The sequence below is a fragment of the Sporosarcina sp. FSL K6-2383 genome (genome assembly GCF_038618305.1).
Classification (GTDB): Bacteria; Bacillota; Bacilli; order Bacillales_A; family Planococcaceae; genus Sporosarcina.
The window spans coordinates 2,325,680-2,383,350 of record NZ_CP152017.1 but is presented as its reverse complement, the minus strand read 5'-3'; the positions used below and the strand labels follow the sequence as shown (position 1 = coordinate 2,383,350).

The 57,671-nt window shown below is 41.1% G+C and carries 61 protein-coding genes and 2 pseudogenes (2 of these 63 running past the window's edge); 57 read left to right on the top strand and 6 right to left on the bottom strand.

Going from position 1 to position 57,671, the window contains the following annotated elements; translation table 11 throughout:
• The 4 genes from MKZ10_RS11780 to MKZ10_RS11765 form a co-directional block, all read left to right on the top strand.
• Positions 1 to 562, top strand: the 3' portion of a protein-coding gene (locus MKZ10_RS11780; protein ID WP_342505145.1) for a ketopantoate reductase family protein. It extends 380 nt beyond the left edge of the window; 562 of the gene's 942 nt are visible here — the last part of the coding sequence; the start codon falls outside the window, past its left edge; it ends in the stop codon at positions 560 to 562.
• Positions 563 to 610: 48 nt separating this feature from the next.
• Positions 611 to 1,000, top strand: coding sequence for a VOC family protein (locus MKZ10_RS11775; RefSeq protein ID WP_342505144.1), 390 nt, complete (start codon positions 611 to 613; stop codon positions 998 to 1,000).
• Positions 1,001 to 1,580: 580 nt separating this feature from the next.
• Positions 1,581 to 3,269: a methyl-accepting chemotaxis protein gene (locus MKZ10_RS11770; protein WP_342505143.1), complete on the top strand. Its 1,689-nt coding sequence runs from the start codon at positions 1,581 to 1,583 to the stop codon at positions 3,267 to 3,269.
• 275 nt (positions 3,270 to 3,544) lie between these two features.
• Positions 3,545 to 4,999 carry an IS1182 family transposase gene (locus tag MKZ10_RS11765; protein WP_342505142.1) on the top strand — a complete coding sequence of 485 codons (1,455 nt, stop codon included), beginning with the start codon at positions 3,545 to 3,547 and terminating at the stop codon, positions 4,997 to 4,999.
• A 125-nt stretch (positions 5,000 to 5,124) separates the two neighbouring features.
• Here the strand turns inward: MKZ10_RS11765 and MKZ10_RS11760 are convergent.
• Positions 5,125 to 6,419 (bottom strand): annotated as a pseudogene (locus MKZ10_RS11760) (IS3 family transposase); the annotation flags it as partial.
• 189 nt (positions 6,420 to 6,608) lie between these two features.
• Between MKZ10_RS11760 and MKZ10_RS11755 the strand changes: the two are divergent.
• From MKZ10_RS11755 to MKZ10_RS11650, 22 genes are all read left to right on the top strand, one after another.
• On the top strand, positions 6,609 to 6,818 hold the full coding sequence (locus tag MKZ10_RS11755; RefSeq protein ID WP_203246941.1) for a hypothetical protein: 210 nt from the start codon (positions 6,609 to 6,611) through the stop codon (positions 6,816 to 6,818).
• Complete coding sequence (locus MKZ10_RS11750; protein WP_342505141.1) at positions 6,797 to 7,195, top strand: hypothetical protein; 399 nt, start codon at positions 6,797 to 6,799, stop codon at positions 7,193 to 7,195. The genes MKZ10_RS11755 and MKZ10_RS11750 overlap by 22 nt, the downstream gene beginning before the upstream one ends.
• A 14-nt stretch (positions 7,196 to 7,209) precedes the next feature.
• Complete coding sequence (locus tag MKZ10_RS11745; protein ID WP_342505140.1) at positions 7,210 to 8,109, top strand: stage III sporulation protein AE; 900 nt, start codon at positions 7,210 to 7,212, stop codon at positions 8,107 to 8,109.
• Positions 8,106 to 8,285: a hypothetical protein gene (locus MKZ10_RS11740; RefSeq protein WP_342505139.1), complete on the top strand. Its 180-nt coding sequence runs from the start codon at positions 8,106 to 8,108 to the stop codon at positions 8,283 to 8,285. Before MKZ10_RS11745 ends, MKZ10_RS11740 begins: the two co-directional genes overlap by 4 nt.
• Positions 8,286 to 8,307: 22 nt before the next feature.
• Positions 8,308 to 8,778, top strand: coding sequence for a hypothetical protein (locus MKZ10_RS11735; protein ID WP_342505138.1), 471 nt, complete (start codon positions 8,308 to 8,310; stop codon positions 8,776 to 8,778).
• Positions 8,765 to 9,319, top strand: coding sequence for a SpoIIIAH-like family protein (locus MKZ10_RS11730; RefSeq protein ID WP_342505137.1), 555 nt, complete (start codon positions 8,765 to 8,767; stop codon positions 9,317 to 9,319). Before MKZ10_RS11735 ends, MKZ10_RS11730 begins: the two co-directional genes overlap by 14 nt.
• A 148-nt stretch (positions 9,320 to 9,467) precedes the next feature.
• Positions 9,468 to 9,962: an acetyl-CoA carboxylase biotin carboxyl carrier protein gene (gene accB / locus MKZ10_RS11725; protein ID WP_342505136.1), complete on the top strand. Its 495-nt coding sequence runs from the start codon at positions 9,468 to 9,470 to the stop codon at positions 9,960 to 9,962.
• A gap of 14 nt (positions 9,963 to 9,976) precedes the next feature.
• Positions 9,977 to 11,323, top strand: coding sequence for an acetyl-CoA carboxylase biotin carboxylase subunit (gene accC / locus MKZ10_RS11720; RefSeq protein WP_342505135.1), 1,347 nt, complete (start codon positions 9,977 to 9,979; stop codon positions 11,321 to 11,323).
• Between the two features lie 17 nt (positions 11,324 to 11,340).
• Positions 11,341 to 11,742: an Asp23/Gls24 family envelope stress response protein gene (locus MKZ10_RS11715; RefSeq protein ID WP_342505134.1), complete on the top strand. Its 402-nt coding sequence runs from the start codon at positions 11,341 to 11,343 to the stop codon at positions 11,740 to 11,742.
• A 115-nt stretch (positions 11,743 to 11,857) separates the two neighbouring features.
• Positions 11,858 to 12,238: a transcription antitermination factor NusB gene (gene nusB / locus MKZ10_RS11710; RefSeq protein ID WP_342505133.1), complete on the top strand. Its 381-nt coding sequence runs from the start codon at positions 11,858 to 11,860 to the stop codon at positions 12,236 to 12,238.
• Between the two features lie 24 nt (positions 12,239 to 12,262).
• The gene (gene folD / locus MKZ10_RS11705) at positions 12,263 to 13,126 is read left to right on the top strand and encodes a bifunctional methylenetetrahydrofolate dehydrogenase/methenyltetrahydrofolate cyclohydrolase FolD (RefSeq protein ID WP_342505132.1); all 864 of its coding nucleotides are present in this window, start codon (positions 12,263 to 12,265) and stop codon (positions 13,124 to 13,126) included.
• Between the two features lie 84 nt (positions 13,127 to 13,210).
• Positions 13,211 to 14,566, top strand: coding sequence for an exodeoxyribonuclease VII large subunit (gene xseA, locus MKZ10_RS11700; protein WP_342505131.1), 1,356 nt, complete (start codon positions 13,211 to 13,213; stop codon positions 14,564 to 14,566).
• The gene (locus MKZ10_RS11695; protein ID WP_342505130.1) at positions 14,567 to 14,809 is read left to right on the top strand and encodes an exodeoxyribonuclease VII small subunit; all 243 of its coding nucleotides are present in this window, start codon (positions 14,567 to 14,569) and stop codon (positions 14,807 to 14,809) included.
• On the top strand, positions 14,802 to 15,686 hold the full coding sequence (locus MKZ10_RS11690) for a polyprenyl synthetase family protein (protein ID WP_342505129.1): 885 nt from the start codon (positions 14,802 to 14,804) through the stop codon (positions 15,684 to 15,686). The genes MKZ10_RS11695 and MKZ10_RS11690 overlap by 8 nt, the downstream gene beginning before the upstream one ends.
• Positions 15,687 to 15,781: 95 nt before the next feature.
• A complete protein-coding gene (gene dxs / locus MKZ10_RS11685; RefSeq protein WP_342505128.1) occupies positions 15,782 to 17,683 on the top strand; it encodes a 1-deoxy-D-xylulose-5-phosphate synthase in 1,902 nt (633 codons plus the stop codon).
• Positions 17,680 to 18,501, top strand: coding sequence for a TlyA family RNA methyltransferase (locus tag MKZ10_RS11680; protein WP_342505127.1), 822 nt, complete (start codon positions 17,680 to 17,682; stop codon positions 18,499 to 18,501). The genes dxs and MKZ10_RS11680 overlap by 4 nt, the downstream gene beginning before the upstream one ends.
• Before the next feature lie 218 nt (positions 18,502 to 18,719).
• Positions 18,720 to 19,169, top strand: a complete 450-nt coding sequence (gene argR, locus MKZ10_RS11675; RefSeq protein WP_342505126.1) for a transcriptional regulator ArgR — start codon at positions 18,720 to 18,722, stop codon at positions 19,167 to 19,169.
• 15 nt (positions 19,170 to 19,184) lie between these two features.
• Positions 19,185 to 20,882 carry a DNA repair protein RecN gene (recN, locus tag MKZ10_RS11670; RefSeq protein ID WP_342505125.1) on the top strand — a complete coding sequence of 566 codons (1,698 nt, stop codon included), beginning with the start codon at positions 19,185 to 19,187 and terminating at the stop codon, positions 20,880 to 20,882.
• Positions 20,883 to 21,019: 137 nt separating this feature from the next.
• Positions 21,020 to 21,988: a SpoIVB peptidase S55 domain-containing protein gene (locus tag MKZ10_RS11665; protein WP_342505124.1), complete on the top strand. Its 969-nt coding sequence runs from the start codon at positions 21,020 to 21,022 to the stop codon at positions 21,986 to 21,988.
• Positions 21,989 to 22,267: 279 nt separating this feature from the next.
• Positions 22,268 to 23,059: a sporulation transcription factor Spo0A gene (gene spo0A, locus MKZ10_RS11660; RefSeq protein ID WP_342505123.1), complete on the top strand. Its 792-nt coding sequence runs from the start codon at positions 22,268 to 22,270 to the stop codon at positions 23,057 to 23,059.
• Between the two features lie 317 nt (positions 23,060 to 23,376).
• Positions 23,377 to 24,939 (top strand): FapA family protein, encoded by a 1,563-nt coding sequence (locus tag MKZ10_RS11655; RefSeq protein ID WP_342505122.1) that lies wholly within the window; start codon positions 23,377 to 23,379, stop codon positions 24,937 to 24,939.
• A complete protein-coding gene (locus MKZ10_RS11650) occupies positions 24,932 to 25,648 on the top strand; it encodes a glycerophosphodiester phosphodiesterase family protein (RefSeq protein WP_342505121.1) in 717 nt (238 codons plus the stop codon). The genes MKZ10_RS11655 and MKZ10_RS11650 overlap by 8 nt, the downstream gene beginning before the upstream one ends.
• A 40-nt stretch (positions 25,649 to 25,688) precedes the next feature.
• Here the strand turns inward: MKZ10_RS11650 and MKZ10_RS11645 are convergent, their stop codons facing one another.
• A complete protein-coding gene (locus MKZ10_RS11645) occupies positions 25,689 to 25,925 on the bottom strand; it encodes a DUF2627 domain-containing protein (RefSeq protein ID WP_342505120.1) in 237 nt (78 codons plus the stop codon).
• A 128-nt stretch (positions 25,926 to 26,053) separates the two neighbouring features.
• On the opposite strand from MKZ10_RS11645, the gene MKZ10_RS11640 reads away from it, so the two are divergent.
• From MKZ10_RS11640 to meaB, 12 genes are all read left to right on the top strand, one after another.
• On the top strand, positions 26,054 to 28,069 hold the full coding sequence (locus tag MKZ10_RS11640) for a sigma 54-interacting transcriptional regulator (RefSeq protein WP_342505119.1): 2,016 nt from the start codon (positions 26,054 to 26,056) through the stop codon (positions 28,067 to 28,069).
• Positions 28,070 to 28,096: 27 nt separating this feature from the next.
• A complete protein-coding gene (yqiS, locus tag MKZ10_RS11635; protein ID WP_342505118.1) occupies positions 28,097 to 29,002 on the top strand; it encodes a phosphate butyryltransferase in 906 nt (301 codons plus the stop codon).
• Positions 29,003 to 29,029: 27 nt separating this feature from the next.
• Positions 29,030 to 30,130 (top strand): Glu/Leu/Phe/Val dehydrogenase, encoded by a 1,101-nt coding sequence (locus MKZ10_RS11630; protein ID WP_342505117.1) that lies wholly within the window; start codon positions 29,030 to 29,032, stop codon positions 30,128 to 30,130.
• Positions 30,131 to 30,212: 82 nt separating this feature from the next.
• The gene (gene buk, locus MKZ10_RS11625) at positions 30,213 to 31,295 is read left to right on the top strand and encodes a butyrate kinase (protein WP_342505116.1); all 1,083 of its coding nucleotides are present in this window, start codon (positions 30,213 to 30,215) and stop codon (positions 31,293 to 31,295) included.
• 27 nt (positions 31,296 to 31,322) lie between these two features.
• Positions 31,323 to 32,750: a dihydrolipoyl dehydrogenase gene (lpdA, locus tag MKZ10_RS11620; RefSeq protein ID WP_342505115.1), complete on the top strand. Its 1,428-nt coding sequence runs from the start codon at positions 31,323 to 31,325 to the stop codon at positions 32,748 to 32,750.
• 31 nt (positions 32,751 to 32,781) lie between these two features.
• Positions 32,782 to 33,789: a thiamine pyrophosphate-dependent dehydrogenase E1 component subunit alpha gene (locus MKZ10_RS11615; protein WP_342505114.1), complete on the top strand. Its 1,008-nt coding sequence runs from the start codon at positions 32,782 to 32,784 to the stop codon at positions 33,787 to 33,789.
• Entirely contained in the window at positions 33,789 to 34,772 is a 984-nt protein-coding gene (locus tag MKZ10_RS11610; protein WP_342505113.1) for an alpha-ketoacid dehydrogenase subunit beta, read from the top strand. Before MKZ10_RS11615 ends, MKZ10_RS11610 begins: the two co-directional genes overlap by 1 nt.
• A gap of 26 nt (positions 34,773 to 34,798) precedes the next feature.
• The gene (locus MKZ10_RS11605; RefSeq protein WP_342505112.1) at positions 34,799 to 36,109 is read left to right on the top strand and encodes a dihydrolipoamide acetyltransferase family protein; all 1,311 of its coding nucleotides are present in this window, start codon (positions 34,799 to 34,801) and stop codon (positions 36,107 to 36,109) included.
• Between the two features lie 75 nt (positions 36,110 to 36,184).
• Positions 36,185 to 36,706 carry a GNAT family protein gene (locus MKZ10_RS11600; RefSeq protein WP_342505111.1) on the top strand — a complete coding sequence of 174 codons (522 nt, stop codon included), beginning with the start codon at positions 36,185 to 36,187 and terminating at the stop codon, positions 36,704 to 36,706.
• Positions 36,707 to 36,804: 98 nt separating this feature from the next.
• Entirely contained in the window at positions 36,805 to 38,472 is a 1,668-nt protein-coding gene (locus MKZ10_RS11595) for a methylmalonyl-CoA mutase family protein (protein WP_342505110.1), read from the top strand.
• Positions 38,465 to 40,624: a methylmalonyl-CoA mutase gene (gene scpA, locus MKZ10_RS11590; protein ID WP_342505109.1), complete on the top strand. Its 2,160-nt coding sequence runs from the start codon at positions 38,465 to 38,467 to the stop codon at positions 40,622 to 40,624. Before MKZ10_RS11595 ends, scpA begins: the two co-directional genes overlap by 8 nt.
• Before the next feature lie 44 nt (positions 40,625 to 40,668).
• Positions 40,669 to 41,703: a methylmalonyl Co-A mutase-associated GTPase MeaB gene (meaB, locus tag MKZ10_RS11585; RefSeq protein ID WP_342510172.1), complete on the top strand. Its 1,035-nt coding sequence runs from the start codon at positions 40,669 to 40,671 to the stop codon at positions 41,701 to 41,703.
• Positions 41,704 to 41,757: 54 nt separating this feature from the next.
• On the opposite strand, the gene MKZ10_RS11580 is transcribed toward meaB, so the two are convergent.
• Positions 41,758 to 42,012 carry a DUF3949 domain-containing protein gene (locus tag MKZ10_RS11580; RefSeq protein WP_342505108.1) on the bottom strand — a complete coding sequence of 85 codons (255 nt, stop codon included), beginning with the start codon at positions 42,010 to 42,012 and terminating at the stop codon, positions 41,758 to 41,760.
• 411 nt (positions 42,013 to 42,423) lie between these two features.
• Between MKZ10_RS11580 and MKZ10_RS11575 the strand changes: the two genes are divergently transcribed.
• Positions 42,424 to 42,864 carry a BrxA/BrxB family bacilliredoxin gene (locus tag MKZ10_RS11575; protein WP_342505107.1) on the top strand — a complete coding sequence of 147 codons (441 nt, stop codon included), beginning with the start codon at positions 42,424 to 42,426 and terminating at the stop codon, positions 42,862 to 42,864.
• A gap of 59 nt (positions 42,865 to 42,923) precedes the next feature.
• Here MKZ10_RS11575 and prli42 read toward each other — a convergent pair whose 3' ends face one another.
• Positions 42,924 to 43,022, bottom strand: a complete 99-nt coding sequence (gene prli42, locus MKZ10_RS11570; RefSeq protein WP_342505106.1) for a stressosome-associated protein Prli42 — start codon at positions 43,020 to 43,022, stop codon at positions 42,924 to 42,926.
• A gap of 106 nt (positions 43,023 to 43,128) precedes the next feature.
• Between prli42 and mce the strand changes: the two genes are divergently transcribed.
• From mce to rnz, 6 genes are all read left to right on the top strand, one after another.
• Positions 43,129 to 43,539 (top strand): methylmalonyl-CoA epimerase, encoded by a 411-nt coding sequence (gene mce / locus MKZ10_RS11565; protein WP_342505105.1) that lies wholly within the window; start codon positions 43,129 to 43,131, stop codon positions 43,537 to 43,539.
• Positions 43,540 to 43,542: 3 nt separating this feature from the next.
• Positions 43,543 to 45,096, top strand: a complete 1,554-nt coding sequence (locus MKZ10_RS11560; protein ID WP_342510170.1) for an acyl-CoA carboxylase subunit beta — start codon at positions 43,543 to 43,545, stop codon at positions 45,094 to 45,096.
• 13 nt (positions 45,097 to 45,109) lie between these two features.
• Positions 45,110 to 46,252: a M20/M25/M40 family metallo-hydrolase gene (locus tag MKZ10_RS11555; protein WP_342505104.1), complete on the top strand. Its 1,143-nt coding sequence runs from the start codon at positions 45,110 to 45,112 to the stop codon at positions 46,250 to 46,252.
• Positions 46,245 to 46,721, top strand: a complete 477-nt coding sequence (locus MKZ10_RS11550) for a chemotaxis protein CheW (RefSeq protein WP_342505103.1) — start codon at positions 46,245 to 46,247, stop codon at positions 46,719 to 46,721. Before MKZ10_RS11555 ends, MKZ10_RS11550 begins: the two co-directional genes overlap by 8 nt.
• Before the next feature lie 64 nt (positions 46,722 to 46,785).
• Positions 46,786 to 47,955, top strand: a complete 1,170-nt coding sequence (locus MKZ10_RS11545; RefSeq protein WP_342505102.1) for a DNA polymerase IV — start codon at positions 46,786 to 46,788, stop codon at positions 47,953 to 47,955.
• A 16-nt stretch (positions 47,956 to 47,971) separates the two neighbouring features.
• The gene (gene rnz, locus MKZ10_RS11540; protein ID WP_342505101.1) at positions 47,972 to 48,916 is read left to right on the top strand and encodes a ribonuclease Z; all 945 of its coding nucleotides are present in this window, start codon (positions 47,972 to 47,974) and stop codon (positions 48,914 to 48,916) included.
• 119 nt (positions 48,917 to 49,035) lie between these two features.
• Here rnz and MKZ10_RS11535 read toward each other — a convergent pair whose 3' ends face one another.
• A complete protein-coding gene (locus MKZ10_RS11535; RefSeq protein ID WP_342510168.1) occupies positions 49,036 to 49,512 on the bottom strand; it encodes a YbaK/EbsC family protein in 477 nt (158 codons plus the stop codon).
• A 167-nt stretch (positions 49,513 to 49,679) separates the two neighbouring features.
• Between MKZ10_RS11535 and MKZ10_RS11530 the strand changes: the two genes are divergently transcribed.
• Positions 49,680 to 50,120, top strand: a complete 441-nt coding sequence (locus MKZ10_RS11530) for a hypothetical protein (RefSeq protein ID WP_342505100.1) — start codon at positions 49,680 to 49,682, stop codon at positions 50,118 to 50,120.
• A 78-nt stretch (positions 50,121 to 50,198) separates the two neighbouring features.
• On the opposite strand, the gene namA is transcribed toward MKZ10_RS11530, so the two are convergent.
• Positions 50,199 to 51,218: an NADPH dehydrogenase NamA gene (gene namA / locus MKZ10_RS11525; protein ID WP_342505099.1), complete on the bottom strand. Its 1,020-nt coding sequence runs from the start codon at positions 51,216 to 51,218 to the stop codon at positions 50,199 to 50,201.
• 475 nt (positions 51,219 to 51,693) lie between these two features.
• On the opposite strand from namA, the gene MKZ10_RS11520 reads away from it, so the two are divergent.
• The 11 genes and pseudogenes from MKZ10_RS11520 to MKZ10_RS11470 all read left to right on the top strand — a co-directional run.
• Positions 51,694 to 51,936 carry a hypothetical protein gene (locus MKZ10_RS11520; protein WP_342505098.1) on the top strand — a complete coding sequence of 81 codons (243 nt, stop codon included), beginning with the start codon at positions 51,694 to 51,696 and terminating at the stop codon, positions 51,934 to 51,936.
• 116 nt (positions 51,937 to 52,052) lie between these two features.
• Positions 52,053 to 52,670: an NUDIX hydrolase gene (locus MKZ10_RS11515; protein WP_342505097.1), complete on the top strand. Its 618-nt coding sequence runs from the start codon at positions 52,053 to 52,055 to the stop codon at positions 52,668 to 52,670.
• A 14-nt stretch (positions 52,671 to 52,684) separates the two neighbouring features.
• The gene (locus MKZ10_RS11510) at positions 52,685 to 52,819 is read left to right on the top strand and encodes a hypothetical protein (RefSeq protein ID WP_342505096.1); all 135 of its coding nucleotides are present in this window, start codon (positions 52,685 to 52,687) and stop codon (positions 52,817 to 52,819) included.
• 48 nt (positions 52,820 to 52,867) lie between these two features.
• Positions 52,868 to 53,299, top strand: coding sequence for an HIT family protein (locus MKZ10_RS11505; protein ID WP_342505095.1), 432 nt, complete (start codon positions 52,868 to 52,870; stop codon positions 53,297 to 53,299).
• Positions 53,300 to 53,333: 34 nt separating this feature from the next.
• Positions 53,334 to 53,783 (top strand): hypothetical protein, encoded by a 450-nt coding sequence (locus tag MKZ10_RS11500; protein WP_342505094.1) that lies wholly within the window; start codon positions 53,334 to 53,336, stop codon positions 53,781 to 53,783.
• A gap of 34 nt (positions 53,784 to 53,817) precedes the next feature.
• Positions 53,818 to 54,336: a GrpB family protein gene (locus MKZ10_RS11495; protein WP_342505093.1), complete on the top strand. Its 519-nt coding sequence runs from the start codon at positions 53,818 to 53,820 to the stop codon at positions 54,334 to 54,336.
• A 3-nt stretch (positions 54,337 to 54,339) separates the two neighbouring features.
• Positions 54,340 to 55,059 carry a hypothetical protein gene (locus MKZ10_RS11490; RefSeq protein WP_342505092.1) on the top strand — a complete coding sequence of 240 codons (720 nt, stop codon included), beginning with the start codon at positions 54,340 to 54,342 and terminating at the stop codon, positions 55,057 to 55,059.
• A 45-nt stretch (positions 55,060 to 55,104) separates the two neighbouring features.
• Entirely contained in the window at positions 55,105 to 55,518 is a 414-nt protein-coding gene (locus MKZ10_RS11485) for an NUDIX domain-containing protein (RefSeq protein WP_342505091.1), read from the top strand.
• A 93-nt stretch (positions 55,519 to 55,611) separates the two neighbouring features.
• A pseudogene (tnpA, locus tag MKZ10_RS11480) lies at positions 55,612 to 56,042 on the top strand (IS200/IS605 family transposase).
• Between the two features lie 334 nt (positions 56,043 to 56,376).
• Positions 56,377 to 57,261: a class I SAM-dependent methyltransferase gene (locus tag MKZ10_RS11475; protein ID WP_342505090.1), complete on the top strand. Its 885-nt coding sequence runs from the start codon at positions 56,377 to 56,379 to the stop codon at positions 57,259 to 57,261.
• 94 nt (positions 57,262 to 57,355) lie between these two features.
• Positions 57,356 to 57,671: the 5' portion of an HAD-IIIA family hydrolase gene (locus MKZ10_RS11470; RefSeq protein ID WP_342505089.1), read on the top strand. The gene runs 125 nt beyond the window's last position; 316 of the gene's 441 nt are visible here — the first part of the coding sequence; its start codon is at positions 57,356 to 57,358; the stop codon falls past the right edge of the window.

Sequence of the window (57,671 nt, the reverse complement as noted above, 5' to 3'; positions counted from 1 at the left end):
TGGTGGTGTAATGTTAAGTCCTGGACATGTGCTTGCTGGTACTAAGAACAAATATACGTATATTGGAGAATTAGACGGTGTGATCTCTGACAGGGTGACTCGTGTAGCTGACGTATTTTCAAAAGCTGGATTGTCGACGGTTGTAAGCCACAATATCATCGGGGTCATATGGGATAAGTTATTGATCAACGTTGCTACAGGCGCATTGTCGGGAATCACGAGATTACCTTATGGCGGTTTGTACAATGTGCCAGAAATTAGAGATTGTGCATTTGAAGCGATACTAGAAGGAATTGCTGTTGCAAAAGCCAACGGCGTAGTCTTGGTTACGGAGGATCCTGAGGAAATATGGTTGAAAGCTGCCGAAGGGCTACCCGCGGAATTCAAGACTTCGATATTACAAAGTTTAGAAAAAGGGTCGATAACTGAAATCGATGATATTAACGGAACCATCGTGAGGTGGGGAGAAAAATATAATATTTCAACCCCCGTGAATAGGTTATTAGTAGCTGGCATTAAGGGAATTGAATACAGGATCAAAAATTATGGAGAAAAGGCATGATACTAGTCCTTGTGGGCAATGTAATTTGATAAAAAGGTGGGTGGCGTTTTGGCGTTTCAAAATAAATCGTATGTAGAGCATATGGCGATTCGAGTGAAAGATATCCAATGGTATATTCGTTTCTTTGAGGACGCATTTGGTATATCGGTCTGCACTATCGATGGTGCTACTGAAAACCCAAACCAAGTATGGTTGTCGGGCGGTATCCAGTTGATCTCGGATCCTAGCTTTGAAGGAGCAAAAGGACGTATGGATCATATTGCCATCGTGACCGAGGACTTGGAATTAGCACTTCAACAGATACATACTTGGGAAGTTACGGAGGCGTCAAAGGGAAGGAATTGGATTGAGTTACCCGATGGACTCCTTCTTGAGTTGATTCAATCAAAAGGTAATGCTGTTGAAAAATGGCTGAATGTTGAAGTTAGTTATATGTAGTAGTGATGGCTATCATAATCTCACACACTAGGATAATAAATACTAGGGGCTGTCTAAAAAGTCGGTGAAAACTGATTTCCTGGACAGCCCTTCTGTGTACAAAATATTGAATAATTGGCGCCGAAAGAATGATGGATACTATCTGAAAACTGAATGAACAGCGAAATTTATAATATTGTGAACTAGTGATTTTATTAAGCGATAAACTTTCTGATATAGATACTGACAATTTCGAAAGTATGTGTTATCCTAATAACGAAGTTTCATTTAATGGGTTGTTGTTCCGTCTGACGGAATTAGTTGTGATTTGTAATCGCATACATCTCTAATTTGTAAAACAGGGGACTTGAAAAACGATTAAGGGAGGGTTTTAGATAAAAAAGCAGTGACTCGAATACTATAATAGAATAGTCATGAAATGCAGTTAATTAAATTATTGCTATTCAAATGTTGTAGTGTAATAAACATGGCAATTAATTAGTACTTTATACCTTATAGAATATACTAGTAATAAGCGGCGTATCCACTACTATTTTATCAAGAGAGGAGGCCGAGAATATAGAAAGGGGGATCAGTAATAATGGTCAATTCTTTAACAAAGAAGTTAATGCTAGGGTTTCTTTCAATTATGTTATTTTTAGTCTTTGTAGGGGGACTGGGATTTTACTCCGTAGCGGAAATAAATAAAGAATACTCGTACTTACTTGACGACAGGGTAAGAAACGTGAATCTTGTCGATGAGTTAATTAGTATACAGAAAGATGTCACTGCTGATTTACATAATTATTTACTCCTAAAGAATAATACATTTGTAAATCAAATGGTGATAGATAACGAGCACTTTTATGAAACCTATGAAGAATTGAAAAGTACTATTAAAAAGGAGCAAGATTTATACCTGCTTGAGGAGATCCTAGATGGGAATCGTCGTTATGATGAGTTTGCACAAAAGGTGATCGAGGGGTTTATTAAAATGGATCAGGATCAAATTTCAAAGAATACCCGCTTTGCAAATGGTGAATTTGTAGTTTTCTCGAATATCGCAGAACAATTAAAAGAGAGCCAAAACTTGGAGATGAGTAGTACGAGAGATGGCTTAAATAATTTAGCGAAAACAACCAATATAATGATCGTCGGTCTAAGCGTTATTGCTCTAATCATAAGTGGTCTCATCGCTTACTATATAAGTCGGAGTATTACACGTCCTGTAAGATTGATGACAAGTTCCCTTGAACACGTTGCAGATGGTGATTTACAAATTGAAAAACTGAAGATTAAAAATCGAGATGAAATCGGAATAATGGCCAACGCATTTAATAAAATGACCGATGATTTACGGTTCGTTGTAAGTAGTATGAGTAAATCAGCAGTTCAACTAGCAGCTCAATCTGAGGAACTATCGGCGAGTTCGGAGCAAAGTACCGCATCTTCACAAATGGTAGCAAGTTCTGCCGAAGAAAATATGAGAGTGAGCGAAGAACAGCTTGAAATTGTTAAGAAAACCGTCCTCTCAATGGAAGAAATGACGTCAGGAGTGCAACGGATTTCTGAAAGTAATGAAAATATGCTACTTATGGTCCGATCTGTAGGGTCACTTGTCAAAGAAGGGTCATTAGCCTTCGATGATGTATCGATCCAAATGAATGACATTCGTTCTTCAATTCAAGAAACTGCTACAGTTATGGAAATCCTGGAACAAAACTCTGGTAATATTCAAAAGGTTACAGCCATCATAACTGCAATTTCTGAACAAACAAATTTACTTGCGTTAAATGCGGCTATCGAAGCTGCCCGAGCTGGACAGCATGGGAAAGGTTTCGCTGTTGTCGCAGAGGAAGTACGTAAACTTGCAGAGCAATCCAAAGAATCAGCTTTGGAAATTGAAAATATGATCAAATTTATTCAATCTGACTCAGTAAGAGCTACCGCATCGATTGGAAAAGGGAGTGAAAAGGTCGACCAAGGGTTAGTAACTTTAGAGACATCTTTAAAAATATTTGAGCAAATTGAAATGGCGGCTCAAGACGTCAGTGGCAGTGTACAAACTGTTTCTTTTGCCATCAGAGAGATTCAGACAACGACGGATGAAGTTATAAGTGGGGCATTGCAGATGAAAGTACTAGCTGAAACCGCTGCCGCAAGTGCTCACGACTCGAGTGCCGCGACAGAGGAACAACTAGCTATGATTGAAGAAGTCTCTGCAAGCACCTTGTCTTTAGCGTCACTTGCAGGAGATCTTCAGTTTGAAGTAAGTAAATTTAAAGTGTGATAGGAATAGAATGTGTGAGATGAGCTTTTTGAATTGTACTGAAAAACATCCAACTCCCCAATTTGAACTGAGCCCCATTTAATGGACAGTTTAAAAAAACGACGTTTTATTCTATGCAGCTAAGAGGTGACTTCGGTATTGTTCGAGGACACTGAAAAAGTCCAAATGGATAACAAAAGCGATTGTGAGAACGGATTTCCGTTTCCACAATCGCTTTTTCTTTCATTTCTCTCATTATAGTATAATAAGAAAAACTTACTAGAGGCGGTGTGACCATGATTTCCAAACAAGAAACATTAAATTTAAGTCCATATATGGCATTGTATGAATTAATCATTCCGAAAGAAAATATGCTTCGCCAAATCAATGAACTCGTTGATTTTTCATTTATTTTAGACGAACTAAAATCAAAATATTGTTTGGATAATGGTCGAAATGCGATTCCACCAATTCGAATGTTTAAATATTTACTGTTAAAAGCGATTCATGACTTATCAGATGCCGATCTTGTGGAGCGTTCAAAATACGATATGTCCTTCAAATATTTTTTAGATATGACACCTGAAGAGAATGTCATCGATTCAAGCTCTCTTACAAAATTCCGCCGTCTTCGCCTACAGGACATGAATTTATTAGACTTACTCATTGGCAAGACGGTTGAAATTGCGTTAGAGAAAGGTCTTATCACGAGTAAAACGATTATCGTCGATGCGACACATACAAAAGCCCGTTATAATCAAAAATCACCGAAAGAATTTTTACAAAAAAAATCGAAAAATGTACGAAAAGCGGTCTATCAACTGGATGAAAATATGAAAGGGAGATTTCCAATAAAACCAACCTCTAATGAGGTAAGTGAAGAATTAAACTACTGCCGTCAGGTCGTTCAAGTGGTAGAAACACAATCAAAAGTAGCACAACTACCAGCTGTGAAAGAAAAGTTAAATGTATTGAAAGAACTGATAGACGATTATAATGTCCAAATGAGCTATTCAAGTGATCCGGACGCACGTGTTGGACATAAATCAGTGGATTCATCTTTCTTTGGATTCAAAACACATATTGCGATGAGTGATGAACGTATTATTACAGCTGCGATTGTGACAACGGGTGAAAAAAGTGATGGACATTATCTTAAAGAATTAGTAAAGAAAAGTAAAGAAACGGGCATGGAAGTTGGTACTGTCATTGGAGATACCGCTTATTCTGGGAAAGAAAATTTACAATATGCTCAAGCAGAAGAGTTTCAATTGGTTTCGAAATTAAACCCAAACATTACCGGAGAGACTTCACATCGAAAAGTAGTCTTTGAATTTAATAAAGATGCAGGCATGTATGTATGTCCAGCAGGTCACATGGCTATTCGAAAAGCACGAACTGGAAAGAAAAATCAAGCAGCTAATCAGGCAGAAACATACTCATTTGATATAGAAAAATGTAAGGTATGCCCGATGCGTGAAGGGTGCTATAAAGAAGGAGCAAAAAGTAAAACATACTCTATCAGAGTTAAATCTACGGAACATAAGGAGCAAATTCATCTTCAAGAAACGGACGAATTCAAGACCCTTTCGAAAAAACGTTATAAAATTGAAGCGAAAAATAGCGAAATTAAAAACCCACATGGTTATAAAACAGCAAAATCAGTGGGTCTATTTGGTATGGAAATACAAGGTGCAACAGCGATATTTGCGGTGAATCTCAAACGGATATTAAAACTTCTAAACGAGTAAAAGTAAGAAATAGACAAGGAAAGAAGGCACATTCTCTTCAAAATCGAACGGAATGTGTCTTCTTTTTGTCTAGAAAACCAAGAGTCATAAAAAAACGTAAGTTTTTCAGTGTCCTCATATTGTTCCGGAGTCATCTTTTTTAAATCCCATTGCTTATGTGTACAGTTGTAGTGTTCCATGTATTCATCTACCATTATTTTCAACTCTAAAAGATTGGATGCTTCCTTGTAGTCTACATCATCTTTAAAATGACTGAAAAATGATTCGATAGGTGCGTTATCCAGACAATTGCCCCTTCGGGACATCGACTGTGTAAACTGCATCTCTTTTACATGTCTCTGGTATTCTGGGTGCGTATAATGAAAACCTTGATCAGAGTGAATCATCGCCTCTGGGTGTACGTTACCTGCTAATGCATCGTTAAGTTTCCTTAAGGTTCGATAGACAATTCCCATACTTAAGCTGACTGAAAGATCATGCGCGACAATTTCCCGGCTTGCCACATCCTTCACGCAGGAAAGATATGCAGTTTGTCCAGTTTTCATTTGAAGATAAGTGATGTCGGTTACAAAAACTTTGCCGGGCTCATCTTGAGTGAATTGCCGATTCAAGAGGTTTGGCACCGTACGGTGTGCTTGGGTAGCCTTAGCTATATTTTTATAAGGATTCTTTCTTCGAATTTTGGCGAAGAGATTAAATTTACGCATTAAACGAAGAATCTTTTTATGATTCATGGGGGTCTCCAGTAATTCCTCTAATGCCATATAGAAGCCCCGATAGCCGATTTTCCCCTTGTATGCATCATAAATACATTTAAGTAACAGGTAGTCTTGATAGTCATTTTCCTCGCGAATGGCATGACTCTCCGATTTTTCGAGCCATGCATAGTAACCACTTCGATGTACTTTTGCGACTCTGCACAGGTGAGCTGTGAATCTCTTTAATTGAAACTTACGAATCACTTCATTGATCACCTGATATTTTTCACTTGATGTTAGTATTATTTCTTCGCCTGCCTCTCTAGTTCCTCTAGCTTTTTTAACAGCTCGACCTCAGCTTCAAGATATTTAATACGTGCTTCAGCTTTTTCAAGTTTCTTCTCAGGAGATAATCCTTTAGTTGATGGACGTCCAGTACTTCCTTTTCCACGACGCTCCTCAAAAAATCCTACTTCGCCGTGGAGCTGATAGGTTCTTCTCCAACGACTAAGTGATTCTTTAGCTTTCTTCGTACCAATCATTTCTATGTCAAATCCATTTTCAATAAAAATTTGTGAAGGACCTTTACCGCTTTGATTCTCTTTGACAGCTAATAATTTAAATTCAGGATTGTATTGGATAGAGCGATCTGAAACTGAGTTCACATATGGATTAGCTTCTAATATTCTACGTTGGTGTTCATTGAAAATTATTTTACTCATTGAAAACACTCCTGTCAGGATAGTTATTTTAAGTATACCTAGGTTTTAAGACAGAAAAAACCCCAAATGGGGTCACTTTTTTAAAAGTGTCTACCATTTGGGGTTCAGTTCAATTTGGGAAGTTGGATGTTTTTTATTTCATATAATTAGTTATGTGAACATAGGATAAGGCAATGGGGGGAACGCCGGATGGAATTAAGTGATTTATTACGTGTCGCCGGTATCGGGCTAGTCATCGGTTTACTACATGTTTTTTTCGAACAGACCGGCAAAAAGGAATTCTCCTATTTCCTTTTTTTTATAGCCTATATTTATATTACTGCAGAAATGCTACGTTTTCTTAAAATTTTCTTTACGGAAATCATGGAATTTTTCCAATGGTTGTCGATGTCAGTGTAATGTTCATTTTAATTCAAACGATTGCTGTCTTTCTGATACTTCTAGTCATCGCATTTGCCGTCCCTACATTGAACCCACTATTGTATGTAGCCATCTTTCTCTTTTATTTGCTGTATGTCCTGAGTACCATTATTTTTCCGTTTGGTCGAACATTTTCAGTTATTTTCGAAGCGTTACCAGACCCATTTGCAAAGTTATTGATTGGCAGCGCTATTTTGTTTTATGTGTCCGAGCTGATAGCCCAGCATATCACGGATGCGGGTTACGGCTCACTTGCGGCACTAACTCACTTTGTTGTAAAAATTTCTATTCTAACATTATGGATCAACCAAACAACGAGACTCATTGAAATTCTATCAACACTCATTACAAAATGATCGGACGGGCATCTATGATTTCCTTTATTGAAACGATACTCGGAACTGTGCTCTCAAGCTTCGTCATCGTCATCATCGCAACATTAATGGCTTTGTTAGTTGATTTTCTATTTCCCTCCTTCACAAAATGGACGAGAATGATGATGATTTTCCTTGTCATTGCTATTGTTTTGCAGCCTGCATTTGAACATTTAGCCCTCATTCGAGATATTGCCTATTCCATTTCTATGATGTTCATTTCGGTCTATCCGATTTTAACGGCAAGTATGATCGCTGCAGGTGGAGCTTTCAGTATGCTTAATTTTCAGCCTGCTATGCTGTTGTTTGCCAATGGAGCTGTTGTGCTCGCGGAAAGTGTCCTCATTCCTCTATTAACCGCGGCCTTGATTTTTGATTTAGTTACAAGAATATTGCCGGCTGTGCCGTTTTCCAAAATGGCGGATTTAATTCGGACAACTCTCCTTGGTGCTGTTTCTGCGATTGTTGCCGCATACTCCATCTTCATCACTGTTGGAGGCACAATGACTTGGGCGCTAGCAGGATTTGCTAGTGAACCGATTAAGGAATTAATCCGCCAAAATGTTCCGCTTATCGGCTCGTTTATGACGGATAGCATGGGTGCGATGGGGCGCTATTCATCGGGCGTTAGTGTCTTTGCGGGTGGATGGTTTATTTCGACCATTTGGACAGTAGCACTTATCCCTTCGATTAAAACGCTGTTGACGGCTTTTTTTTACAGATGGACCGCCGCGCTCATCGAACCATTTGCTAATGAAGACATAACAGGAATTTTAGATGATATCGGCAAAACTTTATTCGTGTTATGTGCTGTGTCCTTTTTAATTGCTTTTGCCTTTATTTATACAGCGCTGTTTTCAATCATTCTTATCAAATTAATGACGACAATGAAATGAGGTGCGGCAATGTCATCTTTTTAACAGGTGTTTTACTCATTACTTTGCTGTCCTCGACAATTGTGTTGTTATTTCCGAAAGAAACAGAAGAAGAATTCTTGCCGATTATTAAGCTAGCGATGGGTATTTGGCTAATTCGATCAATCCTCATATTTCTTGGTCATAGTCTCTCGTGAAACTGCATAAAATGAATCATTGATGACAGGTCCTATAACTAGCTCAATGAATGGAAATGGTGATGATATGCAAACAACAACTAGGAAAGTCCATCCAATCCTTCTCGGGGCAATCGTTATTCTAATCATCATTTTCATCACTTCCAGTCTGGGAAGTATCGGGGGGGAGAAGAGGAAGAAGGAGGAGAGCCGGGAATTTCTGGAACTGGAGCAAGCCTTGATGAAAGTAGAAGGGATTGGACAGGTAATGCTGTATTTTCATTATGAAGATAGAGAGCCTACTAATGTACTCGCCAACTACTTCACAGCCTCAACAGCAACAACGACAAAAGGGAATGACCTGCAAGGTGTTCTTGTCGTTGCGGAAGGTGCTAAAGACTATAAAGTTCAAAATGAACTCTACAAAATTTTGACTGCTGTCCTTCAGTTGCCCGAACATCGTATCGTCATTGCAGAAATGAATAAAAGGGGGAATACGAATGAGAACGAATAAAAGAACAGTGTGGTTTTTAACTTTGCTAAGTCTGGTAGCCGTTATCTCCATCTATACAATGAGGGAGAAGACAATGTCCTTTGATGGTATCACACTTTTCACTAATGAAAAGTCGAATGACTCCCCGTCGTTAACGGAGAAATTGAATGATGCTGATAAAACGGCTCCTGTCTTTGCGGAGCGTTATATATTCGAAGATATGCGGATGGAGGTGCGCGATGTACGCAGTAAACTGGCGGAACAATTGACGACGAAAGTTGGAACTCCAGACACTACTGCTGCTGAAAAAAGTGCTGCACTCGACGAAATGGCAGAGATGACAAAGCGTACTTCTGATGAAACACTGATGGAATTGCAAATTGTAGCGCTTGGTTATCCAGAAGTATTCGTGCATCGGGAAGACAATGGGGTAAAAATAACGGTCATGGCAATGGAAGGGCAGTCGAAAACATTGGCAGATGAAATTATCAGACATGTCAAAACGAGCTGGTCCGATGCCGGAACCGTCCAAGTTGTATTCACTGGAGGTACAGAGGAATGAAAAATGAGAGAAAAAGCCCTGAAATGAGGGGCTTTTTTCTGTTTTTATGTTGATTTCAATAACAAATCATCATTATCTATTTCAATATGGAGTGAAAACGTCTAAAATAGAGAAGAACGTTATTATAATCTAGTCAGGGGAATCGGTCATGTTAAAAATTCAAGAAATTCGTGAAATTATTAAATTAATCGATCAGTCATCAATCGAAAAATTTACATTTGAATCAAATGGGGAAAAAATCAAATTAGAAAAAGGGAATGGACAGTCAGTCGTTACACCAGCGGTCGTTGCGGCACCCATTCTTCAACAAGAAGTACCTGTCGCACAGGCAGTTACAGTAGAAGCAGTTGTTGCACCTGTGCAAGAAGCACCTGTAGCGACTTCACAAGTGGAAGATCCTTCTTTACACAAAGTGATTTCTCCAATGGTTGGTACATTTTACGCGTCATCTTCACCAGATGAGGCTGCTTATGTACAAAATGGCGATAAAGTAAAACCAGACTCCATTGTCTGTATCGTCGAAGCGATGAAACTTTTCAATGAAATTGAAGCGGAAGTTTCTGGGGAAATCGTGGAGATTCTCGTAAAAGACGGTCAACTCGTTGAATACGGACAACCTCTCTTCCTTGTAAAATCAAATTGAGGAGGACGGCTAACATGAAAAAAGTATTAATTGCTAACCGGGGTGAAATTGCAGTTCGTATTATTCGAGCGTGTAAAGAACTCGGTATCAAAACAGTTGCAGTCTATTCTGAAGCAGATCGTGAAGCACTTCACGTCGAATTGGCGGATGAAGCCTATTGCATCGGTCCGAAGCTATCGAAGGACAGCTATCTGAACTTTTCTAATATCATCAGCATCGCTAAATTAACGGGTTGTGAAGGAATTCATCCCGGCTACGGTTTTCTAGCAGAGAACGCGAGTTTTGCGGAGCTTTGTGAAGAAGTGAATATTGAATTTATTGGCCCGACTGCGGATGCCATTTCACGCATGGGAACGAAGGACGTTGCCCGTGAAACGATGCGGCATGCAGGTGTACCAATCGTTCCCGGTTCAACAGGCATCGTAGCCGACGAGCACGAAGCACTTAGCATTGCACAAGAAATTGGTTTTCCGGTCATCATTAAAGCAACAGCTGGTGGTGGAGGAAAAGGGATTCGTGTTGCAAGGGATGAGGAAGAGTTAAAAAGCGGCATCAAAATTACGCAAAAGGAAGCCGCAGCAGCATTCGGTAATCCAGGAGTCTATCTTGAGAAATTCATTGAAGTATTCCGTCACGTGGAAGTGCAAGTATTGGCTGATAAATTCGGCAATACAATCCATTTAGGTGAGCGTGATTGTTCGATTCAACGCAGAATGCAAAAACTCGTAGAAGAAGCACCGTCGCCAGCTATAACGCCTGAACTTCGTCAAGCAATGGGAGAAGCGGCTGTCAAAGCGGCTGAAGCTGTTCAGTATCGCGGTGCGGGAACTGTTGAATTTATTTTTGACCATATTAATCAAAAGTTCTACTTCATGGAGATGAATACGCGTATCCAGGTTGAGCATACGATTACTGAAATGATTACAGGTATTGATTTAGTCCAACAGCAATTGAAAATCGCGGCAGGTGAAACACTTACTCATCGCCAGAAAGATATTAATATTAATGGTTGGGCGATCGAATGCCGCATCAACGCGGAAAACCCTTCGAAAAACTTTATGCCTTCTCCAGGGAAGGTAACGATGTATATTCCACCAGGTGGCTTTGGTGTGCGGGTCGATTCAGCTATGTATACAGGTTATTCTATCCCTCCGTATTATGACTCAATGGTGGCAAAACTAATTGTTCATGCGGATACAAGGGAAGAAGCTGTCGCAAGGATGAAGCGCGCACTCGATGAGTTTATTATTGAAGGTGTCGACACAACGGTTCCTTTCCATTTAAGATTAATGGATGATGCAGTCTTTAAGTCTGGGGATTTCGATACAAAGTTTCTGGAAAAATACTCAATTATGAACTAACAGAGAGGAGAATCGGAATGCCTGAAAAGACAAATCCATCATTCGTCGGGATGGCCCCGTCGGGTGATGTCGAGCTTGGACGCGTCCAACTAGCTCCAGAAGTTCTTGAAGTGATTATTGGTATTGCAACAACAGAAGTAAAAGGTGTTGCGAACACAAGGGGCAATTTTGCTACTGGCGTTGCGGAGAAATTCGGCAAAGTGGTACATGGGAAAGGTGTCAAAACAGAGTGGTCTGAAGAAGGCTTAACGATTGACGTCTATTGTGTCGTTGACTATGGCTACTCTGTACCAACCGTCGCAACCGAAATACAAAAGCAAATTCGACATGCGGTTTTCCATATGACTTCACTTGAAACAAAAGAAGTGAATGTACACATAACGGGAATTCAGCCCGAAGCGGCAACGGAAACGGTATGATCTAGAAAGCATCGTCCTAATCGGATGATGCTTTTCAGCTTGTCTTACTGTATCCGGGCACCCGGTTTTATGCTATGATAATGCCTTAGAGATACAGTAGTGGAGGAGAACATTTATGAAACGAAGAGAAGCAAGGGAAAAAGCAGTTCAAACTCTTTTTCAACTTGATAATACGGAACTAACAATTGAAGAAGCAATCACGTATATTGTCGATGAGCCGGGCAATCAGTTTTACGAGCAGCTTGTGCGTGGCACGATGCAGCATCAGGCAACAATCGATCAGACACTGGTGGAGAAATTAGAGCATTGGTCATTGGATCGATTGCCTAAAATTGAGCGCACGGTTTTACGACTTGCCGTCTACGAGCTATTGTTCAATGAAGAAGTACCGCACCGAGTTGTGTTGAATGAAGCGATTGAGCTTTGTAAAACGTTTGGCGATGAAAAATCAGGTCGTTTTGTCAATGGTGTGCTATCGAAATTCGAGGAAAAATAATCGACGTCGTTTGGAGGAGCAAATATGACAGGAACAATAATTGATGGTATTGCTATCGGTAAAGAAATTAGAGAAGAAATCAAAGAAAGAGTTACTGTGTTAAAAGACAAAGGGTGCCAACCAGGTCTTGCAGTCATTCTTGTCGGCGATAACCAGGCTTCTCGTACATATGTAAAAAATAAGCAAAAATCTACTTTAGAAGTAGGCATGAAATCCGAACTGATAGAGCTCCCAGCAACTATAACGGAAGAAGAATTATTGGGCTATGTTACAAAATTGAATAACGACGACTCCATCAATGGCATTCTTGTACAACTCCCGCTTCCAGAACATATTGATGAAAACCTTGTTATTCGTGCCATTGACCCTACGAAAGACGTTGATGGATTCCATCCGGAAAACGTTGGTAAAATGATTATTGGTCAGCAGGCTTATTTGTCTTGCACGCCATATGGCATCATTAAGCTCCTAGAACGGACGGGGACAGAAATTAGTGGTAAACACGCTGTTATCGTAGGTCGAAGCAATATTGTTGGTAAGCCGATGGGACAATTATTGTTACAACGTGATGCTACTGTCACTTATTGTCATTCCAAAACAAAAGACTTAGCTTCTTTTACAAAACAGGCAGATATATTAATCGTAGCTATTGGTAAAACAAAATTTATTACAGGTGACGATATTAAAGAAGGCGCTGTTGTCATTGATGTCGGCATGAATCGTGATGAAAATGGAAAACTATGCGGTGACGTCGATTTTACATCCGCAAAAGAAGTAGCTTCTGCTATTACACCTGTACCAGGTGGAGTAGGTCCAATGACCATTACGATGTTATTGAAAAATACATTGCAAAGTGCAGAACAAGCTTGCACACGAGAAAACTGCTAACAATCACTATAAAATAATGAACGGACGCTGTTTTTCATCAGAAAGACAGCGTTTCTATACGTCGGAAATCGGGAGGTGGGACTGTTGACTGGTAGCCCCTACTTATCTGTACAAGCCTTATCTAAATATATCAAACGTAAATTTGATGCAGATCCCCATTTACGCAATGTCTTCGTCAAAGGGGAGCTGTCGAATGTCAAAAGTCATCCGAGTGGTCATATTTATTTCACTTTAAAGGATGATAAAAGTCGGATCCAATCAGCGATGTTCCGCTCAAGTGCTGCACAGCTGAAATTCAAACCTGAAAATGGTATGAATGTACTGATAACAGGTGATGTAACGGTTTACGAAACGACTGGAAATTATCAATTATACGTTCAGTCCATGCAGCCAGATGGCGTTGGAGCTTTATACTTAGCCTTTCAACAATTGAAGGAGAGCCTCGGAGCAGAAGGCTTATTCGATGCGCGTTGGAAAAGTCCACTTCCTGCATTCCCACAAAAAGTCGGTGTCGTAACGGCACAGTCGGGTGCAGCTATTCAAGATATTTGTTCAACGATTGAAAGGCGTTATCCACTTGCTGAAATCGTCTTATTTCCCGCGATCGTCCAAGGCGCACAAGCTGCGCCCTCCATCGTCCAATCTATTGCGCAGGCCGAAGCACATGGTTCCATCGACGTCCTCATTGTAGGTCGTGGCGGTGGTTCCATCGAGGATTTATGGGCGTTTAATGAAGAAACGGTTGCGCGCGCAATTTTTTCCTGTCGTATTCCGATTATTAGTGCAGTTGGCCATGAAACGGACACGACAATCGCTGATTTTGTATCGGATAGAAGAGCGCCAACTCCAACTGCAGCTGCTGAAATGGCGGTGCCAGCTCGAGATGAGTTGTTTGAAAGATTACTTGACCGAAAACGTACCCTTTATAATGCCTTATCCAATCAAATTAAAAGAGAACGTCAACGCTTGACGACTTTACAAACGTCCTATCCACTGCAATTTCCTGAACGACTGTACCGTCCGTTCACCGAAAAACTCATTAGTTTTGAGGGAAGATTATTGCGTAGTAGTCAAGATGTTACAAGGCGCAGAGCTTTCGAACTTCAAAGACTTAGTGGGATGCTATTCACCTTTTCACCGGAAAAACGTGTAAAGGAAGAGTATCGCACTGTGACGATATTGACAGAACGTCTGACGAGGGCGGTTCAACAAGATGTTCGCATCCGAAGTGAGCGTTTTCAAGCATCTATTCGTATGTTACAGGCTCTCAATCCGCTGCAAGTGATGGAGCGCGGTTATTCAATTGTTTATCAAGATGGAGTTGTAGCTAATTCGGTTAACTCTTTAGAAGTGGGAGCCAATATTCACATAAAGCTACAGGATGGAACAGCGGAAGCAGTCGTCCAAACGATTACAACGAATGATGGGGAGGAAAGTTAAGTGGGGAAAGAGCCAATCCGCTTTGAAGAAGCGATGCAACAATTAGAAGAAATCGTCCAAAAGTTAGAAACAGGGGATGTCCCACTAGAGGACGCCATTACCTTATACAAGCAAGGGATGGAGTTGTCAGGCTATTGTCATGGGAAATTACAGGATGCGGAGAAACAACTGATTACTATAATTGATGAGGATGGTAAGTCATCTCCGTTTGATCCAACAAAAGGTGAGGATTCACATGCATAAAAAACTACAAAATTTTATATCGAATAATCAGCCTGCTATTGAAAATCAATTGAATCAACTACTTGAGACCCTAAATGTGTCTGAGACGTTGAAATCTTCAATGTCCTACTCGGTCAGTGCCGGTGGAAAACGTATCCGACCCCTACTCGTTCTTGCCGCGGTTGAAGATTTAGGCGTTAAATCGATTGATGCCTTAACGGTAGCTTGTGCTGTTGAATTGATTCACACGTATTCGCTTATACATGATGATCTACCCTGTATGGATGACGATGATTACAGGCGCGGTAAATTAACGAATCATAAAGTCTACGGTGAAGCGGTAGCCGTTCTCGCGGGCGATGCATTGCAGACATTGGCATTTGAGGCATTAACAACATTGCAAGAAACGTCACCTAAGGATGCATTACAGCTTGTCAAAATGCTAGCAAGAGCTGCGGGTGCTGCGGGCATGGTTGGTGGTCAAATGCTAGACGTTGAAGGGGAAAATAAGTCATTGTCATTGATGGAAATGGAAACTGTTCATGTTAATAAAACAGGTGCATTGTTATCCTTTTGTATCGAGGCAGGCGCTGTCCTCGCAGGGATTGAATTGGAAAAGGCGGCAAACTTAAAGGCTTTCGCTTGGAATATTGGACTTGCTTTCCAAATTCAAGATGATATTCTCGATATTACGTCTACGACCGAAGCACTTGGCAAGACTGCGGGTAGTGATATTAGCAGTGATAAATCGACGTATCCATCATTACTAGGTCTTGAGGGAGCTAGAAAACGCCTTTCCGAGCATCATCATCTTGCAGAAGAAGCGCTTGGATTTCTTGAAAAAGATGAGCCACTTCTTAAGTTGTTCGCTGATTATATTGTTAATCGGCAGTCTTAAGGGAACGAAAAATTGTACGAATCGTCCTTTTTGATATAAAGTACTAAACATAGCGGCAACCAGTAGTAAACAATTTATGAAGGTGTGTGATAGTGATGGGTCTTACTGAAATTACCAGTCCATCTTTTATAAAAAAGCTTAATAAGAGCCAAATGACAGAGCTTGCAGAAGACATTCGGGAATTTTTGATTGAGAAGTTATCAGTAACGGGTGGTCATATCGGGCCGAATTTAGGTGTTGTGGAGTTAACGATTATGCTTCACCGATTATTCGATAGTCCGGCTGATAAAATTCTTTGGGATGTTGGGCATCAGGCATACGTCCATAAAATTTTGACAGGACGTGCGAGCGAATTTGATTCGCTTAGACAATTCAAAGGTCTCTGCGGCTTCCCGAAAATGAATGAAAGTGAGCATGATGTCTGGGAAACCGGTCATAGCTCAACATCATTATCAGCAGCGATGGGGATGGCAGCGGCGCGGGATGTCAAGGGTGACAACAACTACGTGATACCTGTCATCGGAGATGGTGCGCTAACAGGTGGTATGGCGCTTGAAGCACTGAATCATATTGGTCATAAAAAAACAAATATGATTGTTATTTTAAACGACAACGAGATGTCGATTGCGCCAAATGTCGGTGCTCTTCATACGATATTGGGGAAACTTAGAACGGCAGGCAAGTACAATAATGCCAAAGACGAACTTGAATATATTTTGAAAAAAATCCCGGCAGTCGGAGGCAAAGTAGCGGCAGCGGCAGAACGTGTTAAGGATAGCCTAAAGTATTTACTCGTTTCAGGTATCTTCTTTGAAGAGTTAGGCTTTACATACTTGGGGCCAGTAGATGGACATGATTTCAATGAGCTAGAGCGTCAGCTCCAGTATGCAAAGAAAGTGGATGGTCCTGTTTTGCTTCATGTCATTACGAAAAAAGGGAAAGGCTACAGTCCTGCTGAAGACGATAAGATTGGAACTTGGCATGGCACGGGTCCGTATAAGATTGAAACGGGTGATTTCGTTAAATCTGTATCCGTTGCACCTTCTTGGAGTGGCTTGGTAGCAGAAACCGTGCGGACTATCGCGCGTGAGGATCGACGTATAGTTGCGATTACACCGGCAATGCCAGTTGGTTCTAAACTCGAATCATTTGCAACAGAATTTCCAGATCGTTTCTTCGATGTCGGGATAGCCGAACAACATGCGACGACGATGGCAGCTGGACTTGCTACTCAAGGTATGAAGCCATTTTTAGCGATTTATTCGACATTTCTACAACGTGCATACGATCAAATGCTCCATGACATTGCAAGGCAGAACTTGAATGTCTTTATAGGGATTGATCGTGCGGGTCTTGTAGGTGCCGATGGTGAAACGCATCAAGGGGTCTTTGATATTGCCTTCTTAAGACATATGCCGAATTTGGTCATTATGATGCCGAAAGACGAAAATGAAGGACAGCATATGGTGAAAACTGCGATTGAATATAACGGTGGTCCGATTGCGATGCGTTATCCGAGAGGGAATGGTCTTGGTGTCCGAATGGACGAAACACTACAACCTATCCCAATTGGTTCATGGGAAGTCCTTCGAGCTGGAGACGATGCTGCCATTTTAACATTTGGTACGACAATTCCGATGGCTTTGCAGGCAGCTGAAACGTTGGCATCACAAGGGATTCATGTGAGAGTAGTCAATGCTCGATTTATCAAGCCGTTAGATCACCAGATGTTAGACCAACTCTTTGCAATGGGCATACCGATCATGACAGTTGAAGAAGCAGTCCTTGCAGGTGGTTTTGGTAGTGCAGTCATAGAATATGCACATGATACAGGTAAGAAAGATATTCCGATTCGACGAATGGGTATTCCTGATCAGTTTATTGAACACGGCAATGTAGATGAGTTGTTGGCGGAAATTGGTATGACAGCAGATCATCTTGCTGATAATGTAAAAACGTTTGTTGAAGAGTTTGCAGTGAAGAGGGAACAAGTATGACAAATCGAATACCGAAAGAGCGGGTCGATGTCTTGCTCGTTACACGCGGGCTTGTTGAAACGCGAGAACATGCTAAACGATCAATAATGGCAGGTATCGTCTTTTCTGCAGAAACAAGACTCGTTAAGCCCGGAGAAAAAATTCCGGTAGATGCACCCCTTATTGTCAAAGGCTCCACATTGAAATATGTCAGCCGAGGCGGATTGAAGCTAGAGAAAGCATTGGAACAGTTCGAAGTCGATGTCAAAGGTAAAATCGTACTTGATATCGGGTCATCTACGGGTGGTTTTACAGATTGTGCATTGCAGAATGGTGCGGTGCATGGCTATGCACTAGACGTTGGTTACAATCAATTAGCTTGGAAAATACGCCAAGATCCACGTGTAACGGTGATGGAAAGAACGAATTTCAGGCATGCGACACCAGATTTGTTTACCGAAGGTGTCCCGCAATTTGCGACCATTGATGTGTCGTTCATTTCATTAACACTTATTTTACCTGCATTGAAAGGTATCATTGCGCAAGGCGGAGATGTCATTGCGCTGGTGAAGCCACAGTTTGAAGCTGGTAAAGGTAAAGTCGGTAAAAAAGGAGTCGTCCGTGAAAGGTCTGTTCATTTCGACGTATTGAAAAAAATTGCAGATGCATCGATTCAAGAAGGATTTAGTCTGCGTGGTCTGTCATTTTCACCTGTTACAGGAGGAGAGGGGAATATTGAATTCCTCTTTCATCTAACGGCTGAGGATAATCCAACGACTCTTTTTGATGACGATTCGTATAACAAGCTGATTGATGAAGCCTACAAGAAATTGCAATAGCGCGCATTCATTTGCGCGTTTTTTCGTCTAGACTCCGGGCGCCAGATACTCGGGTCATAAGCCATATTGGCTACGAGGCAAAAACCGCCTCTTCGCCAATCCGTCTTATGCCTGTCGCATCTGAGCAGGCGCCCTCCGCTTTTGGTTCTTGTTGTGTGAAATATTCGATGGTACAGTATAAAAATAAGACAACATTAGTGTGTATGGGAGCGATAGGTATGAACAAAGGGCATAGACATATTCGGATTCGTGATATTATTTCTAATTTTGAAGTAGAAACACAGGACCAGCTTGTTGATAGTTTAAAAGAAGCGGGAGTAGCTGTGACACAAGCGACTGTGTCACGAGATATTAAAGAGATGCATCTTATTAAAGTACCGTTACCAGATGGTCGTTATAAATACAGTTTACCTGCCGTACATAGTCATAATACGGAGCAAAAGCTCAACCGTATGTTAACAGATGCATTTGTTAGCATTGACGGAGCTGGACATTTCATCATATTGAAAACGCTTCCTGGAAACGCTCAAGCCGTCGGATCCCTTATTGATCATTTAGGGTGGGATGAGATGCTTGGAACAATCTGCGGTGATGATACATGTCTTATTATTTGCCGAGATGACTCTTTGACGATGCTTGTCAAAGAAAAATTACTTGCCATGCTTTGAGAGAGGTGACTGACATTGTTGAGTGAAATTTCCATTAAAAATTTTGCGATTATTGAAAGCCTCGACATAACCTTTGAAGATGGGCTGACTGTCTTAACGGGAGAAACAGGTGCGGGGAAATCGATTATTATTGACGCTGTTCAGCTACTGGCAGGAGGTAGAGGATCACACGAGTTTATCCGTCATGGTGCGGTCAAGGCAGAGCTAGAAGGACTGTTTACCATTGCGGAGTCGGCACATCCAGTCATTGATAAATTAGCGGAGCTCGGTATTGATGTGGAAGATGGTAACATCATCTTGCGACGCGATTTAAGTGCCAATGGTAAATCGGTCTGTCGTGTCAATGGTAAGCTTGTCACCATTGCCGTTTTAAGAGAAATCGGTTCCCAGCTAATCGATATTCACGGGCAACATGAGAATCAGGAGCTTATGTATGAAAGAAGTCATATTCACCTATTGAATCATTTTGCAGGTGACGAGTTAGCACGTGCGACTGACAATTATTCCGATCTCTACGAACGGTATCGAAAGTTGAAGCGTAAGCTTGAAACGGCTAATGAAAACGAACAGCAAGTAGCTCAGCGTATCGATTTGTATTCATTCCAGTTGAAAGAAATTAATGCAGCTGCACTTGTCATCGGTGAAGAGGATGAACTAGAAGCAGAAAAGCAAAAGTTGCAAAATTTTAACCGTTTATATGAGCGTTTAAATACAGCCTATCTATCCATTAGCGGAGATACGCATGCACTTGATTGGGTTGGCTCAGCTATGAGTGATATTGAAGATGCAGCTTCTGTCGACAAAACATTGATTCCACATGCAGAAACCGTTGCGACAAGCTTTTATTCGTTACAGGATACTGCACATGAACTCAAAAGCATACTGGATAATATGGAATTCGATCCGAATAGGCTTGAAGCAGTGGAGGATCGGCTTGCCCTCCAAATTTCACTGAAAAGGAAATACGGCAAAACGATTGAGGATATTTTGTTGTATCGTGATAAAATTGCAGATGATCTGGAAAATTTAATAGGACGAGATGAACGATTAGCTGAACAACAGGAAAAAATGGTGCAATTATTACAGGACTTAGAAGTGGAAGCGGCTGAGTTATCCATTATCCGCCATGAGGTATCTAGCCGGTTGCAACAAGCAATTATGGAGCAACTGCAACAGTTACATATGAAAAAAGCATCATTTAAAGTAGAAATCACACGTAAGGCAGCGGGTGTTTTTGATGCGAACGGTTACGACGATGTGAGATTCCTCATTTCAACAAACGTTGGAGAACCTTTGAAACCGCTCGTTAAAGTAGCATCTGGCGGAGAGCTTTCACGAATTACATTAGCATTAAAGACGATTTTTTCCAAACACCAAGGAATTACTTCGCTTATTTTTGACGAAGTCGATACAGGTGTGAGTGGTAGAGTAGCACAAGCCATCGCAGAAAAAATTGCAATGATTGCAATGCATTCACAAGTTTTATGTATTTCCCACTTACCACAAGTTGCGGCAATGGCTGATCATCATTGTCTCATTAAAAAAGAAGTGGAAGACGACAGAACCCGAACAGCTATCCATGATGTCATTGAATCGGAAAGAACCCAAGAGCTTTCAAGAATGTTGTCTGGTGCTGAAATTACACCACTTACATTAAAACATGCAGAAGAATTACTAACCTTAGCAGAAGAACGAAAAAAAACATTTCGATGAACGGAAAAAGTGCATATCCTATTATGCGCTTTTTTCGTGTTTAAGTAACGACGCTTTTCATTATTTCATGATTTACCCTTTCATAACATCCCTCAGAACGGACATACCAATAGTATCTTATTACGGGGAGGTGAAGTATGGGATGGAGTAGACAGTTTAAGTTGGCCGTGTCGTTTTCCGTACTGTTGCTTGTTATGCCGTTCAATACCAATGCCGCATTTGCACAAGGCGGTTCCCTCATTCCAATGGGACATTCCATCGGCATTCAGATGGAGCTATCAGGTGTATTCATAACAAATGATGTCATGATTAGCAAAGATCATTGGTTGAAGGCGGGCGACTTAATTGAGCAAGTTGATGATGTTGCAATTGGCACGTTAACGGATTTCGAAACAGCATTGTCTAGTCGACGAAGCAAAAATGAAATCGCATTGCACATTCTTCGAAACGGAGAGAAAAGCCAAATCCGAGCAGATGGTGAAGCAATGAAACGTCTCCTTCCATTCCTGAAAGATCGGACGGAAGGGACAGGTACCCTAACGTATGTAGATCCAGATAATGGGACCTATGGTGCGCTCGGTCATCAGATTATCGACAGTGCATTAAAATCACCACCTTCTTTTGAAACGGGAGCCATTTATCTTTCAGAAATTGGACAGATAAAAAAAAGTGTTCCTGGCGTTCCAGGTTATAAAATTTCAACCATTGTTGAAGATGAAGACTTTTTAGGGACTATTCAAACGAATGGTGTGTATGGCATTTTCGGAGCGTGGAATAGTGCTCATAAGAAAGTGTTAGCCGAACCACTTGAGATTATGCATCCCGAACAAGTTAAAGAAGACGTGGCAGAAATTTTCACAACGATTAAAGGGACTGAAGTTCAATCATTTATGATTCGAATAACAGAAGTGGAACAGGACCAGTTTCATTTTGTGTTGACGGATCCAAAATTATTAGCTGCAACAGGCGGTATTCTACAAGGAATGAGCGGTAGCCCGGTTATCCAGAACGGCAAATTTGTTGGTGCTGTCACTCATATGTTTGTCGATGATCCAGAAAAAGGTGCTGGTCTTTTTCTAGAGACGATGCGAAGTGGAGAGAAATAAAAATCGGGGTGCATTGTTAGACACTGAAAAAAGGCCAACTTGCAATTATGAGTTGGTCCTTTTTTTTTGCCGTGGTAAACTAAATATAAATGATTCGACAAAAGAATAGAAAAGAATGGAATTCGTCGAAATATAGGGAAACCATATGTCTGAGGATTCATTTTTCATTTTAAAAAAAGGGTTGTCTTATTATTTGTCGAAAATTTCCTTTATGCAATATAAAAGAAGATTGCTGCTTTTTCGAAAAATTATTACGAGACGTACAGGAGGGAAATGGGAATGGAGAAACTGAAAATAGCGATTGCTGACGATAACAAGGAATTAGTGAAAACGATGGTGACATATTTTGAAAAGCATCCTGAGATAGACGTTGTCTGGACTGCAAATAACGGAAAAGTCTGTCTGGCAATGCTGGAAGAAAAAAGACCAGATGTGCTGTTACTAGACATTATTATGCCTCATCTTGATGGAATTGCCGTGCTGGAAACATTAAGCGCCAACGCCCAAACGTCAGATTTGCATATCATTATGCTAACTGCGTTTGGACAGGAAGACGTGATGACGCAAGCGGCTAGCCTCGGAGCTTCTTATTTCATGCTGAAACCATTTGAATTCGAACGACTCACCAATCAAATTTTCCAAGTAGCAGGCACAAGAAAACCAATTATTCCTATTTCCAAGCCAGAGGTAGAATACGTGTCAGGAAAAGTTAGTCAAAAAGTACTTGATACGACAATCACATCTATTATAAAAGAAATTGGCGTGCCTGCACATATTAAGGGCTATGCTTTTCTTCGTGAAGCCATTCAAATGGTTTACACTGATGTCGAATTGCTAGGCGCTGTCACGAAAGTACTCTATCCAGAGATTGCGAAAAAATACAATACGACATCTTCCCGAGTGGAGCGTGCCATTCGCCATGCAATTGAGGTTGCGTGGAACCGAGGTAATTACGACGTTATTTCTAAAATGTTTGGCTACACCGTGCATCACTTGAAAAGTAAACCTACCAACTCAGAATTCATCGCAATGATTGCAGATAAAATTCGACTGGAACATATGGCAAGTTAAGTATTGAAATGATGGGTTTTAGTAATCATGGTAATTACATGGTGTTAGATTAGCGATAAACTAACAGTATGAAACAATAATTAACTAGATAGAAGAGCCTAAAGATTAGACACTTTCACATTTATTGAATGTACTACTAATTCAAGGAATGGGGAAGTGTCTTGTTCTCTTCGGATCGAATAATTAAATGATTACGAGTATGAGTAGAAATTATTCTCTGAAAGTAGGACTTCTTTTGTATAAAGAAAAAATTATTACCCTAACCAAAAGTTCTGAAATGTATTATAATAGAGATAGAGAGAAAGGGTGGAATGTCATTGTTGATTCAAAATGATTATTTTGACTTAGAATTGAAAGATGATAATTTGGTTGTACATTTGAAAAAAAGTGGTTTTCCACTAAAGTCATTCGATGCTATTACAAAACAGTATCCACGATTGAAAATATCCTCATTTGTTGTGTTAAGGAAAGCGCTTACAGAGTCAGAAGGGGAATATGTTATTGGTAGTTGGCTTCCTGATTTTGAGTTGTTCATTACGACAGACAAGATGAAAGCCCAAATCATTTTCAATATGACTATGGAGGAATTTGAAAACAACAAACATGCTATTTTAGAGCAAATTGAAAAACAACTCGATAAAGAAGGAGTTGTCTTTGGTAGACTTCCGCTTCACGACATATTTTTCAAGCAAGGCGAACCACTGACTGCTGCGATTGGAAGGCAACCTGAACAAGGTGCTGATGCCATGATTACCTATTTGGAAATCCCGGATCGGAAACCAGTTATTCGTGAAGACGGATCGGCCGACTACTATGAGATGAACTTTGTAACGGCAGTAGATGAAGGGGATTGGATTGGTGAAAAGGTTCCTCCTCAAAATGGAATTGCCGGTAAAGATATTTTTGGTAATGTCTTGGGAGCGTTAAAAGGGAATGATGGTAAGCTGTCTTATGATCGAAAATCGATAAGTGAAGAACAAGAAAAAGGGAAAGTTGTACTTCGTGCGATACATGGTGGAGCTTTAGAATATATAAATGGTGTGATTAGTATCGGCAAGCGACTGGTAATAAATGGTGACGTAGGTCCTGAAACAGGGAATATTACGTTTGATGGAGCTGTTTCCATTTATGGAACTATACTTGCAGGATATTCTGTAAAAGCAACGGGTGATATTTCAATCGAAGGAAATGAAGGCGTTACAAACGCAAAGGAAATTCAATCATCAGAAGGCGATATTTATATCAAAGGTGGCGTTTTTGGTGGGGGCGTGACAATTGTAGAGGCAAAAGGTGATATTTTTATAAAACATGCAAATAATTGTAAGCTATATGCAACAGTTGTTAATGTCGGCCTTTATTTATTTGGAACAGACGTCATCGCTGACCGTGTGCTTGTTGATAAAAATAGAGGGAAAATTATCGGTGGACATATTGAAGTAATGTTCCGTATCGAATGTGCCTATGCAGGTAATAATCATGAGCGCATGACGTTACTTCATGCGAAGGGGATTAACAAGGATGGACTTTATAAGGAAATCCAAGAAATGGCGCAGGATTTGAAGGATCGTCAAAGCGTTTTAAGTAGAATGGAGGAACACTCTGCCCAGTTTGCAAAGGTAGCGGCAGGCTCAAGGGGACCGCAAGCTGAAGCATTTAAGAAAACAACAGAAACAATTGAAACAAATCGACAAGCCGTTCAAGAACTTGATAAAGAGATTCAAGTACGTCTACAACTTATTAAACAGGCAGTTCCGGCACAAATCGAAGTAACAAGAGAGGCTTATCCAGGTGCAGTTATTCAAATTGGACTGCGCTCGACGACATTACATGACTCAAGAAAAGGTGTCTTTGAAGTCGTTGATGGCGTTTTGAATGTCTAAACCTACCATATTTGCACACCGAGGTGCCTCGGCTGTACAATTTGAGAATACGATGAGAGCATTCGAGAAAGCGCTTGATCAAGGGGCGGATGGCATTGAGCTCGATGTCCAAGTGACTGAGGATGGTGTGCCTATCGTAATTCATGATGCCGACTTGGTGAGACTTGCGGGCGTACGGCAAATGATTGCCTCATTGACGAGTGCAGAAATAGCCAACATTCGAGTTGGTAAAAAATATATGCGCCTCGTGAACGGTCATCGCATCCCTACGCTACTAGGGGCTGTAGCATTTTGTGAGCGGCATCATTTGGCACTCAATGTTGAATTGAAGGAAACTGTTTCACAGCGTCCAGAATTTGTTGAGAAAATTGTCGGCAGTGTATCATATTTGGATCATATTCATATATCCTCTTTTGATTATCATCTACTTGAGAAAGTAAAAGAAGTAAACGCAAGTATGGAAACGGGCTATCTTCTGCGCAAAAACAGTGTAGATTGGGATGTGCTTGAACAATATTTGTCGGCAGATGGTTTTCATATACACAAAAAGTTATTGAGAGAACCCTATTTGCAAAGCCTCATTCGAACAGGAAAGAAAATTCGTGTCTATGGGATGACGGGAAAAGAGGCAATTGTGGCTTCATCTCCATCTTATATAGCTGGTTGGATAACTGACTTTCCAGACCGATTCAGAGGGAGTAAAGAATAGAAAAGGACTACAACACGTCCATCGTGTCGTAGTCCTTTTCTTATTTTTTGGCAAATCGTCCTTGTACGCGTCCATTTTTACGATCCCGTCGTAAGAGAAAGCCAGCAAAAAATGCAAGCCCAGCAGCACAGAAGAGCAGGCCAACGACAAATTGTAGCCAAATGAACGGGAACGGTTTGAATAATATACCAAAAATCGAATCCCGCATTAGCTTTATACCACCAGCCGCAAAAAGACCGGGGATGAGTAGAACGATAAAAGCAGCAAAACGTGCCATCAATCACAACTCCTTAACTATTTTTAATTTTACCTTGTCATATTTTATTGTCAAGAAGAGAGCAATCGTGTATGATTAGTTTGTAATTGCAAAAGATTGCATGATTTAAAAGAGGAGAATGAATACCCTTGCAAAATGTTCTCATTGTCGGGGCGGGGACAGGCGGAACTATAATTCTGGACCTTCTCCAAAACTTAGAATTCATGAATGTTAGAGCAATCATCGATACTGATGAACAAGCACCAGGAATTATTCAAGCAAAAAAACAAGGCATTGCGCACGGAACAGAATGGAGATCTTATCTGACTGATGATTTGCATATCATTTTCGATGTAACCGGAAACAAAGCAGAATTTGTTGAATTGTTGAAAGTGCGGCCTCCCCAAACAGTGTTGATACCTGGCTCTGTTGCTAATCTTCTTGTCAATCTTCTTGAAGAGAATGGGACGTACATTAAGCAAGTTCATGCAGAAATGCATAAGCAACGTATGATCTTTGATTCCATTGAAGAGGGAATGATCGGCATCAATGAAGATGGCACTATCAACTTTTTCAATAAAAGTGCATCTCGAATGGTTGGTTTTTCAAACGACAGAGCAATTGGCAGACCTATTACAGAAGTGATCCCGCTAACTAAGCTACCTAGAGTATTCCAAACAGGTAGTGCAGAGCTGAATCAGGAGCTCATTCTAGCAAATGGTATGAAAATTGTTACATCACGCTACCCTCTTTTAAATAACGAAGGCAAAAGAGTTGGAGCTTTCGCTGTATTTAAAGACATTACAGAAGTCGTTACACTTGCAGAAGAAATTACGGATCTCAACAAAGTCAAAACGATGCTAGAAGCGATTATCCATTCCAGTGATGATGCTATTTCAGTCGTTGACAATCAGGGGAACGGAATTCTTGTGAATCCCGCTTACACTCGAATCACAGGTTTAACTGAAGATGAAATCATTGGTAAACCTGCGAATGCAGATATCAATGAGGGCGAAAGTATCCATATGAAAGTTCTTCAGACGCGTAAGCCTGTCCGTGGTGTCAATATGCGTATAGGTGAGAATAATCGTGAAGTTGTTGTCAATGTTGCACCGATTATCGTTGATCAACAAGTTAAAGGCAGCGTCGGAGTCATTCATGATATTACCGAAATGCGTAGGCTGATGAAGGAGCTTGATCGGGCACGAACGATTATTCGTAAACTAGAGGCAACGTACACTTTTGAAGATATCTTTGGCGGTTCATCGGATATTGAGATTTCAATTGAGCAGGCTAAGCTTGCAGCGAAGTCAGATGTACCTGTCCTTTTGAGGGGAGAAACGGGAACGGGTAAGGAATTGTTTGCACATGCAATTCATAGTGGTAGCAAGCGATGTTTTCATAAATTCATTCGTGTCAATTGTGCAACGATGAATCCCGTTACATTCGAGTCCGAATTATTCGGACAAGAGGTGGCAGCGGAAAAAGAACAGGGCCTTTTTAAAGAGTCAAATGGGGGAACATTATTTTTGGATGAAGTTGCAGATCTTCCACTTGCTGTGCAAAAAAGATTACTGACCTATTTAGTGGGGGCGAAGAGTGGTGAAAGTACTAATGCTGCGTCTGTCCGCCTCATTACAGCAACGTCAAAAAATCTGGAAAAAGCAATGCACGAAGGGTCATTCAATGAAGAATTGTATTATATTCTTAACCGAATTTCCATTCAAATTGTACCATTGAGGTCCCGAACTAAAGATATCCCATTCATTGTTGAACATTTACTTGTCAAACTCAATCAAGAATTCGGTATGAACATTAAAACGATGACTGATGAGGCATTGGAACGGCTTCAGCAATATGACTGGCCGGGAAATGTACGAGAGCTTGAAAATGTACTGAGTCGAACGATGATTTTTATGGAACCAGGGGAAGCAGTTATTGGCTTAGATGAAGTTGCTAAATCATTTTTATCACGAGAGGATAAGGATGGGGAATCGTTTCTTCCAGAGAAAAGCTCACTCGCTTCGATTATGGATGACTACGAGAAGACAATACTTGAAACAGCGCTTCGTGAAAATGGTGGTAATAAATCTCTAACTGCAAATAGGCTAGGTATTTCACTCCGTTCGTTGTACTATAAGCTTGAAAAGTTCAGTCTTGTCTAAAACTACTCAAGTAAAGGAGATGATGTAATGGTCTTACTCGATTCACTCATTACCAAAGCTACAGCGAAGAAAGATCCAATAGTTTCTGTTGCATCAGCAGCAGATTTGGAAGTACTTGAGGCGGTTAACCTTGCCATTACAAAAGGAATCGCAACATTTTTATTGTTTGATAATGAAAAACATTTACAGGAATTGCTTACAACGAATTTCCCACATTTGCTAGCGCATGATAAGGTAAGCATCCATCATGCAGAAGATGATTTCCAAGCATCCATGCTTGCGGTGAAAGCGGTTTCAAGCGGACGGGCTGATGTTGTCATGAAAGGGAATGTGGCAACATCCATTATCTTGAAGGCTGTCCTGAATGGCGACTATGGATTACGGTCAGGAAAAATATTATCACATGTCGCCGCATTTGAAGTAGCTGGCTATGATCGTCTGCTATTTGTAACAGATGCGGCGATGAATATCGCGCCGGACCTTGAAGCGAAAGCACAAATCATTCGCAATGCAGTCGCGACTGCACATGCATGTGGTGTCGCGGAGCCGATTGTTGCACCACTCGCAGCGGTTGAGACAGTAAACCCTGCAATGGAACCAACGACAGATGCTGCATCGCTTGTCATTATGAATAAGCGCGGACAAATTACGGGCTGTATTGTTGATGGACCACTTGCGCTCGATAACGCTGTTTCTGAACAGGCTGCTGCACAAAAAGGCATCATCGGCAACACCGCCGGAAAAGCAGATATTCTCGTCGTACCAAACATCGAAGCTGGTAATATTTTGTATAAATCACTCATGTATTTTGCAGGTGCAAAAGTCGGTGCCATTATCCAAGGTGCTAGAGCACCTATTGTTCTCACTTCAAGAGCAGACAGTGCAGAAAGTAAGCTCTACTCATTAGCACTAGCAATACTTGCAATAAAATAATAAAAGACCCCTAGGAGGAATTACACAATGGAAATTTTTAAATATATGGAGAGTCATGATTACGAACAATTAGTTATTTGCCAAGATAAAACATCAGGTTTGAAAGCGATAATCGCTATTCATGACACAACACTTGGACCAGCACTTGGTGGAACACGTATGTGGACATATGCGAGTGAAGAAGAAGCAATTGAAGATGCACTGCGTCTAGCACGAGGTATGACATACAAAAACGCAGCTGCAGGTTTAAATCTTGGCGGCGGGAAAACTGTAATCATCGGCAATCCAAAAACAGATAAAAACGATGAAATGTTCCGTGCATTCGGACGTTTTATTGAAGGCTTGAATGGTCGTTATATCACTGCAGAAGATGTGGGAACAACAGAAGAAGATATGGATTTAATTCACCTTGAAACGAATTATGTAACAGGTACTTCAGCGGGTGGCAACTCAGGTTCTTCAGGTAACCCTTCGCCTGTAACAGCTTACGGCATTTATCATGGTATGAAAGCAGCAGCGAAAGAAGCATTCGGTACTGATTCACTGAAGGATAAAGTAGTAGCTGTTCAAGGTGTTGGAAATGTTGCCTATGCACTTTGTGAGTACTTGCATGAAGAAGGAGCGAAGCTAATCGTCACGGATATTAACGAAGAGGCGGTTCAGCGTGTTGTCGATGCATTCGGTGCAACAGCAGTTGGCATTAATGATATTTACTCACAAGAAGCAGATATTTTTGCACCATGTGCACTCGGCGCGATTATTAATGACGATACGATTCCACAATTTAAGTTTAAAGTAATTGCAGGATCAGCCAACAACCAATTGAAAGAACCAAAACACGGTGATAAAATCCACGAAATGGGTATCGTCTATGCACCAGACTACGTTATCAACTCAGGTGGAGTCATCAACGTTGCAGATGAGCTGATTGGCTATAACCGTGAACGCGCATTGAAGCGTGTAGAAGGTATATACGGTACAATAGAGAAAATCTTTGCGATTTCAAAACGTGATGGTATTCCAACATATGTAGCAGCGGATCGCCTTGCGGAAGAGCGTATTGCGCGCGTAGCAAAATCACGCAGTCAGTTTTTACAAAATGAAAAAAGTGTATTATCAAAACGATAATTGAACAGGGAGGAATGAAGCTTAATTCCTCCGACTCATAATTGAGGTATAATAAATGATTGAAATGGAAGGAGGTTCTGTTGTGCAAAATAAACCAATCAAGGTTCTGGTCATTAATCCAGGATCAACATCCACAAAAATAGGCGTCTTCGAAGATGAAACTTTATTGTTAGAAGTTACGTTACGGCATTCATCTGAAGACATTGCACGATATCCTTCTATTATCGATCAATATAATTTCCGTAAAGAAGCGATTGTTGAAGCACTCGAAAAAGAAGATTTCAACATCTCGGAACTTACTGCCGTTTGCGGTCGAGGCGGGCTTCTCCGCCCGATTGAAGGCGGTACGTATTCCGTCAACGACGCGATGATCGAAGACTTAAAAAAAGGATATTCTGGGCAACACGCATCAAATCTTGGTGGAATCCTAGCAAATGAAATTGCGAATGGCTTGCATATCCCAGCTTTCATCGTCGATCCTGTCGTCGTTGACGAACTTACGCCTGTCGCACGTATTTCTGGATTTGAATTGTTCGAACGAAAATCTATTTTCCATGCACTTAATCAGAAGGCTGTCGCTCGCCGTTATGCAAAGCAAGTTGGTAAGAAATACAAGGAGCTTCGCCTCATCGTTACGCATATGGGTGGTGGGATTACAGTCGGTGCACATGAATTCGGAAAAGTGATTGACGTCAACAATGGTCTTCATGGAGACGGTCCATTTAGCCCGGAGCGCGCAGGAACAGTACCAGCGGGTGACTTGGTCGAAATATGTTATTCAGGGGAATTATATCGTAATGAAGTGATGAAAAAACTCGTCGGCCAAGGTGGTCTAGTTGGTTATTTAGGCACCAATGATGCTGTAGAGGTAGAGAAAAGAATTGCCAAAGGTGATGCTAAAGCAAAACTTGTTTATGATGCGATGGCTTATCAGGTCGCTAAAGAAATCGGCAGTGCTGCTGCTGTTCTTCGTGGTCAAGTTGACGCAATCATTTTAACGGGTGGTCTTGCGTATGGTAAAGGGTTCATAGAAGCTATTACTTCTAGAATTGACTGGATTTCTGATATTGTCGTCTATCCGGGTGAGGATGAATTGCAAGCACTCGCAGAAGGGGCTATTCGTGTTTTATCTGGAGAAGAGACAGCTAAAATCTACCCGTCTTAACGGGTCGTTATGAAGGAGGCCATGTATATGGCACGGGAATATGATGTAGTAATTTTGGGAGGCGGAACAGGTGGCTATGTAGCTGCTATCCGCGCTGCACAATTAGGACTGAAAACAGCACTTGTCGAACAAGGACAACTTGGCGGCACATGTTTGCATAAAGGCTGTATACCAAGTAAAGCGTTGCTAAAAAGTGCTGAGGTTTACGATACAGCGAAAAACCAAGCAGCCGCGTTCGGTGTAGATACGAAAGAAGTAACGCTTGATTTTAGCCGTGTACAAGCACGCAAAGAAGGCATCGTCAAACAGTTACATAGCGGTGTTACCGCGCTGATGAAAAAAGATAAGATTGATGTTTTCGAAGGGTTGGGCAGAATGCTTGGTCCATCTATATTTTCACCAATGCCTGGGACCATTTCTGTGGAAATGAACAACGGCGATGAAAATGAAATGCTTATCTTGAAAAACTTAATCATTGCAACAGGTTCTAGACCACGTTCACTACCAGGTTTAGACATTGATGAACAGCAAATTATGTCTTCAGATGGTGCGTTGGCAATGGAAGCACTCCCAAAATCTATCATTATCGTTGGTGGTGGTGTCATTGGCATTGAATGGGCATCTATGCTTAATGATTTCGGTGTAGATGTCACAGTCATTGAATATGCAGATCGCATCATCCCGACTGAAGATGAGGATATTTCGAAAGAAATGAAAAAGCTATTGACGAAAAAGGGAATTACTTTTGTCACAAGCGCTAAAGTGCTGCCAGATACAGTTGTTAAAACAGCAGATACTGTTACGATTTCCGCTGAACTAAACGGCGAAACAACAGCGTTTACAGCAGAAAAAATGTTAGTATCTGTCGGTCGTCAAGCAAATGTAGAAGGAATTGGCCTCGACAATACCGAAATAGAACTAGACAAGGGCTATATTAAAACAAGACCGACGTTCCAAACGAAAGAACATCATATTTATGCAATTGGCGATGTCATTGGCGGATTACAATTGGCACATGTTGCTTCTCACGAAGGAATTGCCGCTGTTGAACATATTGCAGGATTGAAAAATGAGCCAATTGATTATACAAAAATTTCGCGTTGTATTTATTCGAGTCCGGAAGCATCAAGTGTAGGCATAACGGAGAAACAAGCGAAAGAACAGGGGTTTGACGTAAAAGTCGGCAAGTTCCCATTCATGGCAATTGGTAAAGCGCTGGTCAATGGTAATTCGGATGGTTTTGTTAAAATTATTGCGGATAAGAAAACGGATGATATTTTAGGTGTTCATATGATCGGTGCGCATGTTACAGATTTAATATCTGAAGCAGGGCTTGCAATGGTACTTGATGCAACACCGTGGGAAGTGGCTAGTACGATTCATCCGCATCCATCTTTGTCTGAAGTAATGGGCGAAGCGGCACTTGCTGTGGACGGAAAAGCTATTCATATGTAAATACATTTTCTGGTGGAGGGGGATAATAGAAATGACAAATAATCGTCATGAAGCACTTGGACTATCTAATGAAGATGTCCTACAAATTTTTGAAACGATGCTAATGGCTCGTCGTATTGATGAGCGTATGTGGCTTTTAAACCGCGCTGGGAAAATTCCATTCGTCATCTCTTGTCAAGGACAGGAAGCAGCACAAGCGGGAGCCGCTTTCGCACTTGATAAAGACAAGGACTGGATTGCACCTTATTACCGGGATATGGGGGTTGTCCTTCATTTCGGAATGACAGCAAAAGATTTGATGTTATCGGCATTCGCTAAAGCGGAAGACCCGAACTCGGGCGGTCGTCAAATGCCAGGTCACTTTGGTCAACGGAAAAATCGTATTTTAACAGGGTCATCACCTGTTACGACACAACTTCCGCATGCTGTAGGTGTGGCACTTGCTGCGAAAATAAAAAAAGAAGATTTCATCACATTCGTTACGCTTGGTGAAGGTTCATCCAACCAAGGGGATTTCCACGAAGGCATGAACTTCGCAGGTGTTCATAAATTACCAACTGTTATTATGGTTGAAAATAATAAGTACGCGATTTCTGTTCCAGTTGAAAAACAATTAGGCTGTGTCAACGTATCGGACCGTGCTATCGGGTATGGTATGCCAGGTGTTACTGTCGATGGAACAGACCCACTAGAAGTTTATAAAGTTGTGAAAGAAGCAGCAGATCGTGCGCGGAGTGGTGAAGGTCCTAGTTTAGTGGAAACAATTTGCTATCGTTTGACTGCACACTCCTCAGATGATGATCACCGTCAGTACCGTGATGCGGATGAGCTTGAAGATGAGAAGAAAAAAGATCCGATTCCGAAGTTCTCAGCTTATTTAAAAGAAGTTGGTGTACTAACGGACGAGTTAGAAAAAGAACTGGAAGAACGCATCATGAAAGAAGTGAACGAAGCGACCGATTATGCGGAAAACGCTCCGTATGCTGAACCTGAGTCTGCGCTTCTCCATGTCTATGCTGAACAAGGAGGGAACGCGTAATGGCTGTTATGTCTTATATCGATGCCATCACATTGGCTATGAAGGAAGAAATGGAACGTGATGACCGCGTTTTCGTTCTAGGAGAGGACGTTGGACGCAAGGGCGGCGTATTTAAAGCAACGACTGGTCTTTACGATCAATTCGGAGAATACCGTGCGCTGGATACACCGCTTGCAGAATCTGCTATTGCAGGTGTCGGCATTGGTGCGGCAATGTATGGCTTACGCCCAATTGCTGAAATGCAATTCGCGGACTTTATCATGCCAGCTGTAAACCAAATCGTCTCTGAAGCAGCAAAAATTCGTTATCGTTCAAATAATGATTGGACATGTCCGATTGTCATCCGTGCACCTTTTGGTGGCGGTGTTCACGGCGCGTTGTACCACTCGCAATCTGTGGAATCGATGTTTGCTAGCACGCCTGGATTGAAAATCGTTATTCCTTCTACACCATACGATGCTAAAGGTTTGCTAAAAGCGGCTATCCGTGATGAAGACCCAGTTCTATTCTTTGAACATAAACGTGCTTATCGATTAATTAAAGGTGAAGTACCCACAGATGATTATGTATTACCGATTGGTAAAGCGGATGTAAAACGCGAAGGCGATGACATTACGATTATTACTTACGGTTTATGTGTACATTTTGCCTTGCAGGCAGCTGAACGTCTTGCAGAAGACGGTATTTCTACACATATCCTTGACCTAAGAACGGTTTACCCGCTAGATAAAGAAGCGATTATTGAGGCGGCTTCTAAAACAGGGAAAGTCCTTCTTGTAACTGAAGACAATAAAGAAGGAAGCATTATGGGAGAAGTAGCAGCGATAATCGCTGAAAACTGTCTCTTTGAACTCGATGCTCCTATCAAACGTCTTGCAGGACCGGATATTCCAGCTATGCCGTACGCACCGACGATGGAGAAGTTTTTCATGGTCAATCCAGACAAAGTCGAAAAAGCAGCGCGTGAGCTTGCTGAATATTAATTTCATTCGGGACGGAGGTAAAGTAATTGGCTATTGAAAATATCTTAATGCCACAGCTTGGAGAAAGTGTGACAGAAGGTACCATTGAGAAATGGCTTGTTAAACCGGGCGATACGGTGAATAAATACGATCCACTTGCAGAAGTGAATACGGATAAAGTAACGGCTGAAGTTCCATCTTCATTCGCTGGGACTATCAAGGAATTGATTGCACAAGAAGGAGAAACCCTTGCCGTCGGTGCGATTATTTGTACAATTGAAATTGAAGACGATGGAGCTGTTGAAGCAGCAATCGTTGCCGCACCAGCAAAAGAAGAACCAGTAAACGAAATGCCGGCTGCTGGTTCACAAAAACCGGCTAGCTCATTGAACCGTGAAAAAGGAAAAGAAGCAGGACGCTATTCACCTGCCGTCCTTCGTCTTTCACAAGACAATGGCATCGATTTGACACTAGTAGAAGGTTCTGGTAAGGAAGGGCGCATTACGCGTAAAGATTTGCTGGCGATTATCGAAAGTGGCAATATTCCAACGGCATCTACGGCACCGGTAATAGAAGCCCCAGCATCTGTAGCCTCGGCAGCGGCTCCAGTACCAGCACCGAAACCTGCAGAACCTGTCAATGTACCGGTCATGGCAGGCGATACAGAAATTCCAATCACAGGCGTACGCCGTGCTATTGCTAGCAATATGCTACGCTCTAAACACGAAGCACCACATGCTTGGATGATGATTGAAGTTGATGTTACAAACCTTGTTCAATATCGCGATTCATTGAAGAGTGACTTTAAACAAAAGGAAGGCTTCAATCTGACGTATTTTGCATTTTTCGTGAAGGCGGTCGCACAAGCTTTGAAAGAATTCCCAATGATGAATTCCATGTGGGCTGGCGATAAAATTATTATGAAAAAAGACATCAACATTTCCATCGCTGTCGCATCAGATGACGCATTATTTGTACCGGTGATTAATCATGCGGATGAAAAAACGATTAAAGGCATTGGCCGTGAAGTTCAGGAGCTTGCAGGTAAAGTACGTTCAGGTAAATTAAAATCGGCTGAAATGCAAGGTGGTACGTTTACGGTGAATAATACTGGCTCATTCGGTTCTGTTCAATCAATGGGCATCATTAATTATCCGCAGGCAGCGATTTTACAAGTGGAGTCGATTGTAAAACGTCCAATGATTATGGACGGTGGCATGATTGCAGCACGTGATATGGTGAACTTATGTCTGTCACTCGATCACCGTGTACTGGATGGCCTAGTTTGTGGTCAATTCCTTGCACGTGTCAAAGAAATTCTTGAAAATGTTTCTGCGGACAATACATCTGTTTATTAAGAAACATGCTACACCTCGGTCTGCTTCATGCGGGTCGAGGTTTTTTAAATTTATATTGATGGGTGGTAGATGGCCATGGACATAATTCTTGAAAAGTTGAATTTTGCAGACGCTGAACAATTATTTGCATTTGAACTTACTAACAGGTCTTATTTCGAAGAAATGGTACCAACTAGAGGTAATGACTATTATAATTTCGACTTTTTTAAAAGCAGACACGAATCCTTGCTAGATGAACAAGCTCAAGGAATTTGCTTTTTCTATTTAATAAAGGATGCAGAGGGCTCAATTCTCGGGAGAATGAATTTAATAGATATTGAGGAACATCAAGGTATTGCTCATCTAGGCTATAGAGTGGGGCAAATTCATACTGGAAAAGGAATTGCGAATAGGGCATTGAAATTATTAGTAGAAGCGGTAATGTTGGAAGGAAGAATAAAAAAAATAAAAGCACAAACAACAACCAATAATATAGCGTCTCAAAAGGTCTTGGAGAGAAATGGATTTGAACAGATAGGTACGAGTGATGAAACGTTTGAGATGAATAACCAACAGTTGACATTCGTCTACTATAGCTGGGCTGCCTTATACGTGTGAAAGCGATTCATCAACTGACGGCCTTTTATCTCTTTCAACACCAAGCATAGTCGGGTAAACTAGTAGTAGATGCATTATTAAGGGGGGAAGCGTGTACGATGACTATACATACTATGAAATCGACAACATTTGATAAAGTGGACTTCGAACAATGGAAAGAGGAAGCGATTCGGTCTTTGAAGGGGAAGCCGTTAGAATCGCTGATGACGAAAACGTTGGAAGGGATTGACCTTCAACCACTGTATACGCGTGAAAGTTTTATAGAAGGCGTTCGTGTCACTAAACAACAGACGGGCTGGATCATTGCACAGCAAACACATGCAATGAATGGCCAACAGTTTGTAAGGGAATTGAAAAATTCATTGGATCGTGGCAATGAAGCGATTGTTTACGATGGTACACAGCCATTTGACTGGGACGAATCCTCACTTCTTGAAATTGCACAGCTGATGACAGACTATCCGATCTTCATTACAAATACTAAAAAGGAAGATTCGTTTTTGAAAGCCTTTACATTTGTTGATGAAGCAAATCGTTCAGCAGTGAAAGGGGCTATTGCTGTTTCAGGATGGACACTGCCTGAAGGGTTTCAGCAAGTGCGGACAACCGTTGCGGAGACATGGGCAGCGCATCATAACGGCGCTGATGCGGTTACAGAACTGGCACTTGCGCTGGCACAGGCCGCACAATATACGGAGAAGCAAGAAACGTTCGATCATTTTGCAAAAGATTTCTTCGTCCGTTTTGCAGTTGATACGCATTTCTTCATGGAAATCGCCAAGTTTCGTGCATTTCGTGTGCTGTGGCAAGCCTTTAGTGCGGCTTACGGAGTAACAAATGCTCCTTCTATTCCACTGTTGGCAACGACATCGCTACGCTCCTATTCGAAGCTAGATCCGTATGTCAACCTGTTACGAGCTGGCAATGAAACATTCGCTGCAGTACTTGGTGGGGCAGATGTGATGACCGTTCATCCGCATGATGTGCTGACAGGGCCATCGGAAAGTTCCATTCGATTTGCCCGCAATATTCAACTTGTACTGAAAGAAGAAACGCATGTTGATAAAGTCATTGATCCAGCGGGCGGTTCTTATTTCATCGAAACATTGACGTCTGAACTAGTAGACAAAGCATGGGCATTATTTGTAGGGATAGAAGCTGCGGGTGGTTACGAAACATATATGGCTAATGGCAGCCTTGCCGCACTTCTTGAACAGCGAAGAGATGAAGTAGCAAAAGGGAAGCAGTCATTGATTGGCACGAATGTCTATGCAGATGCGGCGGCTACCGAATTTGCTGATTGGAGTGGCATTGCGGTCGAAGGTCGCCTTGCCGAACCATTTGAGGATCTTAGATTATTATTTAGTAAAGAACAACCACGAACGGTGCTACTGACGTTTGGCGCGTTGAAAGATTTCAAACCCCGGGCTGATTTTGTCGCCGGATTTTTAGCGACGGGCGGTATTCAGTGTGAATGGAGCCCCGCATTTGAAGATGCACAAGCGGCACAGGCTTGGCTTGCGAATGAACAAGTCGACTATGCTATTGTTTGTGCTACGCCTACTTTGACTGAAGCCGTTATGGAAACAATACTCAAAGGATGGTCGGAAAATACGCTGTTAGATATCGCTGGGAAATATGAACCTGCAATGACTCAACAATGGTTGGATGCTGGTTTGAATGGTTTCCTATTTTCGGGACAAAACAAAGTCGACAAATTAATAGCTATCCACACTACATGGAAAGGTGGAGTTGACGGTGAATAAGCCCGATTTCAGTCAAGTAGATGTGCAGAAAATTGTACAAGTTAACCAATCACAAACACAATCTGCTGGTAAGCTATTTCGAACAAATGAAGGAATTGATGTTAAAGCAATTTATACAGATCAGGATATCGAAAATGTTGAACACGTCAACGACTATCCCGGAATTGCACCAAATACAAGAGGCCCTTATCCGACGATGTACGTGGCTCGACCGTGGACAGTACGTCAATACGCCGGATTTTCAACGGCTGAGGAAAGTAATGCGTTTTACAGACGTAATCTAGCGATGGGCCAAAAAGGATTATCTGTGGCCTTTGACCTTGCGACTCACCGTGGTTATGATTCCGATCATCCACGGGTTACAGGTGATGTAGGGAAAGCCGGCGTTGCTATCGATTCGGTTGAGGATATGAAAATTTTGTTCGACGGCATTCCGCTTGATCAAATGTCTGTATCGATGACGATGAACGGGGCGGTATTGCCGATTATGGCTTTTTATATCGTCGCTGCTGAAGAACAGGGCGTCACACCAGACAAGCTTGCGGGGACGATTCAGAATGATATTTTGAAAGAATATATGGTGCGCAACACGTATATTTTCCCACCCGATATGTCGATGAAAATCATTGCCGATATTTTTGACTATACATCCAATAATATGCCGAAATTCAACTCGATTTCAATTTCGGGCTACCATATGCAAGAAGCTGGAGCGACTGCGGATATTGAACTTGCCTACACACTGGCAGATGGACTCGAATATGTTCGGACAGGCTTAAAGGCGGGCATCGATATCGATTCCTTCGCGCCAAGATTGTCGTTTTTCTGGGCAATTGGCATGAACTACTATATGGAAATTGCCAAAATGCGTGCGGCACGTAAAATATGGGCACAAATGATGGCGGCGTTTGAACCGAAGAACCCAAAAACATTGGCATTGCGCACACATTCGCAAACATCAGGCTGGAGTTTAACGGAACAGGACCCATTTAATAATGTCACACGTACGCTAATCGAAGCGAATGCGGCGGCAATGGGGCACACGCAGTCACTTCATACGAATGCACTTGACGAGGCGATTGCGTTACCGACAGATTTCTCTGCACGTATTGCACGTAATACGCAATTATTCCTGCAAGAGGAAACGATGATGACGAAAGTAATCGATCCGTGGGGCGGCTCATACTATGTCGAAAAATTAACGGATGAGTTGATAGACAAGGCTTGGGAATTGATTGAAGAAATCGAGGACCTGGGTGGTATGGCGAAAGCGATTGAAACGGGCTTACCAAAAATGAAAATTGAAGAAGCTGCGGCCAAGCGTCAAGCACAAATCGATTCACGTGCAGAATCCATTATCGGGGTTAATAAATATCGCCTGGACAAGGAAGATCCTATCGATATTTTGGATATTGACAATACACTTGTTCGTCAGAAACAAATTGAACGTATCCATCAGATGAAGGCAGATCGCGATGACGCGGAAGTCGTACGCATTCTAGCGACGTTAACGGCAATTGCACGTAGTGGCGAAGGCAATTTACTTGCCTGTGCTGTCGATGCCGCACGTGCGCGCGCGACAATCGGTGAAATTTCGGATGCGATTGAAAGCGTATCTGGTAGACATAAGGCGGTGATTCGTTCCGTGAGCGGCGTATACAGTTCGAATTTCTCGAACGCAGAAGAGATAAATGAAGTGAAATCAATGGCGGACGATTTTTTAGAAAATGAAGGTCGACGTCCACGTATTCTCATTGCCAAAATGGGGCAGGACGGCCATGACCGTGGTGCAAAAGTGATTGCTTCGTCATTTGCGGATCTTGGCTTTGATGTCGATATCGGGCCATTGTTCCAAACGCCAGAAGAAACTGCTTTACAGGCAGCAGAAAACGATGTTCATGTCATTGGGGTTAGTTCGCTTGCTGCTGGACATAAAACGCTTGTACCGGAGCTTCTTGGAGAGCTTGCAAAAATCGGTCGTGAAGACATTCTCATTGTCGTAGGCGGTGTTATTCCAGCTCAGGATTATGCATTTTTACGTGAAAACGGCGCGGCAGCCATCTTCGGTCCAGGAACAGTCATCCCAGTTGCAGCTCAAAAAGTCATTGAAGAAATTTATCGAAGACTCGGCTACGAGGAAGTGATGGAGTGACAGATGATCACCGTTTGTTACCCGACGACAGTGCACTTCATGTAATGGATGGTATTCACTCAACACATGATGGCATGGCTGCTACGAAGCGCAAGCGATTTGTGAAAAAGGATCGTGACATCCCGATTGACGAGTTATCAGACAAGATTATAGAAGGGTCACGCCTTCATTTAGCAAAAGGAATTACCTTACTTGAAAGCATTACCGCAAAAGACAAAGCAGCAGGACAACAACTGTTGCTGAATGTCTTGCCGAAAACGGGTAATAGCATCCGCATCGGCATTACAGGTGTCCCGGGTGCTGGAAAAAGCACGTTCATTGAAGCATTTGGACTGATGCTTGCCGATACAGGCCATAAAGTAGCGGTGCTGGCCATTGACCCAAGTTCGACAGTGACAGGTGGCAGTATTCTTGGTGACAAAACCCGAATGGAGGAGCTAGCAAGACATCCAAATGCCTTCATTCGACCGTCACCATCTGCCGGTACGCTAGGTGGTGTCCACAAAAAATCTCGTGAGACAATGCTGCTCTGTGAAGCGGCTGGCTATGATGTGGTGTTAATCGAAACGGTCGGTGTTGGGCAAAGTGAAACAGTTGTTCGAGGCATGGTCGATTATTTTATGCTACTTGTATTAACAGGCGCTGGAGATGAACTGCAAGGGATGAAAAAAGGCATTATGGAGTTGGCAGATGGCATCGTTGTTCATAAAGCCGATGGTGATAATCTTAGGCTTGCGAAAAAGACGGTGAGAGAATACCGCCAGTTACTTCATTTTCTACAGCCCGCATCACCCGGCTGGACCACAACATCTCTGCCTGTTTCATCCATTAAAAATACAGGGCTTGAAGACGTTTGGCGGACAGTGTTAACATTTAAACAGACGCTGCAAGATAGTGGTGTTTGGAATGAAAGACGCCAGTCCCAAACAAAAGACTGGTTCCGCTCGATGATTTCGGACAGGCTAATTGACTCGTTTTTTGCAGAGCCTGGAAAGAAAGAGCAAGTCGAAAAGCTGGAAAGGTCCTTACTAGAAGGGAATCTTACAGTGACCGGTGCAGTGGATCGGTTATTTGAGTAAAACATCAAAAAAGGTGACTTTCCTTATAAATAGTGGAAGTCACCTTTTTTCTATTTAAGATACTTTCTCTTTACGATGACGTAAAAAATAAATAAGTTCTGCAATTAATGAAGCAGGTATATTAAAAAAGTTACCTTGTAGATTAAATTGCATTTGCTGCTGTTCAAAACTCATATCTTCATACATCTCATTATGCGTTTTACCCGACTTTTTCAGTTCTTTTTTGGTTGCTTCAATATTACGGTATTGCACGGGAATCATCACAATTATATAAATAACTATAACCAAACCTAAAATCCATAGTACCATAATTTTCACCTCTTCCTTTTCTGGTAATTTGCTGTTAATCGTATATACGAAAGTGTAGTGGAAAAGGTTTCATTTTTCATTTCATTTATTCTGAAAATTAAATCCAAAGACACCTGAGCCATAGACAATATGTATTGGTGGGTTTGCTTCTGTATTATAGTTATTTCGCAGACCCAAATCAGTGAATAAAGAATCTAAAATAGCTAATGATAAAAGTAGAACGCCTGCGTTCAATACTTTGCTACGGGTAAAGAATAGAAAAGTTATGTGCATGGGCTTATACTGCTCCATTTGTGCTAGAGTATGGATAATTGGAGTAAATTATTCACTACTATTTTGGATTCGATTTTTTGCACGAAACCTTTCCTCCTGCTATGATAAAGAGGTAAAAAGAAAGGGGATACATGTACAATGAGTATGGATTTTAATCTTTATATGAATGATATTCTTAGACAAGCGCGTTCAGAGATGGAAGCGAGTGGTTATGAGCAACTAACGACTCCAGAAGGCGTTGAAGAAGCGTTTAAACGGTCTGGCACAACACTTGTCATGGTCAATTCTGTTTGTGGCTGTGCAGGAGGAATCGCAAGACCAGCAGCAGCTCACGCAGTTCACTATGATAAACGTCCCGACCATTTAGTAACAGTATTTGCTGGACAGGATAAGGAAGCGACTGCACAAGCACGTATGCTATTCGGAGAAGATCACTTGCCATCTTCACCATCATTTGCACTTATAAAAGATGGTAAGCTAGTAGCAGAAGTCGGTCGTTATGAAATTGAAGGACATGATCCGATGTCTGTTGTCGTTAATTTACAAAGTCAGTTTGAAGAATTTTGTAAAGAAATCTAAATAAAAAAACAGTCCGCCCACGCATTTAATTGCATAGGCGGACTGTTTTTGAATTGTGGTTACGATAAAATTGCGCTGAGGCCAAATAGGACACTTGACGCAAACATTGCGCCGACCATTACAAGCACAACGATTTTTTGTACTTTTTTATTGCTCATAGTCAAAACCCCTATACGTTTGATACTTCTATTTTAACAGAAATTGCAGATTTCACAACATCTAATGAAATTATAGGGTAAAATAGACTGTAGGGGAGGGATTTAGATGCAAGGGGTCGATCATATTGGCATTGCTGTGAAAAGTATAGAAGTATCGCTGGATTATTATATACATACCCTTGGTTTGAAACTATTAGCTATCGAGGAAGTCGTTAGTCAAGGCGTGCGTGTCGCGTTCATTGATGCTGGAAATGTTAAATTAGAATTACTGGAGCCGCTTGGGGAAGACGGTCCGATTGCGAATTTTATTGATAAACGCGGGGAAGGTGTTCATCATATTGCATTCGGTGTGACAAATATTCGGTCAAGAATGAACGAATTAGAGGAAAAAGGTGTCCAGTTGCTACAAGACGAGCCGAAAGCAGGCGCAGGTGGGGCACAAGTGGCATTCCTTCATCCTAAATCATCATTCGGCGTGTTATATGAGCTATGCGATAAGACTGGCAAAGGGGACTAAATGATGGACATTTATGATAAAATTAATGAATTATACGATAAAAAACGTACGATTGAACTCGGTGGCGGCGATGAGCGCATTGCCAAGCAACATGAAAAAGGCAAGCTCACAGCTCGGGAACGAATACATTTATTGTTAGACGAAAATACATTTGTTGAATTGAACCCATTTGTGACACATCGGACACGTGATTTTGGGATGGACAAGCTAGAAGGTCCTGGAGATGGTGTGGTCACAGGTTATGGTAAAATTGACGGTCGACCAATTTATTTATTCTCCCAGGATTTCACTGTCTTTGGTGGAGCACTTGGGGAAATGCACGCCATGAAAATTGCTAATGTCATGGATTTAGCAGCGAAGAATGGTGCACCATTTATCGGATTGAATGATTCGGGGGGAGCCCGTATTCAGGAAGGTGTTGTGTCGCTGGATGGTTACGGGGAAATTTTCTATCGGAACGCTATTTATTCAGGCGTTATTCCTCAAATTTCTGTCATTCTTGGACCGTGTGCAGGTGGGGCTGTCTATTCACCAGCAATCACAGATTTTGTTTTTATGACTGATGAGACAAGTCAGATGTTTATCACAGGACCGAAAGTCATTGAAACAGTAACAGGCGAAAAAATTTCATCCGAGGATCTCGGCGGTTCAAAAGTACATAATGCTATTAGTGGTAATGCGCATTTTCGTGGGAAAGATGAAGCGACTGTTTTGCAGGATGTCCGAAAATTATTATCCTATTTGCCACAAAATAATACCGAAAAAACACCTGTTACCCCGTATAATGAAGATGAAATGGAAGACTATCGCGCAGACTTAGCGGATGTTGTACCGTTTGAAACAACTCGACCTTATGATGTCCGCAAAGTGATTGACCAAGTGGTCGACACAGGGTCATTTATGGAAGTTCAAGCTGAATTTGCTAAAAATGCTGTCGTTGGCTTTGCGCGCATGAAAGGCGAAACCGTGGGCCTCATTTGTAATCAGCCGAAAGTAATGGCAGGCGGTTTGGATATCAATTCCTCCGATAAAATCGCACGTTTCATTCGCTGCTGTGATTCCTTTAATATTCCATTGATCACATTTGAAGATGTTACTGGCTTTTTCCCAGGCATTAAACAGGAGCACGGCGGGATTATTCGTCACGGCGCGAAGATTTTGTATGCGTATTCAGAGGCGACTGTACCTAAGATGACTGTTATTTTGCGTAAGGCATTTGGCGGCGCTTATGTGGCACTGAATTCAAAATCGATAGGTGCGGATATCGTCTATGCATGGCCAAACGCGGAAATTGCAGTGATGGGTGCAGAAGGTGCAGCTAATATTATTTTCTCTCGTGATATTGCGAATAGTGATAACCCGGAGCAAACACGCACTGAAAAAATCGAGGACTACCGTGAGAAATTTGCCAATCCCTATGTAGCGGCCTCTCATGGTATGGTAGATGATGTTATTGATCCACGCGAAACGCGTATTAAATTATTGCAGTCGCTTGATATGATGCGTAATAAACAAGAAACAAGACCGAAGAAGAAACATGGCAATATCCCATTATAAGGAGATGTACGGAGTGAACAAGCAAAGATTATTAGATGAGTTTTTTGAACTGGTACAAATTGATTCGGAAACAAAAGATGAACGACAAATTGCTGATATTTTGACGACAAAAATGGAAGCACTTGGCTTTAATGTGGAAGAAGATGATTCAGATGATCGTAGCGGACATGGTGCGGGGAATCTGGTTGCGACAATGAAAGGAACGGCAGAGGGAATTGACCCGATTTATTTCACTTGTCATATGGATACGGTCGTCCCAGGAGTGGGCATTAAACCTGAACTTTGTGAAGATGGCTATATTTATTCTGACGGTACAACGATTCTAGGTGCAGACGATAAGGCAGGAATCGCAGCACTATTTGAAATGGCACGTTCATTGAAAGAAAGTAAGCAGCCACATGGTGATATTCAATTTATCATTACAGCAGGTGAGGAAAGCGGGCTCGCCGGTGCAAAAGAAATGGACACGTCGTTGATTACCGCGAAATATGGTTACGCAGTGGATAGTGATGGTAAGGTTGGCGGAATCGTAACCGCAGCGCCACATCAAGCGAAATTGCAGACGACGATTTTAGGCAAAACGGCACATGCCGGAGTTGCACCGGAAAAGGGTGTTTCTGCTATTAATATTGCAGCCAAATCAATTGCGGCTATGTCTCTTGGGCGAATTGATGCAGAAACAACGGCTAATATTGGACGCTTTACAGGTGGTCAAGCAACGAATATCGTCTGCGATGAAGTCCATATTTTAGCGGAAGCACGCTCTATTAATCCTGATAAATTGAAGGAGCAAACGGAGCATATGGTGCGGACATATGAAAGAACTGCTGAGTTGATGGGTGGAAAAGCTGAAACGGAAGTCAAAATCATGTATCCTGGATTTAGCTTCGCAGAGGATGCAGAAGTGGTTCAAACCGCGATGCAGGCAATTCGCAATATCGGACGTACGCCAGAGCTAATGACAAGTGGCGGTGGCAGTGATGGTAATATTTTCAACGGTGCAGGTATTCCGACTGTTACATTATCTGTCGGCTATGAGGAAATTCATACAAAAAATGAGCGGATGCCCGTTGAAGAATTAAATAAATTAGCTGAGTTATTGCTTGAAATTATTCGTGTAACAGCAAATGTCAAAGGGGGCGTAAGAAATGAGTAATTTAAAAGCGGTTATTGTCCAATGTGGTAGCGAGGAGTATGCGATTGCTGTTGAATCAGTTGTATCTATTGAAAGACTTGAGCAAGTAAACCGAATCCCGCATCTACCTGATTACATGCTCGGACTGATGCGCATTCGTGGGGAACTTGTTCCAATCATTGACTTTGAACAGATTTTATATGGAGATAGTGCAAAAGGACATGTGGAATCACGTGTTGTCGTCGTTCAGACCGAGAATTTATTCATCGGATTGCTCGTTTTGGATGCCAAAGAAATTCTTGATATTCCGGAAAGTGTTATGACATCTGCAGGATTGATGGCTTATTCGAGAACACAGTATTTCACAACGGTTGCGAATCTGGAAAATCGTATGATTACAGTCGTCGATCCTGAAATTTTATCTAAAACGCTGGCCGGGATGGATGAAATCAGTGAATATGTTCAAGAACAATTAGCACTGGAACAATAACTTCCAAAACCGGGTAGTGTCATCTGCCCGGTTTTTGTAATCAATGAGGAAGGGGAGTGTCGTGGTGTCGACTGCAAGAGTGATTTTACATCTAGATATGAATAGTTTTTTTGCTTCTGTCGAACAAGCGCATGACCCTTCCTTAAAAGGCATTCCGATGGCAGTTGCAGGCAATCCGAAAGAGCGTAGGGGTATTTTGGTTACTTGCTCGTACGAAGCGAGAGCACTGGGGATTTATACGACAATGACTGTCGGAGAGGCAAAACGGCTCTGTCCAGATTTGGTCCTTGTCCCGCCTGATCACGAAAAATATCGGATTGCCTCATCGGCTGTTTTCGATCTGCTGCGTACCTATACGGATCTTGTAGAACCAGTGTCGATTGACGAGGCTTACATTGACATTACGGCCATTGGCGGCCTAACGGATGCTGTCAACATCGCATCGGACATGCAGACTCGTTTGTTGCAGGAGCTTGATTTACCATGTTCGATAGGGATAGCGCCGAATAAGTTTTTAGCCAAAACCGCATCCGATATGAAAAAACCGATGGGGATCACGATTTTAAGGAAGCGCGAAGTCGAAGCAGTTCTCTGGCCGTTACCTGTGATTGATATGCACGGCATTGGAAAAAGTACGGAAAAAAAGTTACATGCACTTGGTATCCAAACTATTGGTGATCTTGCCGTTTCAGATGAAATCAAAATCAAATCAGTACTTGGTAAAAACGGTTTAAGACTTCTACTACGTGCGAATGGTATTGATGAGCGTGCGGTTGACCCTGAAGCAGCGGAGGAACGAAAAAGTGTTGGTAGTTCAACGACATTAGTAATTGATGAAACAGATAGAAATGCTTGTCTCAAAATTTTCAATAAGCTCGCCGCAAGTGTAGCGAAGCGGCTCGATAACAGACAACTGGCGGGAACTGTTGTCATGATTCAACTACGCACCGCTGATTGGCGTAATCAGACGCGGAGTCGTACTGTATTAAATCCCCTTTATAAAGAGCAAGATATTTATAAAGAAGCCGCAAGTTTATTCAACAAATATTGGGATGGTGAACCAATTCGTTTGCTAGGTGTTACGGTATCGAATGTTATTCCTATGCATGAATTGCATGAGCAGCTATCCTTTTATAATTTTGAAAAACATGCTAAAGAAGAACAAATGGATAGTTTGCTGTCACAGTTAGAGCAAAAATTTGGTCCCGGTTCAGTGAAGCGGGGCAATGTATGAAAGGAGGGATGTTATTATGGAACTACAGTTTTTAGGGACAGGTGCAGGAATGCCATCCAAACTGCGTAATACATCTGCATTAGTGTTGAATCTATCTGCTGAAGGGAAAGGCTACTGGCTGTTTGACTGTGGAGAAGCGACACAACATCAAATTTTACATACCTCATTGAAACCGCGAAAAATTAGCAAAGTATTTATCACGCATTTGCATGGTGATCATATTTTTGGCTTGCCTGGGTTAATCGGCTCACGATCATTTCTAGGTGGCAATGAGCCACTTGATATTTATGGACCAGTGGGTCTTGAAGAATGGTTGGAAACGACGTTACGGATTACCAACACACATTTGAATTATGCGCTACAGATTCATGAAATTGAAGATGGCATTGTCGTTGAAGATGATGAATTCTTAGTGGTTGCAAACAATTTACAGCACGTCATTCCATGTCTAGGCTATCGAATTGAACAAAAGCCACTTCCAGGAAAGTTGCTCATAGACAATGTGAAAGAAGCTGGAGTGCCAAGTGGCCCGCTGCTGAAACAGTTAAAAGATGGGCAGGATGTGACATTGGAAGATGGACGGATTGTGCATAGTCATGAGGTCACAGGCGAACCGCAGGATGGGTTTAGAGTTGCCATTCTTGGCGATACAAGTTATTGTCCAGCTGCTGTTGAGCTAGCCCGAAATGCAGATATCCTTGTCCACGAGGCTACCTTCGATATGGATACTGGAAATTTAGCAAAAGAGTATGGACATTCGACCATTGGTGATGCAGCACGTGTGGCACAAGAAGCAGGTGTGAAGACGCTGATTGCCAATCATATTAGTGCACGTTTCATGCCGAGTGATGTGGCCAAGCTCAAGGAACAAGGCAAGGCTATTTTTTCCGATTTGTACATAGCGGAGGATTTTTCACGTTTTGAGTGGAAAGATGGCGCAGTAATCGAATGGCGGTCATAACGATAGCTAAGACGGTCATAAAGTAGTTCGTGACGATCATAACTACAGTCAAGACGGTCATAAAGTCTTCCAAACCCCACTTTCTCTGTCAAGGAGAGGTGGGGTTCCGTTATTTTATATTATTTCACTGCCATAACTTGTCCTTTTGTCATGCCCTCCAACTCAAGAGGCGTCAATTGAAACACCGCTTTTGGGTGTCCGGCAGCAGCCCAAATTGTGTCATATTGAAACAAATCCTCATCGATTAACGTACGTACAGGATTCTTATGTCCTAATGGTGGAACCCCACCGATAACAAACCCTGTCGTCTCACGGACAAAATCAGCATCTGCCTTTCCTAATTTATCCTCCAATTGCTTAGCGATTAACTTCTCATTGATCCGATTAACGCCACTTGCCACAACTAACAGCGGCTCATTAGTACTTTTTAATCGGAAAATAATCGACTTGGCAATTTGGGCAACCTCACAGCCTAGTGCGTCAGCTGCCTCTTGCGCTGTTCGTGCGCTATCTGCCAATATGATTACTTCATTTGGATGCTGTAGCTCCTGTAATTTATCCTGCACAAGTTGCGAGCTAGACGTCAAATTTGTCATGGTTCCCAATCCTTTCACCCCCTTCTCTTTATTATCAGAATAAGTAGTTCATTAGTTAATATATTATATTATATTCTATTGCAAGCATTAAGGAGGTGATTGTTTCTCGTATGCAGAATACATATATTAATAGGGGGAAATTCAGTCAAATGGGAGGTGGAGATATATTGAAAAAAGTACTTATGGTATTGTGTACGCTGCTCATTTTGACGGCGTGTACACACAAAAAAACAGACAATTATGCATATACGCTTAAAGGAGAGAGCGAACATTGGGAAAGTGAATATTTTGTCGAGGGAAGGGATGTATGGAAAGAAAAAAATAATAGAACGACGTTTTCAAGTGACAACAATCATACATTTACAATGAAATACAAAGGACCTTTAGAAGAGTTGTCCACTCTCAGAAATCTGGAGTATGCTTATGAAGCGGGTGGGATTAGTGGAGGTGGATCAGAGGAATTCGATGAACCACCTATCTCCAAGGTCCTTGTTTCACATAGAGGTGGAGGTGGCGGGGCAAGAGTGCGAGAAGATGGAGTTGTTCATGTAACGATCAAATGGGATACATTTGAGGAGTCTATTGAATTGCGAAATTCAAGAAAATGATTTTTGCTTACATTTTTACTTTAATGGAACCTCCAAGAATAGTGCAATCTCTTCATGGAGGTTCTGAATTTATTTTCGTTAGAACACCCAACCTCGCGAATACTGTTTCGGCGCTACAATCTCCACACCTAACTCTTTCGCAGCTGTATAAGCCCAGTACGGATCCCGTAACAATTCGCGTGCCAATAACACGACATCTGCACGTCCATTTTTCAATATTTCCTCCGCTTGAATGCCTGTTGTAATCAACCCGACCGCACCAGTTGCAATATCGGCACCCGCCTTGATTATTTCAGAAAATGTTACTTGATAGCCAGGGAATACATCGATTGCTGCTGGGACAACTGCGCCTGAGCTAACATCGATCAAATCGACACCTTGTTCCTTCATCCACTGTGCCATTTCCACATAGCTATCTGCTGTCATACCACCGTCTGCATAATCATGAGCAGAAATCCGAACGAAAAGGGGACCCTCCCAAACTGTTTTCACTTCATCAATCACTTCGCGCAATAGACGATAACGGTTTTCTGCTGTGCCACCATACGCATCCGCTCTTTTATTGGATAAAGGCGATAGAAACTCGTTAATGAGATAGCCGTGTGCCGCATGGAGTTCAATGACATCGAACCCTGCTTTTTTCGCACGGCTAGCCCCCTCTTTGAACGATTGCACGGTCTCCTTAATATCCTCAATTGTCATCTCAACTGGCGTCCGATAACCATCGCTGAACGCAATAGCAGAGGGGGCGTAAATATCGCCGTCCACTGTCGCTTTCCGCCCGGCATGTGCGAGTTGAATGCCCGATTTGGCTCCGTGCTCCTGCATTAAACGAACCGTTTCTGACAATTCCTCGATATGATCATCACTCCAAATGCCTAGATCCTGCGCTGAAATCCGTCCGGCGGGCTGTACGGCAGTCGCTTCTACAATAATAAGTCCAACTTGCCCAACCGCACGTGTCGCATAATGAATTTTATGCCAATCCTGAACCATCCCATCTTCGTTATGACTTGAATACATACACATCGGTGCCATGACGATGCGGTTTTTGAATGTAGTGTTACGTATTGTAAATGGTTCAAATAATTTAGCCATGTTTCCAACCTCCTATGGTGCTTTACATTGGTATTATAACAAAGGGATGAGGGCATAGCAGTGTATCTTGCTTATGGAATTTAAATTAACCAGCAGGAGAACTGGCGCCTTATGTAGAAGTTTGTCTACATGGAAAAAAGGAGTTATTGGAAATGCGAGCGTTATTAGTAAATGATGAATATGTTGAAGAATATGCAGATGGAAAAATTAGGGCATAGAATATATTTTCAATGGGAGGAGATTTATAATCGAAAAGCCCAGAAGTAAATCAGTGTCATTGTCCCTTTTTATTTATTCTTTAATTGTCGTGATACTCTTTCTTTTTACAATGACAACCGACTTTAATTTAACTGGATATTCGTATGATTTTGATGAAAAAACAAGGGTCTTGACCATTCAAGATGGTTTTTTTGACAAGAAATCTTATGATATGAATACTAGGGAGGACTATTCAATACGAATAATACAAGATGTGATGTTACCAATTAATCAAGCACAAAGTTTGTGGCAACGTGACATTTTTATCATCGCCCTTTTTGTTGCAGGTCTTTTTGGTTTATTTCATTCATCATTGAGACAGGAGAAAAAATTTAAATGGTATGTGACAGCGTATATGCTATTTTTTGCTCTTGTGATTGGCTGGGAGATAGATGCTTATAAAGATCTTTTTGGAGACCTTCGTAATTTAACGGATTATACGAATCGTTTAAAGAGCTGAGATTGATAAAGTCCAGCTCTTTTTTATGATTCGCCTAATTAAAAGAAAAATTTGGAACTTTAGAAATCAGTGGCTCGTCTACATAATACATTGAACAACGAAAGAAGGTGCACCTCATGAGTATTAAATGGCTAGAATGGGCACAAAGAATTCAAGCACTATCACAATCCGGTTTAGCCTTTTCTAAAGACATTTACGATATTGAACGCTATGAAGAATTGCGCATGATTAGCGCAGAAATCATGCAGGAACACACTGGATTAGAGATGCAGAAAATCAAGGATTTATTTCTGAATGACACAGGCTACCAAACGCCTAAATTGGATGTACGGGGTGTCATTTTTCAAGATGACAAGATATTAATGGTCAAAGAAAAGTTGGATGATCGATGGTCTTTACCAGGCGGATTTTGCGATATTGGTCTGTCTGCTGCTGAAAATATTATTAAGGAAATCAAAGAAGAATCTGGTTATGACGCGGTGCCGACCAAATTGCTTGCAGTGTGGGATAAAAACAAACATCCGCATCCACCAGAACCCTTTCATTATTATAAGCTATTTGTCCAATGCGAAATTATCGGAGGACAGCCGATGACGGGTATCGAAACGAGTGATATCAAATTTTTCCCCGAAAGCGAAATCCCAGACCTGTCGGCTAACAGAGTCGTTGAGTCGCAAATCAAAACCCTTTTTGAATTTTCAAGGGACCCTAATAAAGAAACCTTATTTGATTGAATGGAGCGATAGATGTGGCTGCTAGTAAAAAAATATGGAGTAAACTTTATGAAATCGTATTTTTTACAGTCTGTGGGCTCTTATTATTGTTATTTGGCTTTGGTTTCATCATTATGCTATTGTTCACGATTGATTATTTTGCGTCATAACGACGTGTTTGCATGTATTTAAACGATTTTACAAAGGGAGATATTGTAATGGAAACTTGTTTGGGTTGCTCATTAGTACAAGGTGAATTACCGATTTATAAAGTATATGAAAGTGAAAATGTAATAGGTTTATTAGATCATGAACCATTTAATGATGGACATATTTTAGTATTACCAAAACATCATCGGCAAGATTTTACGGAATTAACGGTACAAGAGCATTTAGAAATACAACAAGTTATTCATCTTTTATCAGGAGTTGTACATAAGTTGGTCAAGCCAGATGGTATATCTATTCTTCAAAATGGGGGCATTTTCAATGAACTTGGGCATGTGCATTTTCACCTAGTGCCTCGTTATCAGTATCAAAATTTTTCGGAGTTTTACGCAGTAGGTGAAGATGGATTTACTGTAGATGTACACAGATTACAAGTTATGCAGCAAAATATAATAGAGGCTATAGACTTAGTGGGAAATTAGTTAGGCTATTTGATGAAAGGTAGGCATGTAGACAATGAATTCTTTCGTTAGAGATAAGTTGAAAAAAATTTCAGCCTTTATCCTATTTATTGTGATTGTGGGTTCACTGTCTTATTTTGCCGTGTACAAGGCTTCATTTTTGCCAAACGGTTATGACATTGTTTCGCAGCAAAAAGATCGTGTCACTGTGAAATCATTTAATCTGTTTGGGTTGGAAAAAGATACAACAACCGTAGTGTTTCCAGAAGATGATATATGGAAAATCGATTATTTGAGTGATGAAATCAAGAAACAGAAAGATTTTTTATGGTTTCTATTTACGGCAAGCAGCTTTTCACTTCTCATGCTTATTTTAAAATTGCGTGGTGGAAAGCATTGGTGGTATGCAATTTGGGAAAGTAATCTGATTATCGCAATCCTTTTACCGCTATTTTACATTAAAACCACTTTGACGACTATACAGCGGTTGATTGAGAACCTATGAATCAGGAATTTGAAAAATAGATGAGGGGTTTGGAATGAGAAAAGTTGAGGTTCTGCCTTATGACAAACAATGGGCTTCCATGTTTGCAGAAGAGTCTCGTAAATTGTATGAGATTTTCGGTGCTGAAATAATTGAAATACATCATATTGGGAGCACCTCGGTGAAAGGGCTACATGCAAAGCCAATCATTGATATGATGCCCATAGTAAACGATATACACCGAGTAAATGACTACAACACAGCTATGATTGCCATTGGCTATGAAGCAAAAGGGGAAAACGGAATAGCTGGCCGTCGTTATTTCCAAAAAGGTGGAGACAATCGAACTCATCATGTCCATATATATGCATGCGGTAATTCAGAAATTAAACGACATCTTGCATTTCGGGATTATTTACGAGCGCATCCAGATGTTTCACAAGAATATGGGGATTTAAAAGAGAAATTGTCTCAACGCTTTCCCTTTGATATCGAATCGTATATCAAGGGCAAAGAACAGTTAGCATCCGAGATTGAGCGAAAAGCGAAGGTTTTTGAAAGAGGGGAGGTTTAATCTGTGTTCAATAAACAGTTTATAATTACGACAAATAAATTGACATTAGGAATGGTAGTATTTGTACTTTTTATTCTTATGGGATGTTCACCAAAAGAGAATAGCTTAAATAAAACAGAACCTATAGTAAGTGTAGAAAATACTTCTCAGCCACCAGAGAAATCATCATCAAAAATATTAAGTGACTTGGCTAATCAGGAATTTTCAATTGAAGAAGATCAGATTATTGCTGCACCCAAGACCATTAAAACCTTTGGAGAAGCCTTTGTGAATCTTTATACGGGAGCTGTAGCAGAACAGGAAACAGTATCATTTAAAAATTATATTTCAAATGAAAACCTACTTAAATTCACAAATAAAATGTTGGAATTAGAGCAAAAGAAGGAATTGAAGGGTGGCATCGGTGTGATTTTCGGTTTAGAAAATGAATTTATGGATGTGGAGTTCAAGAAATGGGATGAAAATCTTTACTACCTAAGTTTACCTTTTTCTAACCAGGGGTCTACAAGGCGCTGTGAAATGTTGGTTCAATCTGAAAACAAGTCATTAAAAATTGTTGATGTATATTTTGGAAACAAAGATGGTGTAGATACCATTGTAACAGGTCACCCGGCGGTTAGAAAAGTTGATAATCCAAAATTATGGCATGAACAAAAATGGGTGAATGCTGTTTTTGAAAAGCTTGAAAAATACGAAACTGAACTCTTAAGCATTCAAGATTGATTGGAAAGTATAGGACTAAAAATCTACTATATGGAGTGATATTGAATGGAATTTGTACCACCAAAACATATTGTTTCAGCAGCAACTATTGTGCTAAATGACAAAAATGAAATTCTATTAATTAAAGGACCAAGAAGGGGCTGGGAAATGCCTGGCGGACAGGTTGAAGAAGGTGAGTCCTTGAAGGAAGCTGCAATTAGGGAAACAAAAGAAGAATCGGGCATAGATATTGAGATAACGAAATTTTGCGGTATATTTCAAAATATAAATGCTTCAATTTGTAATACATTATTTTTGGGTACACCGATTGGAGGAGAACCTACAACGAGTAGTGAGAGTCTGGAAGTAGGTTATTTCCCTATTGAAAAAGCATTGGAAATGGTTACTTGCGGAAACTTCCGGCAAAGAATTGAATATTGTTTAAATGACGAAATGCAGCCATTTTGTATTGAATTTTAATTTTCAAATACGTGGTCTAACCCCACCGTCTATAGATGGTATACGCTTTTAGCCTTCTCCTTCGATGTCTATACTTGGGATGGGGTGAAAAGTATGGACGGATACGGAAAAAATAGTCATGCGGTTTTTGACATCAAGTATCATGTAATCTGGGTAACGAAATACAGATACAAGGTGTTACGTGGTCCGATTGCCGTAAGAACACGGGAGTTAATCAGGCTAGGATGTGAAGCGAGAGGAATCACAATTTTGCAAGGAAGTGTAGGGACGACCACATCTACTTGTTGTTATCATATCCACCAAGTCTTGCTCCAAGTAAAACTATGCAATATCTTAAAGGAAGATCATCAAGACTATTGCAGGAGCAGTTTCCCGATTTGAAAAAGAAATATTGGGAGTAATATTTGTGGGAAAGAGGCTATTTTTGTGCCACTGGTGGAACGGTAGATGAAGAAACGATTAGAAATTCTATTGCTAACCAACTCAATGAAGACAGGAGCGATATATTTAGGATTGAAGATTGAGTTTAGTCGATATTTAGTTTGCTTGAGCATAAAGGCTTTGAGATGACTTTAGTCTTAAGCAACGACTTTAGTCGTCGACATTTTATGTCCAAATCCACCTGCTTTAACAGGTGGTCGTTTAAGGTTTTCTTCAGATATGGAGATTATAAAATATATAATCTCAAATAACCTATTTGGCTAAGTAAAATAAAGTAACTAAACTAAAGGCTGCTTTACTTGAAGTTCATCAAAACAGTCACCTGAAATCTTTGGAAAAGCATCCCAGCGTCTTTAAACTAATATGCGAATTTTCACTGAATAGAATATCTTACTTAATAAGAAAGGTAGGACTTAAATGGAGGAGTATTATTGGGATACCCAACTGGAATACCTGAAAAGAACAAGAGATTTATATTATAACGATGACTATTTAGAGTTCTTGGTGAATTTTGTTTGGAAGATTTCTAAACCAGTAAACATTATTGATTTTGGTTGTGGATATGGGTATTTAGGACTGAAATTATTACCTATTCTACCGAAAGGTTCTAAATATACTGGAATAGATAAAGGACAAGAACTTATTAATAAGGCGATAGAGTACTTTCATAATCTTCCGTATGAAACTGAATTCTTTGTAGCAGATACTAATGGGATAGAATTAGAGAATAAGTACGATATTGCTATTTGCCATGCTTTTTTATTACACATGCCCGACCCCCAAAAAATGCTTCAAAGAATGGTAAATTCTATTGTTAACGATGGAAAAATAATTTGTTTTGAACCACACTGGATTTCAGGTATGTCATCATACGAAATTGAAGGGTATAAACAATCACAAATTGTTCCACTTGGTATTCTTCAGAAATTATTCGAAGAGAGTGCAAATAAAACTGGAAATGATGGAAATATTGGAGCAAAAATTCCTAAATATCTATCTGAATTAGGCGTAAAGAACATCGAGTGCAGAGTCAGTGATAAGGTTAACTTCCTCTATCTCGATAAGAATCAACAAGATAAGCAAAAATTGTTTTATTCGCTTAAAGAAGAAGGAGTAGGTGGAGAACCTGTGAATAAAGAACAGTTTATCGGAAGTTTGACAAAACATGGGGTTACATTGAAGGAAGCACAGGAACAATTTGAGGCTGAACTACTGTTTTCGCAAGTATTTAATATCGATACCTCTTTACTATACGCCCCTAGCATGAAAATTACTTTTGGAGAGATAAAAAATTGTAACTAATCTCAACATCTTTGGTTCTACTAAAGGAGCAGTTTAGTTCAATAAATATTGAGGTGGTTTCTCACTAAATCTAGCGAAAAATAGGGGGATGTGGATGAAAGCTGTGTTTTTAGACAGAGATGGAACGATTGGGGGAACTGGTGGAGGAATGCACCCATTTGATTTTTCAATGTATGATTTTGCTCCCAAAGCTATAAAAACTCTAAATGAAATAGGAGTAAAAGTATTTCTTTTTACAAATCAAACTAGAGTAGGTAGAGGATATTTTACAGAAGATGAATTGTTAAAGGGATTTAAGATGATGGAGGAAGAACTAGCGAATCATTCCGCTTTTCTTGATGGTATTTACTACTGTTCACATAAGCCTGATGACGGATGTGAATGCCAAAAGCCAAATATCGGATTATTAT

Coding starts and splice junctions, on each gene's coding strand:
- MKZ10_RS11770 (WP_342505143.1), top strand. CDS start 1,581: ATGGTCAATTCTTTAACAAAGAAGTTAATGCTAGGGTTTCTTTCAATT.
- MKZ10_RS11765 (WP_342505142.1), top strand. CDS start 3,545: ATGATTTCCAAACAAGAAACATTAAATTTAAGTCCATATATGGCATTG.
- MKZ10_RS11755 (WP_203246941.1), top strand. CDS start 6,609: ATGGAATTAAGTGATTTATTACGTGTCGCCGGTATCGGGCTAGTCATC.
- MKZ10_RS11750 (WP_342505141.1), top strand. CDS start 6,797: ATGGTTGTCGATGTCAGTGTAATGTTCATTTTAATTCAAACGATTGCT.
- MKZ10_RS11745 (WP_342505140.1), top strand. CDS start 7,210: ATGATTTCCTTTATTGAAACGATACTCGGAACTGTGCTCTCAAGCTTC.
- MKZ10_RS11740 (WP_342505139.1), top strand. CDS start 8,106: ATGAGGTGCGGCAATGTCATCTTTTTAACAGGTGTTTTACTCATTACT.
- MKZ10_RS11735 (WP_342505138.1), top strand. CDS start 8,308: ATGACAGGTCCTATAACTAGCTCAATGAATGGAAATGGTGATGATATG.
- MKZ10_RS11730 (WP_342505137.1), top strand. CDS start 8,765: ATGAGAACGAATAAAAGAACAGTGTGGTTTTTAACTTTGCTAAGTCTG.
- accB (WP_342505136.1), top strand. CDS start 9,468: ATGTTAAAAATTCAAGAAATTCGTGAAATTATTAAATTAATCGATCAG.
- accC (WP_342505135.1), top strand. CDS start 9,977: ATGAAAAAAGTATTAATTGCTAACCGGGGTGAAATTGCAGTTCGTATT.
- MKZ10_RS11715 (WP_342505134.1), top strand. CDS start 11,341: ATGCCTGAAAAGACAAATCCATCATTCGTCGGGATGGCCCCGTCGGGT.
- nusB (WP_342505133.1), top strand. CDS start 11,858: ATGAAACGAAGAGAAGCAAGGGAAAAAGCAGTTCAAACTCTTTTTCAA.
- folD (WP_342505132.1), top strand. CDS start 12,263: ATGACAGGAACAATAATTGATGGTATTGCTATCGGTAAAGAAATTAGA.
- MKZ10_RS11690 (WP_342505129.1), top strand. CDS start 14,802: ATGCATAAAAAACTACAAAATTTTATATCGAATAATCAGCCTGCTATT.
- dxs (WP_342505128.1), top strand. CDS start 15,782: ATGGGTCTTACTGAAATTACCAGTCCATCTTTTATAAAAAAGCTTAAT.
- MKZ10_RS11680 (WP_342505127.1), top strand. CDS start 17,680: ATGACAAATCGAATACCGAAAGAGCGGGTCGATGTCTTGCTCGTTACA.
- argR (WP_342505126.1), top strand. CDS start 18,720: ATGAACAAAGGGCATAGACATATTCGGATTCGTGATATTATTTCTAAT.
- MKZ10_RS11665 (WP_342505124.1), top strand. CDS start 21,020: ATGGGATGGAGTAGACAGTTTAAGTTGGCCGTGTCGTTTTCCGTACTG.
- spo0A (WP_342505123.1), top strand. CDS start 22,268: ATGGAGAAACTGAAAATAGCGATTGCTGACGATAACAAGGAATTAGTG.
- MKZ10_RS11650 (WP_342505121.1), top strand. CDS start 24,932: ATGTCTAAACCTACCATATTTGCACACCGAGGTGCCTCGGCTGTACAA.
- MKZ10_RS11645 (WP_342505120.1), bottom strand. CDS start 25,925: ATGGCACGTTTTGCTGCTTTTATCGTTCTACTCATCCCCGGTCTTTTT.
- yqiS (WP_342505118.1), top strand. CDS start 28,097: ATGGTCTTACTCGATTCACTCATTACCAAAGCTACAGCGAAGAAAGAT.
- MKZ10_RS11630 (WP_342505117.1), top strand. CDS start 29,030: ATGGAAATTTTTAAATATATGGAGAGTCATGATTACGAACAATTAGTT.
- lpdA (WP_342505115.1), top strand. CDS start 31,323: ATGGCACGGGAATATGATGTAGTAATTTTGGGAGGCGGAACAGGTGGC.
- MKZ10_RS11615 (WP_342505114.1), top strand. CDS start 32,782: ATGACAAATAATCGTCATGAAGCACTTGGACTATCTAATGAAGATGTC.
- MKZ10_RS11610 (WP_342505113.1), top strand. CDS start 33,789: ATGGCTGTTATGTCTTATATCGATGCCATCACATTGGCTATGAAGGAA.
- MKZ10_RS11600 (WP_342505111.1), top strand. CDS start 36,185: ATGGACATAATTCTTGAAAAGTTGAATTTTGCAGACGCTGAACAATTA.
- MKZ10_RS11595 (WP_342505110.1), top strand. CDS start 36,805: ATGACTATACATACTATGAAATCGACAACATTTGATAAAGTGGACTTC.
- meaB (WP_342510172.1), top strand. CDS start 40,669: ATGGATGGTATTCACTCAACACATGATGGCATGGCTGCTACGAAGCGC.
- MKZ10_RS11580 (WP_342505108.1), bottom strand. CDS start 42,012: ATGGTACTATGGATTTTAGGTTTGGTTATAGTTATTTATATAATTGTG.
- MKZ10_RS11575 (WP_342505107.1), top strand. CDS start 42,424: ATGAGTATGGATTTTAATCTTTATATGAATGATATTCTTAGACAAGCG.
- prli42 (WP_342505106.1), bottom strand. CDS start 43,022: ATGAGCAATAAAAAAGTACAAAAAATCGTTGTGCTTGTAATGGTCGGC.
- mce (WP_342505105.1), top strand. CDS start 43,129: ATGCAAGGGGTCGATCATATTGGCATTGCTGTGAAAAGTATAGAAGTA.
- MKZ10_RS11560 (WP_342510170.1), top strand. CDS start 43,543: ATGGACATTTATGATAAAATTAATGAATTATACGATAAAAAACGTACG.
- MKZ10_RS11550 (WP_342505103.1), top strand. CDS start 46,245: ATGAGTAATTTAAAAGCGGTTATTGTCCAATGTGGTAGCGAGGAGTAT.
- rnz (WP_342505101.1), top strand. CDS start 47,972: ATGGAACTACAGTTTTTAGGGACAGGTGCAGGAATGCCATCCAAACTG.
- MKZ10_RS11535 (WP_342510168.1), bottom strand. CDS start 49,512: ATGACAAATTTGACGTCTAGCTCGCAACTTGTGCAGGATAAATTACAG.
- namA (WP_342505099.1), bottom strand. CDS start 51,218: ATGGCTAAATTATTTGAACCATTTACAATACGTAACACTACATTCAAA.
- MKZ10_RS11520 (WP_342505098.1), top strand. CDS start 51,694: ATGTTACCAATTAATCAAGCACAAAGTTTGTGGCAACGTGACATTTTT.
- MKZ10_RS11515 (WP_342505097.1), top strand. CDS start 52,053: ATGAGTATTAAATGGCTAGAATGGGCACAAAGAATTCAAGCACTATCA.
- MKZ10_RS11505 (WP_342505095.1), top strand. CDS start 52,868: ATGGAAACTTGTTTGGGTTGCTCATTAGTACAAGGTGAATTACCGATT.
- MKZ10_RS11500 (WP_342505094.1), top strand. CDS start 53,334: ATGAATTCTTTCGTTAGAGATAAGTTGAAAAAAATTTCAGCCTTTATC.
- MKZ10_RS11495 (WP_342505093.1), top strand. CDS start 53,818: ATGAGAAAAGTTGAGGTTCTGCCTTATGACAAACAATGGGCTTCCATG.
- MKZ10_RS11485 (WP_342505091.1), top strand. CDS start 55,105: ATGGAATTTGTACCACCAAAACATATTGTTTCAGCAGCAACTATTGTG.
- MKZ10_RS11475 (WP_342505090.1), top strand. CDS start 56,377: ATGGAGGAGTATTATTGGGATACCCAACTGGAATACCTGAAAAGAACA.